Source organism: Mesorhizobium sp. B264B1B (assembly GCF_020165765.1).
In the GTDB taxonomy this organism is placed as follows: Bacteria; Pseudomonadota; Alphaproteobacteria; order Rhizobiales; family Rhizobiaceae; genus Mesorhizobium.
On sequence record NZ_JAIUIS010000006.1, the window covers coordinates 341,320 to 392,172 of the forward strand.

At 62.5% G+C, this 50,853-nt stretch carries 46 protein-coding genes and 2 pseudogenes (1 of these 48 only partly in view); 17 read left to right on the forward strand and 31 right to left on the reverse strand.

Going from position 1 to position 50,853, the window contains the following annotated elements; genetic code table 11:
- Positions 1 to 59, forward strand: partial view of a D-amino acid dehydrogenase gene (locus LB547_RS15365; protein ID WP_140764074.1) — the end only. The gene continues 1,192 nt to the left of window position 1, outside the view; 59 of the gene's 1,251 nt are visible here — the last part of the coding sequence; the start codon falls outside the window, past its left edge; the stop codon is at positions 57 to 59.
- A gap of 16 nt (positions 60 to 75) precedes the next feature.
- Here LB547_RS15365 and LB547_RS15370 read toward each other — a convergent pair whose 3' ends face one another.
- From LB547_RS15370 to LB547_RS15400, 7 genes are all read right to left on the reverse strand, one after another.
- Complete coding sequence (locus LB547_RS15370) at positions 76 to 1,452, reverse strand: FGGY-family carbohydrate kinase (RefSeq protein WP_140764071.1); 1,377 nt, start codon at positions 1,450 to 1,452, stop codon at positions 76 to 78.
- A complete protein-coding gene (gene rhaM / locus LB547_RS15375; RefSeq protein ID WP_140496569.1) occupies positions 1,449 to 1,766 on the reverse strand; it encodes an L-rhamnose mutarotase in 318 nt (105 codons plus the stop codon). The genes LB547_RS15370 and rhaM overlap by 4 nt, the downstream gene beginning before the upstream one ends.
- Positions 1,766 to 2,761 carry an ABC transporter permease gene (locus LB547_RS15380; protein WP_140729588.1) on the reverse strand — a complete coding sequence of 332 codons (996 nt, stop codon included), beginning with the start codon at positions 2,759 to 2,761 and terminating at the stop codon, positions 1,766 to 1,768. Before LB547_RS15380 ends, rhaM begins: the two co-directional genes overlap by 1 nt.
- Positions 2,758 to 3,735, reverse strand: coding sequence for an ABC transporter permease (locus tag LB547_RS15385; RefSeq protein ID WP_140564780.1), 978 nt, complete (start codon positions 3,733 to 3,735; stop codon positions 2,758 to 2,760). Before LB547_RS15385 ends, LB547_RS15380 begins: the two co-directional genes overlap by 4 nt.
- Entirely contained in the window at positions 3,732 to 5,273 is a 1,542-nt protein-coding gene (locus tag LB547_RS15390; RefSeq protein WP_140764068.1) for a sugar ABC transporter ATP-binding protein, read from the reverse strand. The genes LB547_RS15385 and LB547_RS15390 overlap by 4 nt, the downstream gene beginning before the upstream one ends.
- Before the next feature lie 81 nt (positions 5,274 to 5,354).
- Positions 5,355 to 6,350: a rhamnose ABC transporter substrate-binding protein gene (gene rhaS, locus LB547_RS15395; RefSeq protein WP_140496561.1), complete on the reverse strand. Its 996-nt coding sequence runs from the start codon at positions 6,348 to 6,350 to the stop codon at positions 5,355 to 5,357.
- Positions 6,351 to 6,406: 56 nt separating this feature from the next.
- The gene (locus LB547_RS15400) at positions 6,407 to 7,210 is read right to left on the reverse strand and encodes a DeoR/GlpR family DNA-binding transcription regulator (protein ID WP_140496559.1); all 804 of its coding nucleotides are present in this window, start codon (positions 7,208 to 7,210) and stop codon (positions 6,407 to 6,409) included.
- Positions 7,211 to 7,397: 187 nt separating this feature from the next.
- Here LB547_RS15400 and LB547_RS15405 point away from each other — a divergent pair, with 187 nt between their 5' ends.
- From LB547_RS15405 to ggt, 3 genes are all read left to right on the forward strand, one after another.
- The gene (locus LB547_RS15405; protein WP_140764065.1) at positions 7,398 to 9,500 is read left to right on the forward strand and encodes a bifunctional rhamnulose-1-phosphate aldolase/short-chain dehydrogenase; all 2,103 of its coding nucleotides are present in this window, start codon (positions 7,398 to 7,400) and stop codon (positions 9,498 to 9,500) included.
- 87 nt (positions 9,501 to 9,587) lie between these two features.
- Positions 9,588 to 10,880, forward strand: a complete 1,293-nt coding sequence (rhaI, locus tag LB547_RS15410; RefSeq protein WP_140557661.1) for an L-rhamnose catabolism isomerase — start codon at positions 9,588 to 9,590, stop codon at positions 10,878 to 10,880.
- A gap of 214 nt (positions 10,881 to 11,094) precedes the next feature.
- Positions 11,095 to 12,834, forward strand: a complete 1,740-nt coding sequence (gene ggt, locus LB547_RS15415) for a gamma-glutamyltransferase (protein ID WP_140764062.1) — start codon at positions 11,095 to 11,097, stop codon at positions 12,832 to 12,834.
- Between the two features lie 115 nt (positions 12,835 to 12,949).
- Here ggt and LB547_RS15420 read toward each other — a convergent pair whose 3' ends face one another.
- From LB547_RS15420 to LB547_RS15450, 7 genes are all read right to left on the reverse strand, one after another.
- Positions 12,950 to 13,294, reverse strand: coding sequence for a hypothetical protein (locus LB547_RS15420; RefSeq protein ID WP_140496551.1), 345 nt, complete (start codon positions 13,292 to 13,294; stop codon positions 12,950 to 12,952).
- 1,149 nt (positions 13,295 to 14,443) lie between these two features.
- A complete protein-coding gene (locus LB547_RS15425) occupies positions 14,444 to 15,184 on the reverse strand; it encodes a ribonuclease activity regulator RraA (protein WP_140496549.1) in 741 nt (246 codons plus the stop codon).
- A 24-nt stretch (positions 15,185 to 15,208) separates the two neighbouring features.
- A complete protein-coding gene (locus LB547_RS15430; protein WP_140496547.1) occupies positions 15,209 to 16,372 on the reverse strand; it encodes a mandelate racemase/muconate lactonizing enzyme family protein in 1,164 nt (387 codons plus the stop codon).
- Between the two features lie 31 nt (positions 16,373 to 16,403).
- Positions 16,404 to 17,501 (reverse strand): ABC transporter ATP-binding protein, encoded by a 1,098-nt coding sequence (locus LB547_RS15435; RefSeq protein ID WP_140496545.1) that lies wholly within the window; start codon positions 17,499 to 17,501, stop codon positions 16,404 to 16,406.
- A gap of 10 nt (positions 17,502 to 17,511) precedes the next feature.
- Positions 17,512 to 18,402: a carbohydrate ABC transporter permease gene (locus tag LB547_RS15440; RefSeq protein ID WP_140496543.1), complete on the reverse strand. Its 891-nt coding sequence runs from the start codon at positions 18,400 to 18,402 to the stop codon at positions 17,512 to 17,514.
- Positions 18,399 to 19,358 (reverse strand): carbohydrate ABC transporter permease, encoded by a 960-nt coding sequence (locus tag LB547_RS15445; protein ID WP_140738509.1) that lies wholly within the window; start codon positions 19,356 to 19,358, stop codon positions 18,399 to 18,401. The genes LB547_RS15440 and LB547_RS15445 overlap by 4 nt, the downstream gene beginning before the upstream one ends.
- Before the next feature lie 78 nt (positions 19,359 to 19,436).
- Entirely contained in the window at positions 19,437 to 20,915 is a 1,479-nt protein-coding gene (locus LB547_RS15450) for an ABC transporter substrate-binding protein (RefSeq protein ID WP_140764059.1), read from the reverse strand.
- A gap of 214 nt (positions 20,916 to 21,129) precedes the next feature.
- On the opposite strand from LB547_RS15450, the gene LB547_RS15455 reads away from it, so the two are divergent.
- From LB547_RS15455 to LB547_RS15480, 6 genes are all read left to right on the forward strand, one after another.
- Entirely contained in the window at positions 21,130 to 21,840 is a 711-nt protein-coding gene (locus LB547_RS15455; protein WP_140524027.1) for a GntR family transcriptional regulator, read from the forward strand.
- A 52-nt stretch (positions 21,841 to 21,892) separates the two neighbouring features.
- Positions 21,893 to 23,059 (forward strand): mandelate racemase/muconate lactonizing enzyme family protein, encoded by a 1,167-nt coding sequence (locus LB547_RS15460; protein WP_140764056.1) that lies wholly within the window; start codon positions 21,893 to 21,895, stop codon positions 23,057 to 23,059.
- Between the two features lie 64 nt (positions 23,060 to 23,123).
- Positions 23,124 to 24,485: a mandelate racemase/muconate lactonizing enzyme family protein gene (locus LB547_RS15465; RefSeq protein ID WP_140557675.1), complete on the forward strand. Its 1,362-nt coding sequence runs from the start codon at positions 23,124 to 23,126 to the stop codon at positions 24,483 to 24,485.
- A gap of 102 nt (positions 24,486 to 24,587) precedes the next feature.
- A complete protein-coding gene (locus LB547_RS15470; RefSeq protein ID WP_140496531.1) occupies positions 24,588 to 24,914 on the forward strand; it encodes an NIPSNAP family protein in 327 nt (108 codons plus the stop codon).
- 9 nt (positions 24,915 to 24,923) lie between these two features.
- Positions 24,924 to 26,123, forward strand: coding sequence for a mandelate racemase/muconate lactonizing enzyme family protein (locus LB547_RS15475; protein ID WP_140496529.1), 1,200 nt, complete (start codon positions 24,924 to 24,926; stop codon positions 26,121 to 26,123).
- Positions 26,124 to 26,261: 138 nt separating this feature from the next.
- Entirely contained in the window at positions 26,262 to 27,482 is a 1,221-nt protein-coding gene (locus LB547_RS15480; RefSeq protein ID WP_318013606.1) for a DUF2235 domain-containing protein, read from the forward strand.
- A 117-nt stretch (positions 27,483 to 27,599) separates the two neighbouring features.
- Here the strand turns inward: LB547_RS15480 and LB547_RS15485 are convergent, their stop codons facing one another.
- The 7 genes from LB547_RS15485 to LB547_RS15515 all read right to left on the reverse strand — a co-directional run bounded on the left by LB547_RS15485 (position 27,600) and on the right by LB547_RS15515 (position 36,279).
- Entirely contained in the window at positions 27,600 to 28,547 is a 948-nt protein-coding gene (locus LB547_RS15485; RefSeq protein WP_181168517.1) for an ABC transporter permease, read from the reverse strand.
- A complete protein-coding gene (locus tag LB547_RS15490; RefSeq protein WP_140764048.1) occupies positions 28,544 to 30,127 on the reverse strand; it encodes a sugar ABC transporter ATP-binding protein in 1,584 nt (527 codons plus the stop codon). Before LB547_RS15490 ends, LB547_RS15485 begins: the two co-directional genes overlap by 4 nt.
- A 165-nt stretch (positions 30,128 to 30,292) precedes the next feature.
- Positions 30,293 to 31,435 (reverse strand): substrate-binding domain-containing protein, encoded by a 1,143-nt coding sequence (locus tag LB547_RS15495; RefSeq protein ID WP_140764045.1) that lies wholly within the window; start codon positions 31,433 to 31,435, stop codon positions 30,293 to 30,295.
- 76 nt (positions 31,436 to 31,511) lie between these two features.
- A complete protein-coding gene (gene aldA, locus LB547_RS15500; RefSeq protein ID WP_140673981.1) occupies positions 31,512 to 32,996 on the reverse strand; it encodes an aldehyde dehydrogenase in 1,485 nt (494 codons plus the stop codon).
- A 41-nt stretch (positions 32,997 to 33,037) separates the two neighbouring features.
- On the reverse strand, positions 33,038 to 34,099 hold the full coding sequence (gene pdxA, locus LB547_RS15505; protein WP_411908972.1) for a 4-hydroxythreonine-4-phosphate dehydrogenase PdxA: 1,062 nt from the start codon (positions 34,097 to 34,099) through the stop codon (positions 33,038 to 33,040).
- 193 nt (positions 34,100 to 34,292) lie between these two features.
- On the reverse strand, positions 34,293 to 35,393 hold the full coding sequence (locus LB547_RS15510) for a four-carbon acid sugar kinase family protein (RefSeq protein ID WP_140764042.1): 1,101 nt from the start codon (positions 35,391 to 35,393) through the stop codon (positions 34,293 to 34,295).
- On the reverse strand, positions 35,380 to 36,279 hold the full coding sequence (locus LB547_RS15515; protein ID WP_318012478.1) for a DeoR/GlpR family DNA-binding transcription regulator: 900 nt from the start codon (positions 36,277 to 36,279) through the stop codon (positions 35,380 to 35,382). Before LB547_RS15515 ends, LB547_RS15510 begins: the two co-directional genes overlap by 14 nt.
- 167 nt (positions 36,280 to 36,446) lie before the next feature.
- On the opposite strand from LB547_RS15515, the gene LB547_RS32635 reads away from it, so the two are divergent.
- The 4 genes and pseudogenes from LB547_RS32635 to LB547_RS15535 all read left to right on the forward strand — a co-directional run.
- Positions 36,447 to 36,929: a DUF1403 family protein gene (locus LB547_RS32635; RefSeq protein WP_140670960.1), complete on the forward strand. Its 483-nt coding sequence runs from the start codon at positions 36,447 to 36,449 to the stop codon at positions 36,927 to 36,929.
- Positions 36,930 to 36,989: 60 nt separating this feature from the next.
- Positions 36,990 to 37,916: a LysR family transcriptional regulator gene (locus LB547_RS15525; RefSeq protein WP_140496511.1), complete on the forward strand. Its 927-nt coding sequence runs from the start codon at positions 36,990 to 36,992 to the stop codon at positions 37,914 to 37,916.
- Between the two features lie 100 nt (positions 37,917 to 38,016).
- Entirely contained in the window at positions 38,017 to 38,187 is a 171-nt protein-coding gene (locus LB547_RS15530) for an iron-containing alcohol dehydrogenase (RefSeq protein ID WP_140557690.1), read from the forward strand.
- Positions 38,188 to 38,201: 14 nt separating this feature from the next.
- Positions 38,202 to 38,925, forward strand: a pseudogene (locus LB547_RS15535) (aldehyde dehydrogenase family protein); the annotation flags it as partial.
- A gap of 103 nt (positions 38,926 to 39,028) precedes the next feature.
- Here LB547_RS15535 and LB547_RS15540 read toward each other — a convergent pair.
- Positions 39,029 to 40,768 (reverse strand): FAD-dependent oxidoreductase, encoded by a 1,740-nt coding sequence (locus tag LB547_RS15540; protein WP_140557692.1) that lies wholly within the window; start codon positions 40,766 to 40,768, stop codon positions 39,029 to 39,031.
- Positions 40,769 to 41,136: 368 nt separating this feature from the next.
- Here LB547_RS15540 and LB547_RS15545 point away from each other — a divergent pair.
- Positions 41,137 to 41,471 (forward strand): annotated as a pseudogene (locus LB547_RS15545) (DDE-type integrase/transposase/recombinase); the annotation flags it as partial.
- Between the two features lie 136 nt (positions 41,472 to 41,607).
- On the opposite strand, the gene LB547_RS15550 reads toward LB547_RS15545, so the two are convergent.
- The 9 genes from LB547_RS15550 to LB547_RS15590 form a co-directional block, all read right to left on the reverse strand.
- The gene (locus tag LB547_RS15550) at positions 41,608 to 42,258 is read right to left on the reverse strand and encodes a type II secretion system protein J (RefSeq protein WP_140496507.1); all 651 of its coding nucleotides are present in this window, start codon (positions 42,256 to 42,258) and stop codon (positions 41,608 to 41,610) included.
- On the reverse strand, positions 42,255 to 42,623 hold the full coding sequence (locus tag LB547_RS15555) for a type II secretion system protein J (RefSeq protein WP_140496503.1): 369 nt from the start codon (positions 42,621 to 42,623) through the stop codon (positions 42,255 to 42,257). Before LB547_RS15555 ends, LB547_RS15550 begins: the two co-directional genes overlap by 4 nt.
- Positions 42,620 to 43,039: a hypothetical protein gene (locus tag LB547_RS15560; protein WP_140496501.1), complete on the reverse strand. Its 420-nt coding sequence runs from the start codon at positions 43,037 to 43,039 to the stop codon at positions 42,620 to 42,622. Before LB547_RS15560 ends, LB547_RS15555 begins: the two co-directional genes overlap by 4 nt.
- Positions 43,040 to 43,076: 37 nt before the next feature.
- A complete protein-coding gene (gspG, locus tag LB547_RS15565) occupies positions 43,077 to 43,517 on the reverse strand; it encodes a type II secretion system major pseudopilin GspG (RefSeq protein ID WP_181169622.1) in 441 nt (146 codons plus the stop codon).
- A gap of 12 nt (positions 43,518 to 43,529) precedes the next feature.
- The gene (locus LB547_RS15570; RefSeq protein ID WP_181165436.1) at positions 43,530 to 44,849 is read right to left on the reverse strand and encodes a type II secretion system F family protein; all 1,320 of its coding nucleotides are present in this window, start codon (positions 44,847 to 44,849) and stop codon (positions 43,530 to 43,532) included.
- A 10-nt stretch (positions 44,850 to 44,859) separates the two neighbouring features.
- Positions 44,860 to 45,351: a hypothetical protein gene (locus LB547_RS15575; protein ID WP_140629482.1), complete on the reverse strand. Its 492-nt coding sequence runs from the start codon at positions 45,349 to 45,351 to the stop codon at positions 44,860 to 44,862.
- On the reverse strand, positions 45,348 to 45,956 hold the full coding sequence (gene gspM / locus LB547_RS15580) for a type II secretion system protein GspM (RefSeq protein ID WP_140629480.1): 609 nt from the start codon (positions 45,954 to 45,956) through the stop codon (positions 45,348 to 45,350). Before gspM ends, LB547_RS15575 begins: the two co-directional genes overlap by 4 nt.
- Complete coding sequence (locus LB547_RS15585) at positions 45,953 to 46,801, reverse strand: PilN domain-containing protein (protein WP_140764039.1); 849 nt, start codon at positions 46,799 to 46,801, stop codon at positions 45,953 to 45,955. The genes gspM and LB547_RS15585 overlap by 4 nt, the downstream gene beginning before the upstream one ends.
- Before the next feature lie 373 nt (positions 46,802 to 47,174).
- Positions 47,175 to 48,977, reverse strand: a complete 1,803-nt coding sequence (locus tag LB547_RS15590; protein WP_140560836.1) for an IlvD/Edd family dehydratase — start codon at positions 48,975 to 48,977, stop codon at positions 47,175 to 47,177.
- A 168-nt stretch (positions 48,978 to 49,145) separates the two neighbouring features.
- Between LB547_RS15590 and LB547_RS15595 the strand changes: the two genes are divergently transcribed.
- Positions 49,146 to 50,474: a Re/Si-specific NAD(P)(+) transhydrogenase subunit alpha gene (locus LB547_RS15595; RefSeq protein WP_224655879.1), complete on the forward strand. Its 1,329-nt coding sequence runs from the start codon at positions 49,146 to 49,148 to the stop codon at positions 50,472 to 50,474.
- A partial coding sequence (locus tag LB547_RS15600) for a proton-translocating transhydrogenase family protein (protein ID WP_224655880.1) occupies positions 50,474 to 50,853 on the forward strand: 380 nt, incomplete at its 3' end. The genes LB547_RS15595 and LB547_RS15600, both read left to right, overlap by 1 nt.

A 50,853-nucleotide genomic window follows, 5' to 3' on the forward strand; every position in this document is an offset into this window, starting at 1 on the left:
ACCTCGTCGCCGGCCGAAAGCCCGAGATCGATCCACAGGGGCTGGTCTATGAAGATTAGGCAAGCGGATCCGCAGTCAGCCCCGCCCTTCGACCGCCGCACGCCAGGTGCTTGCATAATCCGTCAAGGCGGGGTCGACCGGCGGTTCTTGTCTCAAGCCCTTGCCATGCGCCTCAGCCTTGTCCGATGCCAGCAACGCGGCGCCGATGCTGGTGCCGGTCGCGGCTTCGGAGGCGACGACGCTTCTGGCGGTCGCCGCCGCCAGCATGCCGACAAAGAGCCGGTTGCGGGCGAAAGGGCCTTCGACAATGGTCGGGCCGTCGGCGCCGATCAGATCGAGGCAGGTCGCCGTCATCAGCGCCAGATAGAAAGAGATGGCGGCAAAGCGCTGGCCGCTGTTCATGCCGTCAGCGTTGAGCCACGCCGCCGCATGATGCGGGAACGGTCCCGACCCCTGTTGTGTCGATGGCAGCAGCAGCGTCCTTTTTGCCAGCACGGCCCCGACGTCGTCTTCGGTCCAGTTCTCCGGCTGATCATCCGTCAGCACGGAAAATTCGCGGCCGCCCATGAAGCGCGCCGATGGCACGGGATCGCCCAGCGCGTTGACGTTGACCAGCGTATCACGCGCCGGGTCGAGCGCCACCGATCTGCCGCTGACCGACATCGACACCACCCAGGTGCCGGTCGAGACGACGCTGAAAGGCGGCGCGTCGGCGAGAAGATGCGGCAGCAGCGAGGCGTTGGAATCGTGCAGGCCGCAGAACACGGGCGTCTGCGGATCGAGCCCGATTCGCGCGGCAAGCGCCGGCAGGAGCGGGCCGAGCCGGTCCCTTGCCGGCCGCACCGGCGCCATCAACGCGCGCCAACCGAGGCGGTCGATCATCGCCGAGAAATCCGCTTTCCACGGGTTCCACAGATCGGTGTGGCAGCCGAGCGAGGTCACCTCGTTGGCGGCGATGCCGGTCAGCCGCAGCGCCCAATATTGCGGATACATCAACATCGCCGTTGTCCTGGCGAATTCCGCCGGAAAGCGCTTCTGCTGCCAGAAGAATTGCGCGCCGAGATTGAGGCCGAGCGGCAGCCGCGGCGTGCCGGTTTCAGCGAAGGGCGGACGGATCGGGTCATACTCGGCCGCGAGTTCCTCGGGGCCGTCGAATTCGTAGTCGAGCACGGGCAACACCAGCTCGCCGGAGGCCTCCACCAGAGCGCCCGTCGCGCCATGGGTGGTGATCGAAACGGCGTCGATGGTCTGTTCGCGGTTGAGATCGGCAAGACTGTTGAGGATGAAGGCCCACAGCGCCTCGACATCGTGATGCGGGTAGGGAGCTTGCCGCACCGGCGCGTTCGCCATTCGGCGCAGCGCGACCTCACTCAGAGTGGCGAGGTCGACCAGCGCCACCTTGGCGTTGGTCTTGCCGATGTCGATGACGGCGATGTGGCGCGGGGCACTCATGCCATGTGGAACATGGTTTCCAGGGGCACGGCCACCGGCTCATTGTCAGGCCTGGTCTCCATGAGGTCGGCCATGTCTGCCCACCAGCGCTGCATCACCGGATGCTTCGGCAGGTCGGCCATGCCATGGTCGTCCCGCCGCCACAGCACGCCGAACAGGATGTTGGTCTCCTCGTCGAGATGGATGGAATAGTCGGAAACCCCGGCCTGCTTCAACAGCGCGACCAGCGATGGCCATATCTCGTCGTGACGCTTCTTGTATTCCGCCTTCATGCCGGGCTTGAGCATCATCTTGAACGCGTATTTTTCGGCCATCAGCGTCCCCCGCGCAGCCGCCGCCAGACGATCGGCAGCGCGATGACGATGATCAGGAGCAGGCCGATGAAGATCGACATGACGATGCCGGGCACGTTGAGCAGGCCGAGCCCGAAGGTCACCAGCCCCATGATGAAGGCGGCGAGCACGACGCCGACAATGCTGCCTGCGCCGCCAAGGATGCTGACGCCGCCAAGCACCACCATGGTGATGACTTCCAGCTCATAGCCCTGCGCGATCGAGGGACGGGTCGAACCGAGCCGGGAGGTGATCAGCACAGAGGCGATGCCGGACATCAGCCCGGTCAGGCAGAACAGGATGAACTTGATGCGGCCGACACGCACGCCGGAAAACTGTGCCGCGACCGGATTGTTGCCGATGGCGAAGACGCGGCGGCCGAAACTCGTGCGGTGCAGCACGAACCAGTAGACGACGGCGGCGATGAGAAAGAGCACCAATTCGAACGACACCACCCACCGGACGTAACCCTGGCCGAAGAAGGCGAAGCTCTCGGGATAACCCTTGTAGGCCTGGTCGCCGAGGATGATGAAGGCGATGCCTCGAAACAGGCTCATCGTGCCGATGGTGACGACGATCGAGGGCAGGCCAAGCCTCGTGACCAGAAGGCCGTTGAAGGCCCCGCAGCCGAGCCCGACGACGGTGCCGATCGCCACCAGCACCGGCGTTCCGGCGCCGGCCTGCACCGCCATGCCCATCATGGTCGAGGCCAGCGCGATGATGGCGGCGACCGACAGGTCGATCTCGCCCGAAATGATCAGCAGCGCCATGGCGAAGGCGATCAGGCCCTTCTCGGTGAAGTTGAAGGTCAGGTCCGACAGCGAATAAGGGTCGAGGAAATAGGGCGAGGCGAAGCTGTTGATGGCGAAGATGGCGAGGGCCACCACGACCAGCAGCGCTTCCCAGGAAAAGATCGCCGAACGAAACGGCTTGTCGAGCCGGTCCGGAATGTGGCGCGGGGCAGGGACGTCGCTCATGCCGCCTCCATTTTTCTCAGGATGATGCGGCCCTGCTGGCGTTCGCCGCGCGCGTTGAGCACGACGGCGAGGATGATGGCGCTGCCCGAAATCGCCATCTGCCAGAAGGGCGAGATGTTGATGACCGGCAGCGCGTTGGAGATGATGCCCAGGAACAGCGCCCCCAACACCGCGCCCCCGACCGAACCGATGCCGCCGGCAATCGAGATGCCGCCGATGACGCAGGCGGCGATGATGTTGAGCTCATAGCCGTTGGCGACCTCGACCGAGGCGATCACGTATCGTGAGATCCAGAGATAGCCAGCGAGCCCGCCGATCATGCCGGAGATGCAGAAGACGATGAATTTCGTCCGCCCGACATCGATGCCGGCATAAACCGACGCCGTAGGATTGACGCCGATGGCATAGATCGAGCGGCCGAGCGCGGTGCGTGTCATCAGGATGAAGAACAGCGCGATGACCAGAATGGCGATCCAGGACAGCACCGGAATGCCGAGTAAGGCCGCGCGTTGGAAGCCGATGAACTCGGGGCTCATCTTGTCGGCATTGACCCAGGCGCCGCCGGAGATGACGAAGGTGGCGCCGCGATAGATGGTCAGCGTGCCCAATGTCACCACGATCGAGGGGATGTTCAGCCGCCACACCAGAAGGCCGTTGATGGCGCCGAGCACCAGGCCGACGACCAGCGCGATGACGATCAGCAGCGGGATCGGGATCGCCGGGTGGGCGGCGTTCAGCATCGCCACCACCATGCCGGTGAAACAGAGGTTCGACGCCATCGACAGATCGATCGAACGGGTCAGGATGACCACCATCTGCCCGAGCGCCAGGATCATCAGGATCGAGGTGTCGTTGAACACCTGGCGCAAATTGCCGGGGTCGGCGAAGGCGGGAAAACGCGTCGAGATCAGCCCGATCAGCACGACGATCGCCGCCAGCAACCAGATTTCGCGATATTTCAGCAAAGTTTTCATGCCGCGATCCCCGCCGCCGTCCGGACCAGCGTCTCGGCGTCCAGTCCGTTGTTGTCGTAGACGGCCGCGACAAGGCCCTCGCGCATGACGACGACGCGGTCGGACATGCCGAGGATTTCGGGCAGCTCCGACGACACCATGATAACCGACAGGCCTTGCGCCACCAGCTCGGCCATGAAGCCGTGCACGGCGGCCTTGGAGCCGATGTCGATGCCCTTGGTCGGCTCGTCCAGGATGATGACCTTGGGCGTGGTCGCCAGCCATTTGGCAATGACGATCTTCTGCTGGTTGCCGCCCGACAGCGTGCCGACATCCTGGCTGAGCGAGGAGGCCCTGAGGTCGAGCCGCTCGGTGTAGGAGCGGGCGAGCGAAAATTCCTCCGCCAGCCGCAGCACGCCGGATTTGGAGGTGCGTGCCAGCGACGGGAGAGAAACATTCTGGAAGATGGGCAGGCCGATCACCACGCCTTGCTTGCCGCGTTCCTCCGGCACGTAGACGATGCCGGCCTCGATCGAATCCGCCGCCGATTTCGGCACGATCGACTTGCCGTCCAGCGTGATCGTGCCGCCGGAGGTGCGAGTGATCCCTGAAATCGCCTGCATCACCTCGCTGCGGCCGGCGCCCACAAGACCGTAGAAGCCGAGAATCTCGCCCTTGTGCAGTTCGAAACCGATGTCGTTGAATTCGGTGGGGTGCGACAGGCCGGAGACCGACAGCACCTGCGCGCCGATCTCGGCCTTGCGCTGTGGAAAGATGTGATCGACCGCACGGCCCACCATCATGCGCACGATCTGGCTCTGGGCGGCATCCTTGATCAGCCCTTCGCCGACCATCTCGCCGTCGCGGAACACGGTGTAGCGGTCGGCGATGCGGTAGATCTCGTCGAACTTGTGGCTGATGAACAGGATCGCCTTGCCTTCGCTCTTGAGGAACTCGATCAGCAAAAAGAGCTCTTCGATCTCCTTCATCGAAAGGGCGGCCGTCGGTTCGTCCATGATGACGATCTGCGCGTCGATCGACATGGCCCGCGCCACGGCAACGAGATGCTTGTTGGCGATGCCGAGGTCCTTCAGCCTTGCATCGGCGTCGATATGGCCGGCATGCATGGTGTCGAGCACTTCGCGCGCATTTCTGCGCATGGTGCGCCAGTCGATGGTGCCAAAGCGGGTGCGCGGCGCATGGCCGAGAAAGATGTTTTCGGCGACCGTCAGATCGTCGAACAGCACGGTTTCCTGATGGATGGCGGTAACGCCATGGCCGAAGGCGGCGTGCGCGCTGGGCAGGGTGACGTCCTGCCCGTCTATGCTGATCGTGCCCGCATCGGGCTGGTAGATGCCGGTCATGATCTTGACCAGCGTCGACTTGCCGGCGCCGTTCTCGCCGATCAGCGCCGTCACCTGGCCCGGATAGAGCGAGAGGCTGACATTGTGCAGCGCGCGCACGCCGGGAAAGCTCTTCGAGATGCCGGACAGCGTCAGGCGCGGCGTGGAGGCCAGGGGCCCGTCCTTCACCGTGCCGTGTTGGGCTGTCATGTCCATGGTCGTATCAAGCCCTGAAACAAGGTGCGTTTGAAGTTGCGGCGGGGCGTGAACCCCGCCGCGTCAGCTTGAAGCTCCGGATCAGTAGATCTTGGAGAACTTCTCGATGTTGGTCTTGTCGAACTGGAAGGGCGGAGCCATCGCAGCCGAATTGGTGTCGTCGAGCGTGACCTTGCCGACGCGGCCGATCGACAGCGTCGCACCGGGCTTGGCCTCTTCCTTCTTCACCGCCAGATCATGGGCGAGGTAGACGGCGGAGTAACCGAGGTCGATCGGGTTCCAAAGAGCCACGGCCTGTGAAGCGCCGTTGTCGATGAACTTCTTGAACTCCGACGGCAGCGCGAGGCCAGTGACGTTGACCTTGCCGATCAGCTTCTCATCGGTGACGACCTGGGCAGCGGCGACGACGCCGACAGTGGTCGGCGCGATGATCGCCTTCAGGTTCGGATAGGACTTCAAGAGGCCCTTGGCTTCGTCGGTGCTCTTGGCCGAATCGTCATCGCCATAGACAGTGGCGACGAGCTTGATCTTCGGAAATTTCTCCGGCAGCACCTTCTTGGCCGCGTCGATCCAGGCGTTCTGGTTGGTCGCGGTCGAGGAGGCCGACAGGATGGCGACGTCGCCGCCCTCAGGCAAATAGTCGGCGGCGAGCTTGATGATGGTCTCGCCGATCAGGCCGGTATCGGACGGGTTCAGGTGAAGCTGGCGGCCTTCCTTGGCGACGCCCGAATCCCAGGAGATGACGGTGATGCCGCGCTCCATGGCCTTCTTCAGCACCGGCACCAGCGCGTCGGCGTCATTGGCCGAGATGGCGATGGCGTTGACCTTTTGCGCGATCAGTGAATTGACCACCTCGATTTGCGCTTCGGCGGTCGCCTTGGTCGGGCCGGTGTAGATGATGTCGACATCGCCCAGTTCCTTGGCCGCCTCTTCGGCGCCCTTGTTGGCGGCGTCGAAGAAGCCGTTGCCGAGCGACTTCACCACCAGCGCGATCTTGACGTTCTCGGCATAGGCGGCATTCACGACCATGGCGGCGGAAAAGGCCGCCGTAACCATCAGTTTCTTCAGAAAGCTCATCGAATATTCCTCCCTTGAGCGTTGCATTCCATCGCCGCTGCGGGCGTGAGGGTGTCTCAGGCTTGCAGCGAAGATTCTTCCTTTGCCGACTTGCGGGCGACGATCAGCGTTACCCCCGCTGTTTCGAGCATCTTTGCCTCGCGGTCCTCGATGCCGTCGTCGGTGATGACGGTGGCGATGCGCGACAGGCCGCACAGGATCAGGCTGGAGCGTTTGCGGAATTTCGAAGAATCGACCAGCACCACCAACTCGTCGGCCTGATCGATCAGCTTCTGTTCCGCCTGGATCAAGAGCGGATCGCCTTCCATCAGGCCGAGCGGCCCGAGCCCCTGGGCGCCCATGAACATGCGGCGCGCGTAGAAATTGCGCGTCACGTCATTGTCGAAGGGCGACAGGATGATGTTCTGCTCGCGGTAGATGGTGCCGCCGGACAGCATCACCGTGTTCTTGGAGTGCTTGAGCAGGCTTTCGGCGATCGGGAAGGAATTGGTGAAGATCGGCATGCGGCGGCCGGTCAGGAAATGCACCATCTGGAAGGTGGTGGTGCCGCCGTTGATGATGATCGGCTCGCCGTCCTTGCAGAGCTCCACCGCTTCCCGCGCTATCGCCCGCTTCTGCGCGGCATTGAGCGTCTCGTTGACGGAAAAAGGCCGGCCGGCAAGGCCGATGAACTGTGGCGGCGTGATCGCCTCGGCGCCGCCGCGGACCCGGCGCAGTCGCTTTTGCACGTGCAGGGCCGCGATATCGCGCCGGATCGTCGCCTCGGACGACTCCGTCAGGTCGACCATTTCCTGCACCGTCACCACAGGCTTTTCCTGGACGGCGGACAGAATGATCCTGTGGCGCTCTTTTTCGTGCATGGTTCCTCCCTGCATGGCCATCTGGCATTAGAAATCGCGCAGTGTCAATCATTTCCGATCATATAATTTCATTGTGCAGTGCAATATGATTGATGTTGATCGTTTGTGATTGACAAAGCCCCGCCTTGCGTAGACATTCCCGACGAAAAGAGGAGCGCACCGTCCGCGCTTCAAGGGAGGATTACCCATGCTCGACAAGCGCTCCGGCTCGCGCCTCGCCAATCTTTGGGATGATACGAAGGTAAGGGGGATGAGCGATCCCGAGCTTCTGGTCTATCGTTCGAACACGCTCGGCTCCGACAAGCGTGTCACCAATTACGGCGGCGGCAACACATCGTCGAAAATCCGGCAACAGGATCCGCTCACCGGACAGGACGTGGAAGTGCTGTGGGTGAAGGGCTCCGGCGGCGACAGCGCTTCGATCAAGCTTGATGGTTTTGCCACGCTCTACATGGACAAATTGCGAGCCCTCAAAGGCCTTTATCGCGGCGTCGAGCATGAAGACGAGATGGTGGGTTATCTGCCCCACTGCACCTTCAATCTCAATCCGCGCGCGGCCTCGATCGACACGCCGCTGCATGCCTACGTGCCGAAGCCCTATGTCGATCACATGCATCCCGACGCCATCATCGCCATCGCTGCCGCCAAAGATTCCAAGGCCCTGACGAAGGAAATCTTCGGCGACGCCATAGGCTGGCTGCCGTGGAAGCGGCCGGGCTTCGAACTTGGCCTGTGGCTGGAGAAATTCTGCCTCGACCATCCAGCCGCCAAGGGCGTCATCCTGGAAAGCCACGGCCTGTTCACATGGGGCGACAGCCCGAAGGAATGCTACGAAACGACGATCTCGGTGATCAACCAGGCGATCGAGTGGTTCGAGCGGCGTTCCGAGGGTGTCGCCATTTTCGGTGGCGAAGCGGTCAAGTCGCTCGACCCCGCCGAACGCCGCGCCATCGCCGCGAAGCTGATGCCGAGGATCCGCGGCCTGATCTCGGAAAAGAGCCATAAGCTCGGCCATTTCGACGATTCCGCCGCCGTGCTCGAATTCGTCAATTCCAGGGATCTGCGCCCGCTGGCGGCACTCGGCACCTCATGCCCGGACCATTTCCTGCGCACCAAGATCCGGCCGCTGGTCATCGAGTTCGATCCGGCCAAGCCCGATGTCGATGCCGTCATCGCGCGGCTGGCCGACGACATTGCCGAATACCGCGTAGGCTACCAGGCCTATTATGACAGCTGCAAGCATGCGGACTCGCCCGCCATCCGCGATCCCAATGCCGTGGTCTATCTGATGCCCGGCGTCGGCATGTTCACCTTCGCCGGCGACAAGGCCACGGCGCGCATTTCGGGGGAGTTCTACGTCAACGCCATCAACGTCATGCGCGGCGCCTCGACCGTCTCCTCCTATGTCGGCCTGCCTGCGCAGGAAGCCTTCGACATCGAATACTGGCTGCTCGAGGATCTGAAGCTGCAGCGCATGCCGAAGCCCAAGGCTCTTGCCGGCAAGATCGCGCTCGTCACTGGCGGCGCGGGCGGCATCGGCCGCGCGACGGCGAGCCGGCTGCTGCGCGAAGGCGCCTGCGTGGTGCTCGCCGACATCGACGAGACAGCACTTGCCAGCGCCAACGACGAACTGGCCAAGGCCTATGGCAAGGATTTTGTCCGCCCCGTGGTCATCAACGTCACGTCGGAGGATCAGGTCGTCGCCGGCTTTGCCGAAACGGCGGTCGAGTTCGGCGGCATTGATATTCTGGTCTCCAACGCCGGCCTCGCCTCCTCGGCGCCGATCGAGGGCACGACGCTGGCGCTGTGGAACAAGAACATGGACATCCTGTCGACGGGATATTTCCTGGTCTCGCGGGAAGCGTTCCGGCTGTTCAGGGTGCAGAAGATCGGCGGCAACGTCGTTTTCGTCGCCTCCAAGAACGGCCTTGCCGCCTCGCCGAACGCTGCCGCCTATTGCACCGCCAAGGCCGCCGAGATTCATCTCGCCCGCTGCTTGGCGCTTGAGGGCGCGGAGGCGCAGATCAGGGTCAACGTCGTCAATCCGGACGCCGTACTGCGCGGCTCCAAGATCTGGTCCGGCGAGTGGAAGGAACAGCGCGCCGCCGCCTACAAGATGTCGACCGACGACCTTGAGGAACATTACCGCTCGCGCTCGATGCTGAAGCGCTCGGTGTTTCCCGAGGACATCGCCGAAGCGATCTATTTCTTCGCCTCCGACATGTCGGCCAAGTCGACCGGCAACATCGTCAATGTCGACGCCGGCAACGCGCAAAGCTTTACGCGCTAGGCCTTCCTTCTCCCCGTTCACGGGGAGAAGGTGCCGGCAGGCGGATGAGGGGCAGCGCCAGCCGAACGAAATCTGGGAGGAACAGCAGTGTCCGAAACCATCATCTCGGCTGACGTCGTCGAAAAAAACAACGCCGCGCGCAAGGCCGACCTCGAGCGTGACTACGCCTCGCTCGGCGAACGGCTCGACCGTCGCGGCATCGCCATCGACGCGATCCGAGACAAGGTCGAGAAATTCGCGGTGGCGATCCCCTCCTGGGGTGTCGGTACCGGCGGCACGCGCTTTGCCCGTTTCCCCGGCGCCGGCGAACCGCGCGACATCTTCGACAAGATCGAGGATTGCGCCGTCATCAAGCAATTGACGCAGGCGACACCGACGGTGTCGCTGCACATTCCCTGGGACAAGGCCGACCCGAACCGGCTGAAGCAGGCGGCCTCGCGTTTCGGCCTCGGCTTCGACGCCATGAACTCCAATACATTCTCCGACGCCAGGGACCAAAAGCTGTCCTACAAATTCGGTTCGCTGTCGCATGCCGACGCCGGAACGCGCCGGCAAGCGGTCGAGCACAATCTCGAATGCATCGAGATCGGCAAGACGCTTGGGTCGAAGGCGCTGACGGTGTGGATCGGCGACGGCTCGAACTTCCCCGGCCAGGTCAACTTCGCCAAGGCGTTCGAGCGCTATCTCGATGCCATGAAAGAGGTCTATGTCGGGCTGCCCGCTGACTGGAAGCTGTTCACCGAACACAAGATATACGAGCCTGCCTTCTATTCCACCGTCGTGCAGGATTGGGGCACCAATTACATTATTGCCAAGGAACTCGGCGACAAGGCGTTCTGCCTGGTCGACCTCGGCCACCACGCGCCCAACGTCAACATCGAGATGATCGTGTCGCGGCTGATCCAGTTCAGGAAACTCGGCGGCTTCCACTTCAACGATTCGAAATATGGCGACGACGACCTCGATGCCGGTTCGATCGACCCCTACCGGCTGTTCCTCGTCTTCAACGAACTGGTCGACGCCGAACTGTCCGGCGCCGACGGCTTCGATCCGGCGCATATGCTCGACCAGAGCCACAACGTCACCGATCCGATCGAGAGCCTGATGCTGTCCGCGGTCGAGGTGCAGCGCGCCTACGCGCAGGCGCTGCTGGTCGACCGCAAGGCGCTTGAAGGTTTTCAGGACGGCAATGACGCGCTGATGGCAACGCAGACGCTAAAATCAGCCTACCGCACCGATGTCGAGCCGATCTTGGCCATGGCGCGGCTGAACACCGGCGGCGCCATCGATCCGGTCGCCGCTTACCGGGCGGCAGGCTACCGCGCCAAGGTCGCGGCGGAACGCCCGGCCGTTGCCGGCGGCAGCGGTGGCATTGTCTGAGGCCGAGCCCGCCCCTCGTCCGGTCGCTTCGCGGCCACCTTCTCCCCGCTGGGGAGAAGAGACTGGCGCGAGCGCTGACAGCCTCCTCTCCACTAGACTAGGGAAGAGGTCGGATGGCAATCCGGCTGGGGCTCTTTCTCGTGCCCCCTCAATTGTTAGTGGACTCGATCACCCGAACACGGTTTCCTAGGCGTCCCCCGCCAGGAGCCTCGCCATGCATATCACTCGCCGCACGCTGATCGCCGTCAGCCTCTCCTTCACAATCGCTTTCGCGCCATGGGCGGCCGCCTTCGCCGCCTCGCCAGCGCCTGCCAAAGGCGAGAACGGCATGGTTGTCACCGCGCAGCATCTGGCGTCGGAGGTGGGCGTCGAAGTCCTGAAGAAGGGCGGCAACGCCGTCGATGCGGCGGTCGCCGTTGGTTATGCGCTCGCCGTCGTCTATCCCAACGCCGGCAATATCGGCGGCGGCGGCTTCATGACTGTCCGCTTCAAGGACGGCAAGTCGACCTTCCTCGATTTCCGCGAACGTGCGCCGCTGGCCGCGACCAAGACCATGTATCTCGACAAGGACGGCAAACCGGTGAAAGGCGCCAGCCTCGACGGCTACCTCGCCGTCGGCGTGCCGGGCTCCGTCGCCGGTTTCGAGATGGCGCGCGAAAAATACGGCACCTTGTCCCGGCAGGACCTCATGGCGCCGGCCATTCGCTATGCCAAGGACGGGTTCATCCTCAATCAGGGTGACGCCGCCTCGTTTGCCGGAGGTGCCGACAGGCTGGCGAAGGATCCCGCTGCGGCGGCCATATTCCTGAAGCCGGATGGCAAGCCCTATGGCATCGGCGAGCGGCTGGTCCAGCCCGACCTCGCCGCGTCGCTCTCGGCGATTTCCGAAAAAGGCCCCGACGCCTTCTACAAGGGCGCCATCGCCGATGCCATCGTCAAGGCAAGCGGCGCCAAGGGCGGTATCCTGGCCAAGGGCGATTTCGAACAATATGCGGTGCGCGAGCTCAAGCCGGTGACCTGTTCCTATCGCGGCTACGAGATCATTTCCTCGCCGCCGCCAAGCTCCGGCGGCGTCATCATCTGCGAAATCCTCAACGTGCTGGAAGGCTACCCGCTGTCCTATCTCGGCGCCGGTTCGGCAGAGACCGTGCATGTCATGGTCGAAGCCATGCGCCACGCCTATGTCGACCGCAATTCGGCGCTCGGAGATCCCGATTTCGTCGACAATCCGGTCTCGAAGCTGCTGGACAAGGCCTACGCCAGGGATATCCGCGACAAGATCGATCCGTTCCGGGCCGGCGTCTCTCAGGACCTGATGCCGAAGGGGTTCGGCGAGAGCAAGGAGACGACGCATTATTCGATCATCGATAAGGACGGCAACGCGGTCGCAGTCACCTACACGCTCAACGGCTCGTTTGGCGCCGGCGTCGTCGCCGACGGAACCGGTATCCTGCTCAACAACGAGATGGACGATTTCACCCAGAAGCCCGGCGTGCCCAACCTCTACGGCCTAGTCCAGGGCGAGGCCAACGCCATCCAGCCGAAGAAGACGCCGCTGTCGTCGATGAGCCCGACCGTGGTGGCCAAGGACGGCAAGCCGTTCATGGTCATCGGCAGCCCCGGCGGTTCGCGCATCATCACCATTACACTGGAAACCATCGTCAACGTCATCGACCACGGCATGAACATCCAGGAGGCGATCGACGCGCCGCGCATCCATCATCAATGGCTGCCCGACACGGTCTATATCGAGCCGTTCGGACTGTCGCCGGACACTGAAAGGTTGCTGGCCGGCATGGGTTATCATGTCGATCTCAGCGACAAGACCTGGGGTCAGGCAGCGGGCATACTGGTCGGCGGCAAGAGCCTGGCGGAAATTGGGAAGGGTGGCGGCGCCCGCTACAATGGCGCTATCGACAGCCGCGCCGCTTCCGGCGAGGCGCTCGGCTATTGATGGGACTGGCGCACTCCGCAAGCGCGTGAACCCGCGTCCGCAATCGCATCGAAAACGAAAAGACAGGGCGGTCTGGGTTTCCGTGAAACGACCGCTTTAATTGACGATCAAGCCGTCACGAAATCAGCGTGACGGTGGATGCGATCAGCATCAGGGCCGCGATGCCGACGAACAGTGCGTAGATGCGCGGCCGGTCGAGCAGAAGCGCGTTTCCCGATATCCAGGCCGATGTGGCGCCGCCGAGCGCGAACAGGAAACCGTTGCGGTGGCCGAAGGTCATCGACGCGGCCATCAGCCCGCCTATGATCAGGGCGCCGAACACGATTATGACGGCGACCGCGTATCTCTCGAAGTCATTGCCGCTGCCCATCGCCGGACCGATCGCATTCAAATTCGGCAGGTCATCCGGATCGAAGGGGCTGGTCGACCCGTATTCGTCTTGACCGATGGATTCTCGCATCACTCGTTCTCCGCTGACCGGCAACAAACCATCAACACATGCCGAGCGCAACCCGATCGCGTGTTTCTCCCTACGTGTTGACCGCGATATCAAACCGTCCGGCAGGGCGCGCCATCCGTTTTGGCGGGTTCGGATCACCGCCGCAACGCCAGCGGTGTCTGCCCGAATGGCAACGGCCCGCCAACCTGCTTTTATATGGGCGTTTCTTCTGGAGAAAACATGATGGCGGAGTTGATTCGAGCTTCGACAGAAGCATTTTTACGCGACCGGAGCCGCGGCGCCAGGCGCGGCCGCGTAAAATTTTCAGCTCCGGGCGTCCGCTTGATGTTGAGCCAGGTGCGTTCCGCACTTGGGGCGAGCGTCATGCTGGCGCTCGCGGGCTCATGATGAACCAGCTCGACCAAAGCGGCCGGGCTGATCGCATGGACAAAGCTCGGCCGGGGATCGATTTTCGGCGACGGCCTGCGATATCCTAAGCTGGTATCAGGGCGGCGATACGATGGATGCTGATCTCCTTGCGTGCCTTGGACGCCTCGTTGGTCAGCCTCATGTAGAACCTCTGTACTGGACAGCCTCAATCCATAGTGCGAGCGCGGTGGCAGGCGACCGTCCCTTTACTTTCAAATCGCGGCCTCGATAGCCGCCGGCCGCGATCCATACCGTTTTTGAACGCTGATAGATTGTTACGCCTCGTGCATTCGCCCAAGCGCATGATTCCGCGAACTTTGGAGCCATTGCCGAGCCCGCTCCCGAGAATGCTGTCTCTATGTGACAAAGCTGCGTGGCCATATCAGGTCCCCTAATCTTGACGGTCCCGGCCGACGATCCCGGCCCCCGCCCAAAATCACCGAATGAATGATAGGACCGCTTCCGTTACGGTAATGTGTCGCCACCAGCGCGGTCAGGTATCTCCCGATGCAAAAGCCGCCAGCTTTCGGCAGGGACAGGTCTGGAGTGGCCAGGGATTAAACCTAGCTTAGGTCAACGAGCGGGCGGAGAGCCGGGATCGGCCGCCATTCAAACCTGATCAGGAGATCGGGCTGGAGACGATGGTGCGCAAGGCGCACCTGTTCGACGCACAGCGCGGCGCCAGGATAAATTAGGGGGAATGGCTGACGCGCGCTGGCGACTGTCAGTTCATCCCGTCTATCAAGGTTTGGCGTTGGCTTTCCGCCAAGCCTCGTACTCGTCGTTCGCGCTTGGGTGCAGTGGATAGTAGCGTTGCAACGGCGCGCCCCCCATGAGTTTCATTCGTGAGAATTCCTCCCAATCGTGATGCTTCTGGGATTCTTCGATGACCTTCGGGGCCATTGCGACGGGAAGCACCACCACCCCGTCGTCATCGGCGACGATGATGTCGCCGGGGATCACCGTGACACCGCCGCAGGCAATCGGAACGTTGACCGCATTGGGATAGATGCTGGTCTGCACATGATAATTTGGCGTCCAGCCGCGCAGCCAAAGAGGCAGGTCGAGCTTTTCGACATTGGGCCGGTCGCGCATGCACCCATCGATGACAATGCCCGCACCGCCTCTGCCCTTGAAATAGGTCGACATCATATCGCCGAAGACACCGGAGCTCATGTCGCCGCGCGCGTCGACGACGACCACGTCGCCCTCCTGCGCATGGTAGAGCACATGTCTGTGAAGTTGCGTCTCCGGATCGGCATATTCTCCCTCGGTGAAGAGGTCCGGTCTCTGCGGCATGAACTGCAATGTCAGTGCCGGCCCGACGATCGACTTCCCATGGTTCTGCGGCACCGGGCCGACCATGTGCGGATTGCGAAAGCCCATATGGCCAAGTGTGCCCGCGACCGTGGCGGCGCCGATCTCCCTTAGCGCGTCGATCAGGTCCTTGGGCGGCCGCGTGATATCGGGAGTATGCGTCATTTTCGGACTCCGGTTGAAATTGAATTACCAGTTGGTGACAGAGCCGTCGCGGCGCTTGAGATGTGGCGCTTCCCAGAAACGGAAACTCTGCGCCTGGACCGCCGCTTCATTGACCTCGACGCCGAGCCCCGGCAGGTCGCTGACCGGATAATCGGGCCCGTCGAGCCTTGGCTGTACGGGGAAAAAGTCGGAATTGTCGAAACCCAGCTTCCTTTCGGGGATCCTGGTTTCTAGCCACGCAAAGTTGGGCACCGCGGCGGCGAGATGCACGGTTGCGGCCGTGCACACCGGGCCAAGGGGATTGTGTGGCATCAGGTCCACATAGTGCGCCTCGCTCCAGCCAGCGACTTTCATCGCCTCGGTGAGCCCGCCGACATTGCAGACATCGAGCCGGTTGAACTGGTGGATGCCGCGCTCGATGTAAGGCAGGAACTGCCACTTGCTGGCAAATTCCTCGCCGATGGCAAAGGGGATGTCGGTCATCGTACGAAGGGACTCGTACGCCTCTGGTGTCTCGGCCCGTATCGGCTCCTCGAGGAAATCAAGCACGCCGCGGCCGAGCTTGCTGCAGAAGCTCGCCGCCTCGGCCACCGACAGCCGGTGATGATAATCGACGCCGAGCACCACCTCATCGCCCAGCGCCTCGCGCGCTTTGTTCAGCATGCTCGCCGTAGGGCCGATCGATTCACGCGGCTCGAAGACGTCCTTGCTGCTTTGTCCGATGGGGAAGAAGCGGATTGCCTGCCAGCCCTGCGCGCGCAGTTCGCGGGCGCGTTCGATCGCAACATCGCCCTCGGCCTCGTCTCCGGTCGAGGCGAAGGTGGGCACGCGGTCGCGCTGCTTGCCGCCAAGCAGCTCGTAGACGGGCACCCCCAGCGCCTTGCCTTTGATGTCATGAAGGGCGATGTCGATGGCGGAAATCGCCGCCTGCAGGACCCGGCCTCCTTCGAAGTACTGACTGCGGTAAACCTCCTGCCAGATCAGGCCGATCTGCATCGGGTCGCGGCCGATGAGAAACTCGCGATAGTGCTCGACCGCGCCCGCCACGGCTTTCTCGCGACCGCTCAAGCCGCTCTCGCCCCAGCCGAAGATACCCTGGTCGGTCTCGACCTTGACGAGCATCTGGTTGCGCGTTCCCACCCATACCGGGTAGGGCTTGATCGCGGTGATCTTCAGGTTCTTGGTCATACACGCCCGCGTTCCACGCGCATCCCCTGTCTCAATCGGCCTTGAGGGCCATTTCAGTTTCGCCGTCGAACAGATGCATCCGCTCCTGGTCGAACTCGAGCCAGATCCGCTCATCAGGTTTGACGGCGACGTTGGGCGACACGCTGATGTTGACGATGGCGCCCGACAGGAATGCTTGCACGAAGGTGACGTCTCCGGTCGGCTCCACCGTATAGGCCTTGGCCGGAATGGCGCCCGGGACCGCGCTTTTGTGCAGCTTGATCGTCGAGTGCCGCGCGCCGAGCACGACCTTCTTGGTGGTCGCTCCCTGGACCTTGCGCGCGTTGAGTTGCGACAGCTCAAGCGTCCAGCCTTCCGCGCTGGTCAGCGCGGTGCTGCCGTTTGCCGTCGAAGCCTCCAGCGGAATGAGACTCATCGCCGGGCTGCCGATAAAGCTGGCGACGAACATGTTGACCGGATGGGCAAAGACCTGCGCCGGTGAATCGTATTGCTGCAGATAGCCGCCATTCATCACCGCCATCTTGTCGGCCATGGTCACGGCTTCGAGCTGGTCGTGCGTCACGTAGATGATCGTTGCCTTGAGGTCCTGGTGGAAGCGCTTGATCTCGGATCGCATCTGCACGCGCAGTTTGGCGTCGAGGTTGGAGAGCGGCTCGTCCATGAGGAACACAGCGGGGTCGCGGACGAGGGCACGGCCAAGGGCGACGCGCTGCTGCTGCCCGCCCGAAAGTTCCCGCGGTTTGCGCTCGAGCAGGTGCGTCATGTCGAGAACGCGCGCCGCTTCCCTGACCTTCTTGTCGATCTCGTCCCTGGAGAGTTTGCGCATCTGCAGCGGGAACGCCAGGTTCTTGTAGACCGATTTCTGCGGGTACAGCGCGTAGTTCTGGAACACCATTGCGATGTCCCGGTCCTTGGGGTCGAGATCATTGACCACCCGGTCTCCGATGACGATGTCGCCCGATGTGATCGAGGTCAGCCCCGCGACGAGATTGAGCGTGGTTGTCTTGCCGCAGCCTGAAGGGCCGACCAGCGCAACGAATTCGCCGTCATTGACCGTCAGCGAAACATCGTTGACAGCTTTGAAGCCGCCATAGGTCTTGACGAGATCTTTGAGGACCACGTGGGCCATCGGCAACTCCCTAATGCTTGACCGCGCCTTCTGTAAGGGCGCGTACGAAGTATCGTTGCAGGACGAGGAACAGCACCACGACGGGCACGCTCATCATGAAGCTGGCCGCCATCAGGCCCGGAAAGTCCGTCGTGTTTTCCGAGAAGAAGCGCTGGATGCCGACCGGCAGCGTCAATTGCTCGTTCTTGGAAAGGAAGGTGTAGGCGTAGATGTATTCGTTCCACGCGCCGATGAAGGAATAGATCGCGGTGGCGATGATCCCAGGCGTCGAGAGCGGCATCACGATCAGGATGAAGGCCTGGAACCGCGTTGCGCCGTCGATGCGCGCCGCCTGCTCGAGTTGCACCGGGATGTTGTCGTAGAAGCCCTTGAGCAGCCAGATCGCCAGCGGCAGCCCGAAGGTCAGATAGGTGAGAATGAGCGAGCCGTGCGTGTTCACCAGGCCGATCGCGCGCATCAGGATGAAGAGCGGCACGAGAAAGATCACTGCCGGGAACATGTTGCGCAGCAAAACGGCGAAGAACAGGAAGTTCCGTCCGGGGAAACTGAAGCGCGAAAAAGCGTAGGCCGCGGGGACAGCCACGATCACGGAAAGGATTGTCGTGACGGTCGACACGAACAGGCTGTTCCAGAAGAAGCGGAGGAAGTCCTGGCCGACGCTGTTCTGCGGATCGAGCAATTTCTGATAGCTGGCGAGGGTCGGCTCGTCCGGCCACCATTGCGGCGGGAATTGCGTCGCCGCGAACCCCGATTTGATCGAGGTGATCAGCATCCAGATCATCGGCAACGCCGTATAAAGCAGCATGAAAACGAGGAAGATGCGCCCGGCCCACCGCCACCCGTCGACGCGCATACGGCGACGGGTCTGGCCTCGGGAGACCGTCTCGGCAATCGCGCTCATGCACCGCCCTCCTTCCGCTCGTTGCCGCTCAGCGCACGGACATAGAAGTAGCCCAGCGTCATCAGGATGATGAACAGGAGCACCGAATAGGCCGATGCCACGCCCCAGCGCTGCCGGCCGAAGGCGAGTTCGTAAATATGGGTGATCCAGATATGCGACGCGTTCGACGGCCCGCCGCCGGTCATGATCCAGGGGATGATGAAGGAATTGAAGTTGGCCACTGCCAGCAGCAGGATCGTCACCACCGAGACGTTTCGAAGGTGCGGGAAGGTGACGTGCCAGAAGCGCTGCCAGGCATTGGCTCCGTCAACTTTCGCGGCGAGCAGCAATTGCTCGGGGACTGTCTGCAGGCCCGCCATCATCATGATCATAGCGAACGGAAACTCGCGCCAGATGTTGACGACGATCAGGGAGGGGAGAACCGTGCTGACATTGTCGATGAAATTCGGCGGTCGGTCGGCCAATCCGAGGCCGACCAGCACTGCGCCGATGATGCCGAAATCCGAATGGTAGATCCACTTCCAGATATAGGAGGCGGCGACCGCGCTGATGACCCAGGGAATGATCAGGATAGCGCGCAGCACACCGCGTCCGATAAAGTCGCGGTGGAGCGCCAGCGCAGTGGCAAACCCCAGGACAAAGGAGATGAAGGTGGACCCGAATGTCCAGACCAGCGTGTTCCAGGTGACTTTCCAGAACACCTCGCTGGTGAGGATGGCCGTGTAGTTGTCGAAGCCGATAAAGGTCTTGTCACGGAGCTGCAGGCCGGGCGGCGTCTTATAGAACGACAGCTCGATCGTGTAGTAGATCGGATAGGCGATGACGATGAGCATCACGGCGATCGCGGGCAGCACGTACGCGTAGTCGGCGCGATGCTCCCAGATATCCCGCAGCGCACCGGACCTGCCGGGTTGCAATTTTCGGCGCGCCTCGGCCTTGCCGGTCACGATCGTCACGATGGTATGCCCTTGTTTCTTCGGAACGAACCGGCTGCGCTGTCAGCGCAGCCGGTCAGGTCGTGGGTCAGGCGCAGGCTAGAGCCCGCCCATCAGGTCTTTCACCTTCTGGGCCGCGTCGTCCGCCGCCTGGTCGACGGTCATCGCTCCGGTCAGGGCATTCTGCAGCATGTCCGGGACGATGATGTTCATGATCTCCGGGGCCTGCGGCAGCGCTGGGAACGGGATGCCGTATGGCAGCATCGAGGTCGTGACATCGAGGAATTTGATGTTGTCCAGACGTTCCTTCATCCATTTGGTCTTGAAGCCGTTCAGGTTGCCGGGATTCGATCCGGCATAGGCCATCTTCAGCGACCATTCAGGGCTCGTCCACATGCAGATGATAGCCTTCGCCGCCGGCTCGTCTACCTTGCCGCCTTCGACATATTCGGGCTTCAGGATGTGGATGTTCGAGCCGCCGAACACGACCGCGCGCTTGCCGTCGGGCCCGGCCGGGATCAGGCCGTAGCGCATGTTGTCTATGACGGTCTGCGCCTTGTCCTTGTCGGTGCCCGTCGCCTTCTTCTGCAGGTCGAGCATGACATTGTAGTCGGAAGGATGCGAGATCATCATGCCGAGTTGGCCGGCGACGAACAGGGGCTGGTTATCGGCCTGCTGGTTGGTGAGTGCCGAAACCGGAACCGACTTGTCGCGAACATACATGTCGTAGGAAGCCTGCAGCGCCGCCTTGCTCTGCGGGCTGTTCAGCTCGACCTGCTCATAGGTCGGGTTTGCCGCCGCTTCGTCGAAGACGCCGCCACCATAGGCCCATAGCTGCGGCATGAAGCGATACGGCGTATTGCCGGCATTCTTGCGAGCCACGAGGCCATACCCGGCAATGCCGAGCTTGTCGTGGATCTGCTTGGAATACTTGATGACGTCGTCCCAGGTTGCCGGTGGCTTGTCCGGATCGAGGCCGGCGCGTTTGAAGATGTCGGCGTTCCAGATGAACGCCATCGTTTCGTTGTTGGTTGGAATGCCGTAGGTCACCCCGTCCCAGGTCACGGCCTTCATGGCGCCGGGCCAGAAGTCCTCGGTCGAATAGCCCACATCCTCGGGCTTCAGCGGCTGCAGATAGCCTTTTGAAGCGAATTCGGTACCACCCAGGATTTGCAAGCGGACCGCCATCGGCGCGGCATTGCCGAGGAGCGCGGTGCGGAACTTGTCGAGAAGATCGTTATAGGTGAGGGCTTGTTCCTCGAGCTGGATGTTTGGATAGGTCTTGCGGAAGGTTTCGAAGAATTCCTTGTAGTACTGGCGCAGGAGGTCGGGGTCGCCCTCGAACACGCCCTGATACCAGAAGGTCAGTCGCCCCTTGTAGTCCAGCGGGGTGACCTTGGCACAATCGGCCGCCGTGTCGAAATCCTGTGTTCCCGCAATGGCGCGGACATATTCCGGCGACCACTTGCTGAGGTCGACCGGCGGCGCGCCCAGCGCCGATGTGGACATCAGCGATGCCGCCAAAACGCTGACGACAGTGCCGCGCAGGACCGCACTGCCGAGTATAATCCTCGTCATAGGTATCCTCCCTGGTTCTCCCATGCCGCTTTGCGGCGAGGCAAAGCGGTCTTGCTCGTTTGATCGCAGGACGTCTTTGTATCTGTGTACCCGTTCGGGAGCCTTGTACGTTTTCAGATCATGAATTGCCTGTCAACGCGTTAGATCGTACATTGTTTATCGAAACTTTGCGTGTTAATCGGAAAGGGTGTGTATTAATCCAGGGGAGCCGGCCTTGGCCGAACCAAACGATTTCAAAGCCAAGCCACCGGTGGGGATTGACCCCATAGGGGCGTCCAGCGAAGGCGCCTCGCTTTATGAGCTGATCAGGGAAGACATCATCGAGGGACGGCTTGCCGCCAACGAACGGCTCGTGGTCACTGATCTCGCCCGGCGCCACGGCACCTCGACCAACCCCGTGCGCGAAGCCTTGCAGCTGTTGCGCGGCGAAGGCTTTGTCACCTTTCTCCCCAACCGCGGGGCGCGCGTCCGGCCTATCGATCAGGAGTTTGTCCGCGACATTTATGAGATCGGCGTTCTGATCGAGCCGGCTCTGACGCGATGGTTTGTGAATATGGCCACCGGCGAGGACATCGCCGAACTCCAACGTCTCCAGGACCTGATTGAAGAGAACAACTTCGCCGATACGTTCAGGCACAGCGAGCTGGATACCGCCTTCCACACCGTGATGTACCAGCGGCATTACAACCGCCATGCCGCCGAGCTTTGGTGGAAGCATCGTGAAGTGCTGCGAGCCGTGAGCCGGCGTTTCAATTTCACGCTTGCCCGGCGTGCCGCGATCATTCGCGAGCACCGCGAGCTCATCGCGCTGGTAAAGGCGGGAGATGCCGACAAGGCGGCCGAACTCGTTGCTCGCCATGTCGAGGGCTCCGGCCGGCACATCCTCGAACATATGCGTGCGCGCAACGCCGCTCGGGCCGGATAGAATGCCCGTTCCAGAACATCGCTAGCCCGACGATCAGACAGAGGTAGCTGACATGAAAATTACGAGCATTCGGCCGTGGCTGATCAAGTCCGATGCGTCCTATTGGGGAGAGTACCTGTTCGTCGAAGTGACGACCGACGAGGGGGTGAGCGGCTGGGGAGAGATCACGACCACCACCAAGCTCGCCAACCGCGCGCTCTGCACGATCCTGCGGCAGATCGGCGCCGCCGTGACCGGCGAGGACCCGGCCCGGATCGAGCACCTCTGGCACAAGATTTTCCGCAGCTTCACCTATATGGGCAGCCGCGGCGCCGCGGTCGAATGCGTGAGCGCCATCGACATAGCTCTCTGGGACATCCGGGGCAAAGTTTTGGGCAAGCCCATCTACGAGCTGCTGGGCGGGCCGGTGCGCGATGAAATCGCGCTCTACACCCATCCCAACCAGTCCAAATTTACCAGCAAGGAGGCGGTGGTCCGCGAAATTCGGGACATCGTCGAGTCCGGACACACCGCGCTCAAGTTTGATCCTTTCCCGCATCAGCGACGTGGCGCCGATGGCGTGTCGCGCGAACAGCGGGACGGCTACCTCGATGGCAGCATGACCCGCAAGGACGAGCGCGAAGCGGCCGAACTCACGGCTCTGATCCGCGAAACGGCGGGCCCTGATGTCGATATCCTCATCGATGCGCACGGCCGTTTCGACGTTCCGACCGCCATTCGCCTCTGCCGAAGCCTCGAGGAAGCCGGCCAGATCGACTGGTTCGAGGAGCCTTGCCCGCCCGAGAGCCTCAATGCCCTCAAGCAGGTGCGTGAGAAGGTCAGCGCCGCCATCTCGTGGGGCGAACGCGGCCATACCAAGTGGGACTTCGTGCCGGTGCTCGAAAACAAGCTCGCTGACTACATTATGCCTGACGTCACCTGGACCGGCGGCATTACCGAACTCAAGAAGATCTCTGCCCTGTGCGAAGCCTACTACGTCCCGGTCTCGCCGCATGACGCCGCGGGGCCGATCAACGTGGTGGCAGGGGCGCAGGTGATGATGACAGTTCCTAACTTCTACAAGCTCGAGACGTCGGAGTGGAACCTGGGTAAATACGATCATCTCATCGACACACCGCTCGACGTTTCGAACGGCAGCCTCAAACTGACGTCGAGGCCCGGTCTCGGCATCGAGATGGACCGCGAGTACCTGCAAGCCCACGAGATTGAGCTGGGCTGACGCATGTCGCATGTCGGGGCTGCATGCCGCCGAAAAGCCCGCCTACCAAAAACGAGGATAAGTGATGCCCAAGACCGGTGGAGCCGACGAAGCCCTTGATCGGGTGAACATGAACTCCAAGCCGTCCGATCTTCGCATCACTGACATGCGGGTGGCTGAAATCGTCGGCGCACCGTTCACAACGGCGCTGCTCAAGATCTACACCAACCAGGGCATCGTCGGGCTTGGCGAGGTGCGCGACGGGGCCAGCGCCACCTACGCGCTGATGCTGAAGAGCCGGTTGCTTGGCGAGAATCCCTGCAACATCGATCGCCTGTTTCGCCGGATCAAGCAGTTCGGCGGGCACGGCCGGCAAGGCGGCGGCGTCTCGGCGGTCGAAATCGCGCTATGGGATCTCGCCGGCAAGGCCTATGGCGTTCCGATCTACCAGATGCTCGGCGGCCGGTTTCGGGAGAAGGTGCGCCTCTATTGCGATACCGATGCAACCGTGCCGAGCGGCACAGAGACCGGCAAACGTCTCAAGCAGCGCATGGAGCTCGGCTTCACCTTCCTCAAGATGGATCTGGGGCTGATGCAGATCGCGGATGTGCCCGGCGCGGTCGTGTCTCCTGCCGGCTCACTCGAAGGCTATCGCGTTCATCCCGCCCGCGGCCCGCTCAAGACCGTTGATGAGCGGCGCGCCCGCAACGCGGCCTACGACCTGCATAATGTCGCCCACCCGTTTACCGGCCTCCATTTTTCCGACAAGGGCCTCGACCTGCTCGAGCAGTACATTGCCGAGGTTCGCGAGGTCATCGGCATGGAGATCCCGCTCGCTATCGACCACGTCGGCCACATCTCACTCCAGAACGGCATTCGGCTCGCCAGGCGAATTGAAAAATACGTGCCGGCCTGGCTCGAGGATGTAATCCCCTGGCAGTACACCGAGCAGTACCGGCAGTTGCAGGACGCCACCACGGTGCCCATCTGCACCGGCGAGGACATTTACCTCAAGGAGGGGTTCGAACCGCTGCTCAAGAGCGGTGGCCTCTCCATTATCCACCCGGACCTGCTCACCAGCGGGGGCATCCTGGAGACCAAGAAGATCGGCGACATGGCGCAGGATCACGGCGTCGCCATGGCCATCCACATGGCCGAAAGTCCAATCGCCGCGATGGCCGCGGCCCATGTCGCGACCGCGACCGAGAATTTCATGGCGCTCGAATACCACTCCGCCGATGTCGACTGGTGGGACGATATCGTCACCGGCCTTCCCAAGCCGCTCGTGCAGGACGGGTTCATCACTGTTCCGGACAAGCCGGGTCTGGGGATCGACGACGTCGTAGACGAGGTGATCTCGCAGCATCTGCAGCCGGGTGTCGTCGGCATCTGGCAATCCACCGAGCATTGGGACAATGAATATAGCTGGGACCGGACCTGGAGTTAGCCCAGACGCCCAGCCCTCATTCCTCAAGCTCACAGGGCTAACGACCGACCATTTGTGTCGACCTCTCCGTGGGGAGAGGCGAAGAAAGAAACGGACGAAACCATGATCTACGAACTGCGTATCTATGACTGCCTGCCGGGCAGGCTGCCGGCTTTGCTCAAGCGCTTTTCCGACCAGACGCTGGCCATCTGGGAGAGGCATGGCATCCGCCAAGCCGGGTTTTTCACCACGGCGATCGGCGAAAACAGCAATCGCCTTACCTATTTCCTCGCCTGGGAATCGCTGGCCGAGCGTGAGGCGAAATGGGCGGCTTTCGTCACCGATCCGGCATGGCACAGGGCCCGGGACGAGTCTGAGCGTGACGGGCAGATCGTTGCCAATATCGCCAGCCAGCTGCTCACACCGACAGCTTTCTCGTCTGTGAAATAGGACTGTGCCATGAAGATCACCGACCTGCGCTGCGCCGTCATCGGGCGGCATCCCATCGTTCGCGTCGTCACTGACGAGGGCCTCCATGGCCTTGGCGAGGTCGAGTTCACAAAGACCTATCTCAAGCCCTTTGTGCTGCATTTCCGCGAGGCGCTGATCGGCGAGGATCCGACCGACGTCGAGCGGGTGATGCTGAAGATCCGCCAGCGAGGTTCGTTCAAGCCCTATGGCGCCGCCGTCTCCGCGATCGAGCATGCGCTGTGGGACATTGCCGGCAAGGCCGCTGGCGTGCCGGCCTACAAACTGCTCGGCGGCAAGGTGCGCGACAAGGTGCGCGTCTATAACGGCTCGATCCGCCGGAAACGCGCGGGCGACCGGCCGGAGGATTATGCGGCCGACGTCAAATGGATGATGGAGCAGCCGCAGAACTTCTTCATGGTCAAGCAAGGAATCTCGTTCCACTCGAACATGAAGGACAGCATCGAGGACTTCCATTATGGCGTGACGCAGAAGAAGGCCGGCTATCACGGTGCCATGGATCAGGGCGTGATCAGCGAGCGCGGTTTCAACCACATGCTCGACTGCGTGATCGCCATGAAGGAAGTGCTGGGCGACAAGGTCAGCCTGGCGCTCGACTGCGGCCCGGGCTGGATGCTGCCCGATGCGATCAAGTTCGCTCGCGCGGTGGAGAAGTACAATTTGATGTGGCTCGAGGACATGCTGACCGGCGACTATGTGCCGTGGGTCAATCCGCAGGCCTATCGGGAGCTGACCACCTCCACCTCGACGCCGATCCATACCGGCGAGCAGATTTACCTGCGGCACAATTTCAAGGAGCTGATCGAGACGCAGGCGGTGCGCGTCATCGGCCCAGATCCTGCCGATATCGGCGGCATTGCCGAGCTCAAATGGGTCGCCGAGCATGCCTACATGCACTCGATCCTGATGGCGCCGCACGGCACCGCGAACGGCCTGCTGGGCCTCGGCGCCCTGATCAACGTTTGCGCCACCTTGCCCGCCAACTACATCGCCTTCGAATATCCCAGCGCCTCCGACCCCTGGTGGGAGGATCTCGTGATCGGCCTGCCGTCGCAGATCGTGAAGGACAGCATGGTGGACCTGCTGGAAGCGCCGGGCCTGGGCCTCGATATCGACGCCGAAGCAGCCAGGAAGTATCTCAGGGAAGAGGATACGGGCTTCTTTGATTGAGCCCCTCTTCTTTCGCCACCGGAACCACGCCGACCGCGCCGCTACATTCTCGTCGGTACCCATCGTCAGACGCCTGTTGATGTGATCCACAGCTTGGGTCAAAATTGGTTGGTCTGAACTGGACCTTCAAAGGCGGTGGTGTTGAAGCGGACTGGCAAAAACATCGTTGTCTGCTGCGATGGAACGGGAAACCAGATCGAGCGCAATCTCTCGAACGTCTTGAAGTTGTTCCGCATCCTGAAGAAGAATGAGGAGCAGCGCGTCTATTACGACGCCGGCATAGGAACCATCGGTGCCAGCGATGCCTTGACGCGATGGCGCCAGAACGCGAAATCCGTGTTCGAGCTCGCAACTGGATATGGTCTCGACGCCGAAATCGCCGGCGCCTACGCCTTCATCTGCAGGCACTACGTCGAAGGGGACGCAATCTTCCTCTTTGGCTTCAGCCGGGGAGCCTATACAGCCCGCGCCGTTGCGGGCTTGATCCACATGATCGGCCTGCTGCATCCGGACCAACTCAACATCGTCGAGTATGCCGTAAGCTCTTACAAGCAAGCCAGCGACGAGCACGACCTTAACGTTGCCTGGCACTTTTCCAAGGTTTCAGGAGCCCGGGACGCGCGCATCAAGTTTCTTGGTGTCTGGGACACCGTAGCGTCGATCATCGTGCCGCGAGGCGACCGGCTTCTGCCACAGCTCCTCACACTGCCGCATACGAGGACCAACCCGAGCGTCGAAGTCTTTCGACATGCAATTGCGATCGATGAGCATCGCCGCATGTTCCGGTTGAACCGGTGGATCGAGCCGCAGCCATTCGTCGAAAACCCTTTCGACAAGATTGCGCCGGCAAAAGAGCAGGACATCAGGCAAGTCTGGTTCGCCGGATCTCATTCGGATGTCGGCGGTGGCTATCCTGAAGAGGAAAGCGCCATATCCAAATTTCCGCTCGACTGGATGGTTGATCAGGCCAAAGCATTTGGATTGCAGACCAATTCCCGCATGCTGGAGCGGCTTGTCTTCGGGGAAGGGAAGGGCGAGGGGACGATGACGTTCGTCAGCCCCGATCCGTTGGGGATCGTGCATGATTCAATGACCGTGGGCTGGAAGCCGCTCGAGTGGATCCCAAAGTCCGTCAAATGGCGTGAATGGAAGCGAAAATCGGTCCTCGGCTTCTACCTACCGCAAGCCGAGCCGCGCACGATCGAGCGACAGGGACGGCGGCCGCTGGTCCATCAGTCGGTTCTGGATCGGAAGGCGGCGATCCCGGCCTATAAGCCCGAGAATTTTCCAACCGCATTCGATGTTGAATCTTATGGTGACCTCATGAAGGACCACCTGGCCAACGAAGCCGCTACCTAGCGCAGACACCGAGCGGGCCGTATAGCCGGTGAAGAAATTTCAGGTGGGCACGGCGCGATTTCGGCAGTCAACGCGTGGAACGCGCGCGTTTCGTCGGGTCATGGAACTCTGCTGCTTTCAACGCCGGTTCAACGAGACGGCAATGATGATGATAGCGCCCTTGATCACCTCCTGGATGCTGGTCGAAAGACCGAGCACGAGAAGACCGAATCCGAGAATTCCTATGAAGATTGCTCCGACGACAGAACCGACGATCGATCCATAGCCGCCGAAGAGACTTGTCCCGCCTATGATCACGGCCGCGATGACGTCGAGTTCGAGACCCGCCCCCAGGCTGGGATTGCCGGCGGTGGAGCGGGCCGCGAGCATCATGCCTGCAAGGGATGCCATCATGCCGGACAGCACAAAGGCGAAAATCTTGACGCTGTCCGTCCGCACCCCGGAAAAGCGGGCGGCTACAGGGTTTCCACCAGTCGCATAAACACGCCTGCCGAAGGGCATCTGGTGCAGAAGATAATAGCCGACGGCAGTTAGGACGATCGTCCACCAGATTGGCGCCTGCACGCCCAGAAAACTGCCGTTCCAGAACAGGTTCGAGAAATCATCGTCGACGATCGACACTGGCCGGGTGCCGGTGATCGTCAGCGCCAGTCCGGAAAAGATCGACAGCATGCCAAGGGTCACAAGAAACGATGGGATGCGTATTTTTGTAACAAGGATGCCGGAGGTGGCCCCGATCGCTGCGCCGGCTGCCAGCACCAGAAGAGCTGCGACGTAGGTGGGAACATCCTGGCCGAGCAGCAGCGCTCCGATCATCCCTGAAAAACTTGCAACCGATCCTACCGACAGGTCGATTTCGCCGCAGATGATGACGAATGTCATGCCGATCGCCATTGCCGAAACGATGGCCGTGATGCGCAGAACCGCGCTTGCGGTCGAGACAGACGCGAAGTGGGGAGCAAACAGGACGAAGTAGAGGGTTATCGCCAGGAAGATCACATAGGTGATGTGATCGCGGAAAAAATTTATCGCATTTGCGTGCGAGGGCATAGGCGAAGGTTTCATGCTGCAACTCCCTGGGCGCGCGTACTGGCTTGTCTGGCCGCCTCGGCCTGCAGCAACGCGCGAAGTTTTGTCTCGTCGTCCGCGCGATCGATGCTGCGCGTGATCCGCCCTTGCGCCATCACCAGAATGCGATCGGACAAATCCAGGAGTTCTTCGAGTTCCGAAGAAATGAGCAGCACGGCGACGCCTTCGCCGGCCGTGCGGCGCACAAGGTCGCGCATATCGCGCTTGGCATTGATGTCGACGCCGGAGGTTGGCTCGTCGAGGATCAACAGCTTCGGCTTCATGGCCAGCCATTTGGCGAAGACGATCTTCTGCTGATTGCCGCCCGAAAGCTCCTGGGCTTTCTGTAAGGGACCGCGGCACAGGATACTGAGATCGTCCCGGTATTGTCTGAACAGAGCCGTTATCCGGGCCTTCGCCATCGGCCCGAACGGACCCGCCAGCGAGAAATCGGAAAGGCGGGGGAGCGCGAGGTTCTCCTCGATCGAGCGCCCACCCACAAGACCTTCGAGCCGACGGTCTTCGGGAACAAGCGCGATACCGGCAGCGATGGCCCTGCTCACACTGCCCGGCTGGACGAGGTCGCTCCCGACGGCGATGTGGCCGGTTACATCCGGAAGGATGCCGAACAAGGCCTTGCCCAGGGTCGAGCGGCCACTGCCGACAAGCCCGGCAAGGCCGACGATCTCGCCCGGGCCGATCGAGAACGACACGCCGGACAGTTTGCGCGAGGTGGCAAGGTCATGGACCTCAAGAGCCGGCATCCCGGCGGGCGTCGCCGGTTGACGATTTGCTGGCGCGGCTGCGGCTGGGGAAGCTGTTTCGACCTTGGGCCGGGACATCAACGACGCGATATCCTCGATGGACGTCTTCTCCGGATCGAGCGGGCCGACCAGTCGCCCATCCTTGATGATCGAGATGCGATCCGAAAGCTGCAGCACATCGGCCATGCGATGGCTGATGTAGACGATACCGATTCCGTTCTGCTTGAGCTGACCGATTGTCCGAAAAAGCGTTTCCTCCTCATGGATGGTCAGGGACGAAGTCGGCTCGTCCATTACGAGCAGCTTGGCGCCCCGCGAGATCGCTTTGAGAATCTCGACCATCTGGCGCTGAGCGAACGCCAGGTCGCCCACACGTGCCGAAGCATCGAGCGAGAAGGCAAATCGCTCGATCAGAGCCCGGGCCTCGCGCAGCATTTTTCTGGCATCGACACGTCGGCCGAAGGCGAGCGGCTCGCGAAGGATAAACAGGTTTTCGGCAACCGAACGGTTCGGCAAGACGCTCAGCTCCTGGAAGATCATTGCGATTCCGCGATCGATCCTCTCTCGAAGCGACAGGGCGGTGACGTCCTCGCCGTCGAACAGAATCCGGCCTTCGTCCGTCCGATACGCGCCCATGAGGATCTTCATGAGCGTCGACTTGCCCGCACCGTTTTCGCCGAGCAGTGCATGCGTTTCGCCGGCCTTGACCTCGAACGAAATGTCCGACAGCACGCGGTTCGCGCCAAACGACTTGCCGATGCGTTGCATCGTTACGATAGGGCGCTGGGACGTTGAAGTTTTCGCTTCGGCCATGACGATTTCTCGATCGCTCGGGGAGCGCCGGCGGACTGCTGCGGCCCGCCGGCGAAAGAAGGAGCTAGAGCAATTCCAAGAAAAGTGTGTACGGTTTTCCGTCCGGAATTGCGCAAAAACAAAGAGATAGAGCGGTTCGCCGTTTCCGTGAAACGGTGAACTGCTCTAGAAGCACTCGCCGTTGCAGATTTTCACCACCGAAGCCGGCGCATCTTCCTTGGTGACCTGCTTGAGGGCACTGAGAAGGTCGAGCTTCTTGACGCGCAACGTCGGTACCGAAATATACGGCGGGACGTCATGTCCAAGCAGAGCAAGCGCGGCCGCCTTGGCCTCCGCGACGCCCTGGTCATAGGGGCGTTGCGCACCCACGGCCAGAAACTCGCCACGTGCAACGTTCAGCGCGCTGTCTGCGGCAATGTCATTCGTGGTGATGACGATGTCGCGGCCGAGTGTCTTGGTCGCTGCCACGACCTGCTGCGCGGGCGTGTCCCAGGCAACGAAAATGCCCTTCATGTCGGGATGCGCCGTCAACATGGCTGTGGCGACCTCGTAGGCCTTCTCAGGCGCGGTGAAGGTACCGACGTCCGCGACCTTGATGTCGGGGTGTTCGCCGAATGCCTTGAGTGCGCCGACCTTGCGGGCCGCGACAGAGTAGTAATAGTCATAGACCAGCGTGATGATGCCGACCTCGCCCTTGCCGCCAATGGCCCCGACAAGTTCCTGCGCGGCGAAATAGGCGTTCTTCTCATTGTCGGAAGCGACAACGGACACATAGTCCTTGCCCGGCGCCATATCGACCGGAACGTTGTCCATGAAAACCAGCTTGATGCCGGCTGCCGCCGCCTTCTTGTAGGCTTCGGATTCGGACTTCGGATCGATCGGGATCGAGAAGATCACATCCGGCTTGCGTGCGATCATCTGCTCGAGATCACTGATCTGCTGGCCGGGCTGGAACTTGGCGTCGGTGGTTCCGACAACCTCGATGCCAAAATCCTTGAGCGTGTTCGAGATCCCGGCCACCTGCAATTGAGGCCAGCCGGCATCCATCGTGTGCATCACCAGCCCGGCGGTGAACTTTCCGGCCTTCAGCTTTGCAAGGTCGGCATCGGAGAATTTCAGCACGTCTGGCGACACCGCCGGTGGACCGTCCGGGAAGCCCGGAACGGGTTGGCCTCTCGGCGATAGAGGCAACGGCTCAAGCAACGCCTTTGCTTCCGGTGGAATGGTGTCGTCGGCGATCGCCGAAGATGCGGCCAGTCCTGATAGTGCCACGGCCAAAGCCGCCGCCATGAATCTACGATAGTGCATTTTATTCCTCCCGATGAGATGAAACGGCCATTGCGGCCGGGTAGCGACCTGGCTGGTCGTACTGGCTGGGCGCTGTTCAGCGCCCGTAAGGCATCAATGCCGCCGTGGCGGCACCCGAGTAATTCACGTAGACCGTCTTCTTGCGCATGTAGCTCTCGAGCCCGTGTACGCCGTCGTCACCGCCCAATCCGCTCTCGCGGAAGCCGACATGGAAGCCCTGCAGCATTTCTGGCCCGATCCGGTTCACATAGATTTCGCCAAACGAAACCTCGTTGACGGCGTTCATGACGCGACCAAGATCGTTGGTGAAAAGATAGGCCGACAGGCCATAGCGACTGGTATTGGCGATGCTGACTGCCTCCTCGAAGGTGTCGAAGGGCATGATCGGCACGACCGGGCCGAAGATTTCCCGCGTCATGATCGGCATGTCGGGCGTCACGTCGGTCAATACGGTCGGATTGAGCCAGTAGCCGCCGTCGATCGGCGCCTTGGCCGGGCGTCCGCCGGCCAGCGCCAGCTTCGCGCCGCCCGCGACGGCTTCCGCCAGGACCACCTCGACCTTTTCCAATTCCTCACGGCTGACTTTGGGACCGATATCGGTATTCGCCTGCATCGGGTCACCGACGACCAGCGACTTCGAGAACTCCACGAAGCGCGTGACGAACTGATCGTAAATCGAACGGTGAACGAGCGTGCGTTCGTTGCATATGCAGACCTGCCCGCAATTCATGTAGCGCGAAGTGGCCGCCGACCGTACCGCCAGGTCGAGATCGGCATCGGCCAGGACGATGAAGGGCGCCTTGCCGCCAAGCTCCAGCGAAACGGGCGTCAGGTGGCGCGAAGCATTCGCCATGATGCGCTTGCCGGTCGGCACGCTTCCGGTCATGGTGATGAGGTCGACGCCGGGTTCCGTGCACAGCACCTCGCCTATGGTTTCGCCTCGTCCTGTTATGATGTTGACGACGCCGTCCGGCACGCCCGCTTCCACAAAGATGCGAGCCATTTCGAGCGCCGAAAGCGGCGTGTCTTCATGCGGTTTGAGGACGATGGTGTCGCCGGCGATCATGGCGGGCGCCACCTTTCGGCTGACCAGGGCGCTCGGATAATTCCAGGGAATGATGGCGGCGACGACGCCTACGGGTACGCGCTGGATCCAGACCTGCTCTCCCGCGTAGTCGGATGGCAGGATCTCACCTTGAATGCGGCGGGCAAACTCGGCGTAGTAGTCGAAGAACTCGGCCGCACCGCCCACTTCACCCATGGCCTCATTGATCGGCTTGCCTTGTTCCCTGACGACCACCTCGGCCAGATGTCGGGTGTTCTGCCGGATCAACACCGCGATCCGCTTCATGATCGCCGCACGGGCGAGGGGTGATTTGAGCCCCCAGGCTTTCTGCGCCTTACGGGCTGCCTCTATCGCCTGGCGAGCCTGATCCGGACTTGCCTCGGGCACGTCGACAAAAACCTTGCCGTTGGCCGGGTTGATCACCGGGCGCGTGCCGGCTTCGCCGGTGACAAATCTGCCGTCGATCAGCATGAGATGGGACTTCTCTACAGCCATGATTCGATCCGCTTCTTCGTGCGTTGCAGGCGTGCCGGTGCCTAAGGTTTGGATTTTGCCGCGGCCATCTGAACGGCGAACTCGATCGCCTCGACCAGGCTGTCCTCGTTGGCGATGCCCTTGCCGGCGATGTCGAAGGCCGTGCCGTGGTCGACGGAGGTACGAATGATCGGAAGGCCGAGCGTCACATTGACACCGGAGAGCGCTTTCCATTCACCGGTCGCGGGATCGACATTGAAGCCGAGCAGCTTCACCGGAACATGGCCCTGATCGTGATACATCGCGACCACCGCATCATACTGACGGGCACGTAGCTTGACGAAGACCGTGTCGCCCGGAACAGGTCCAACCACGGCGAAATCGGGCGATGTGTAAGAGGCGACGACCGGGGTCGTGATGTCGATGTCCTCACGACCGAAAATGCCGCCTTCGCCAGCGTGCGGGTTGAGCGCGGCAATCGCAATGCGCGGATGGGCAATGCCGAGGCTCTGCAATGCCTCGACAGTCAACTCGATAACCCGGCGCAAACGAGGTTCGGTCAGTTTCGACGGAACCTGAGCCAGCGCCACATGGGTCGAGACATGGCTGACGCGAAAATCGCCATGGGCAAGCATCATCACGGAATCGCGTGCGCCTGTCAGCTCCGCCAGCATGTCGGTATGGCCGGCATAGTGATAGCCGGCCAGGTTGAGTGCTTCCTTGTTGAGAGGGGCCGTAACGATGCCTGCTATCGAGCCGGCCTGGGCCAGGCGAACAGCCTTTTCGATGGCCAGGTAGGCAAGGCGCCCGCCTTCGGCCGACATGACGCCTGTCTCTATGGGTGTCCGCTCTGGTCCGGCCTCAAGAATGGCCACGGGCGGAAAATGTCCGTTGGGCGAAGCCGACGGTTCTTCCCGCTCGATACGTCCTGAAATGGACTCCATCGCGCGCATCGCGGTGACGCTGCCGATGATGAGAAGCGACAGTGACCCCTCGGCAAGGCGCGGTTTCAGCCGTGCGCATGCCTTCGCGATGATCTCGGGGCCGATGCCCGCGGGATCACCCATTGTGATGCCGAGCCTTGGACCAGACATAAACACCCCATATCGGTCAATTGTGATCATCTTCTAATCCTTCTGGCCAGATATGCGCAATAGTTTTCTTTCGCGATCATTCGCAATCAAATTTCACGGCTGATCGGACTACGCCTCTCCCTCTGCGGGCTGAAATCTCGACCGCACCCGGCTTCGCAGTGTTTTTTGACGCTATTTGACCGGCAAGGCGGATGTGCCGCGTCTTCGCCGGCGATCGTCCTGATCAGGAACGCGCGAGAGCGGCAAGCCTGCAGAGCAGGGCGCTGTCGCCGAACGCGCCCGATTTCGAAATCGTGGCCAGCCCCTCGAAAACGCCGCCTTTGATGACGGAAACCGGCAGCCCCGGCTCGATCTCGCTTTCGACCGTGAGTTCGACGGCGCCTAGGCTGTCGCACACCGACCGCAATGTTTCGCCGCCAGTGACGAGCAACGTGCCGGGCTTCGGCAAATCTTCGAGAAGCGAGGCAAACACCTTGCCGATATGATCCGCCACCGCGTGGCGATCACCCGATGCAGCGACGCTGACAATTGATGGCGCGCCTTGCATCATCCGCTCCGCCAAGCGCTTTCTCGCTTTGTCGATGTCGCGTTCGATAACGATATGCGCATCCGCATGCCGGGCGGCAAAGAGGGCCACCTGTCCCGCTGTGACCTCGTGATTTGTGCCGACAAGGCCAAGGAACGGCCCGGATAACGCAAGAGCAGGCTTCTGCTGTGCTTTCATGTGCCGGGCGAGTGCCGCCGCCAGGCCGCCTGTGCCGACCCACAAGATCCGTGCCTCCGGCATTCCGGCCGTTGCGACGATCTTGTCCAGGTCCGTGTCCGTTTCGGCATCGTAGAGGGTGATGAAATGGACCGGTCGTGCCCTCGGTGTTGAACGCCCGACCGAAAAGCGCTGGCCGAGGTCGGCGAGGAGGTCGGGACCAACCATTTCAGGCCGATCGAGCCGCCATTGGCGCCCGGCGCGCGTAACACGCCCCTGAAACGGGAAAGCAGGCGCCAGCACAACGCGCTGGTACGTCCCCTCGACGATGCAGGCTTCTATTTCGGCGATGACGTGACCGCGCAAAAGGCTGTCGATCTTCTTGAAACTCAATTGTCCGGCGGCGAGCCATGGCGCGAGCGCCCGGTGCCTGGCGACGGCCGTCGCCTCGGCGCCCTCTCGCGTGGCCGCATCGACAGCCATACGCCCCGAAAACGCACGGTCCAGTTGCCAGCTCACCCCGATGCCGTAGCCAGGCGAGGCGAAGGAAACCGCGCTATCCAGGGCGCCGGTCAGGTCGTCGGCTACGACCCGAATATCCGCAATCTCAAGAGCGCTCAACTGAAGAACCTGGACGGCTGACGCGCACGACGCGGACGTTCACATCGAGCGTCCGAAGATTGGTGAGGTGAGCCTGATCGATGCCCTCGTCGGTAATGATCTGGTGGATATCGGCCAGACGGCAGATGGTGCAGAAATTGGGGGCAGTGAACTTCGAATTGTCCGCAAGCACGACGACACGGCGCGCCGCCGCGATCATCGCCTGCTTCATCGCCGCAACCTCTAGCGAGGTCTCCGTGAGCATGTCTCCGGTGATGGCATGGGTCCCAAGAATGGCCACATCGGCGTGGATGGTTCGCAGGAAATTCTCGCCGGGCTGGCCGACCAGGGTCAGTGAGCCCGGCTTGCAGGTGCCGCCAAGCATGACGAGACGTACTTCCGGCACGGCTGCAAGTATCTGCGCGATCGCAAGACTGTTGGTAACGGCGGTAAGCGGAATAGGCGTCGCGGCGATGGCGCGGGCGACTTCCAGCACGGTCGTGCTTGCGTCGAAAATGACGCTTTGGCCGGCGCGGAGTTCCGACATCATGGCGGCACCGATGGCCTCTTTCTCTGCCCTGGCGAAATGCGCCGCGGTGGCGAGATCCGGCTCGAAGGTGGCGAGTTCCGTGCGCTGAAGCATCGCCCCGCCATGCGTTCGCTCCAGTGCTCCCTGCCGTTCAAGCGTCTCGAGATCGCGCCGGATCGTCGAAGGCGATGCGCCGATGAGATCGATGAGCTCCTGAACGCCTACGGCTCCTTGCCGTTTAAGGCATTCGAGGATGAAGGCATGACGCTTGGCCGGAATCAAGTCGACCCGTCCGCGCCCGCCATCGTCTTCCCATGACCCGGCGGACGCCGAGGGCGCCATGTCCTCCACCGCTGATTTTCGGACATTCCTTGCCACGTTTGTATCTCCGCACGGTGCCGCAAACGCGCTCGCCTGAATCACGCGAGCGATCTGCCACAAATATCATGAATCCATCCAGCAAGCCCAATCGTTTGTCATCTTGGTGGGCGAATTCCCACCGTTTTGGCTTGGTTAGAATTATTTTGACTGGTTTTTGACCGAATATGCTGATCAAACGTGGTCAACCTTGGTCGGAAGAGGTTGAAAAACGAGCAGTTTTCGTCAAAAAACTTTCTGCGGCGGCGGTAACGGCGCGGCAGATGGGGGGTGTAGACGATGAAGCGGCACTTCGTGATGCCGTTCTGCTGACGCGACCTGGAGACGACGTCGGTCCCGCCGGCCGAATTGGCTTGGCGCTGGCTGGCAACTCGGCCCGCGGAGGATCTTCTGACGAGGCGAGCGTCGTCGGAGTTCTCGATGCCCTGGGGCTTGCCCGGGATGACGAGACGGCGGCCGACTTGGCAGACGAGCTTACGCATCTTGCTGCGACCCACGGCACTGTCGGAACGACGATCGGCACCTTCGCGGCCGTCGAGCGCCGAGGCCTTCCACGCACTGGCGGGTCCTGGTTCGCCGACGCGCTGTTGGTACAGCGGCTGGGTTGGCCCCACGCGGGTCCCGCTGTTCGGTGGCGAAACCGCCAATGATCTTCATTTGAAATGCTTGCGGTCGATATGATCTCGATATAACATTTACGCAATCCAGGCATGACCCCACCGCTCCACTCGATCATTTCCAGGCTCCACCTGAAACAGCTGCGGCTCCTGGTCGCGCTGGGCGAGCACGGCTCGCTCCTGAAGGCCTCGCAGCAGGTCGCGTTGACGCAACCGGGCGCGAGCAAGGCATTGCAGGAAATCGAGACGACCTTCGGCACGCCGCTGTTCGTTCGCACCAACCGGGGCCTGGAGCCCAATGCCGTCGGCCATTGCGTGATCCGCTATGCGCGCCTGATCCAGACGGATCTCGCGCACCTGCGCGACGAGATCGTCGGAATCATGCGTGGCCAGGGCGGGCGGGTGGCGGCCGGCGTCATCATGGGCGCGGTGCCGCTGCTCACCGATGCCATCTCCGCGCTCGTTGCGCGGCAGGCCGACTTGTCCGTCGAGATCGTCGAGGACACCAGCGCCGCCCTGCTGGCCCAGCTCGAAGCCGGCCGGCTCGACCTGGCGATCTGCCGCACGACCATCAGCCAGGCGCCGCAGGTCTACGACAGCGTGAAGCTCCAGGATGAAACGCTCGCGGTGATCGCGAACGTCGGCCATCCGCTCCGGCACGCGAAGAAGCTCACCCTGCAGGAGCTGGCGCCATACCGATGGGTGGTATACCGCGCGAACATGCCGATGCGGCTCTTGCTCGAACGCGAATACCGCGATTGCGGGATCCGGTTCCCGCAGCACCTGCTCGAGACGACCTCCGCTTTTGCGACGCTGGCGCTGCTGCAGGCCAACCCGTCCTTCGTGGCCCTGGTGTCGATCGAAGTCGCGCAGTTCTTCGCGCACCGGCAGATGACGCGCATCCTGCCGCTGGCCCTGGCGTCGCGAAGCGAGGCCTATGAGCTCGTCACCCGCAAGGGGGCGTGGGTTCCGCCCGCCGCCAAACTGCTGATCGACGAATTGGTCCATCGCCAGTCCTGAGCATCAGGTCGGCGCGACCGCGCCGGTCAGCGCTGTATCCGCCAGGGTGCCGCATGGGCAAGGCGATGGACCTGGCCAGCGGGGCCGAGGGGGGCCGTCCGTGCGCGCCATGACCGAGCGGCTCGGCTTGCCGACGGGCTTGGCCCAACTGGGCGTGGCGCGCGATGTTCCCCGACATCGTCCGGGCGCCTTGAAGGACCACAGTCACCTGACCAACCCGCGCGTGGCATCCGACACCGGTTACGAAGCGATGCTCGAAGCCAGCCTTTAGGAAGCAAGCACACTATGTTCAACAACCTGATCGGCGGCGAGTGGGTCGAAGGCCCTCGCGTCTCGCGCAACATCAACCCCTCGGACACGCGCGACGTCATTGGCGAGTTCGCGCAAGCCGAGGCGGCCCAAGCCAGGCAGGCCATCGCCGCAGCCACCCAGGCCCAGTCCGCCTGGGGCCTGTCCACCCCGCAGCAGCGCTTCGACATCCTCGACGCCGCCGGCGCCGGGATCCTGGCGCGCAAGGCCGAACTGGGCGACCTGCTCGCCCGCGAGGGAGGCAAGACCCTGCCCGAGGCCATCGGCGAGGTGGCACGGGCCGGCAACATCTTCAAGTTCTTTGCCGGCGAAGCGCTGCGTGTCGGCGGCGACGTGGTGCCTTCCGTACGCCCGGCGTCGGCGTGGAAGTCACCCGCGAGCCCGTAGGCGTCGTGGGCCTGATCACGCCCTGGAACTTCCCCATCGCGATCCCCGCCTGGAAGATCGCCCCGGCCTTGGCCTGCGGCAACGCCGTGGTGCTCAAGCCCGCCGATCTCGTATACGGCAGCGCCTGGGCCATCGCCGACATCCTGCACCGCGCGGGCCTGCCAGCGGGGTGTTCAACCTGGTGATGGGCCGCGGCTCCGAAGTGGGCCAGGTGCTGCTGGACGACAAACGCGTCAACGCGATCAGCTTCACCGGCCCGGTGGCCACCGGCCAGCGCATCGCGCAGGCCTGTGTCGCGCGCATGGCCAAGTTCTTCATGCCGCCGGTGCTGGAATCACTGGCCTCGGGTCCGAGGAACAGGTAGTCCCGCCGGACCGAGAGGCCTGGCGGGACTATTGTTGAGAGCTGTAGTCCTGCTAATACGAACTGGAGGCTGCGTGCCTTCCTGCGATGATGCCCTGAGAGAGAGCTCGACCGTTCCCGTGCTGACTGAATCCGCCAGCAGCTTCGCCGGCGGCGTAGAGGCCGGGAATCACCTGAGAGGCATAGTCGAGGACCTGGCTTGAGCCGTTGATGCGCAGGCCGGACCGGGCGTCGTGGATCACCGGCGTCGACCAGGCGGCATAGAAGGGGCCCCGTTGGATCTTGTATTGGGGTGTCGGTTTGCCGAAGTCGGCGTCGGCACCCGCGTCAACAAAGCTGTTGTACCGCGTCACCGTTTCGACCAGGTTGCTTGCCGGCATCGGAACCCGCTGATGCGGCATGACGATCTTCTGTGCGAGTTCCTCCAGCGTGTTTGCCTGGAAGAAGAATCCATCGGGATCGACGAAGGGCGGCGCCACATTCCATCTCTGGCGGGCCACGGCATCTGCATCGAAGATGGCCCAGATCGGGCCACCGCCGTTGTGGCCGTCGCCGATTCCAGCCAGAGCGGCGTTGATCCAGTTTTGCGGGTTGTATGTGATGTTCTTGGCGTTCAGGTAGCTGCCCTGAGTGTACGGGTTGACCGAGCCAGCGCTGTTCGTCCCGAATTGACCTCCCGTTTCGTCGTAGAACCGCCTCCCGATCATGTTTACATGGATAACGTTCTGGTTGTTGACGTTGGCTAGTCCCGAAGCTTTCGCAAGGTGGAAGACAGGGCTATTGGGCCCCCACTGCAGGAACGAGTAGTTGTACCGCGTTCCGATGGCGGTTGGCTTGGTGATGTTAGTGCCGAACTCTCCAGTCTGGTTGTACGTGCCCGCGAGCGACGCGCCGACATTCAGCCCTGCGAGTATGCCGCTGGCGTCCTGGAAGGAATAGGGCTCGCCAGCGACGCCGCAGTACTCCGCGGTGAGCCGTGGGTCGAACTGTCGGCGGTATTCCACATTGCCGTTTCCGCCGCCACTCGCAATCACTACGCCCTTGCGTGCCTGAATGTTAACGAGGCGGCCCTGATTGGAGGCTACGACCCCGACCACGCCCGCTTTCGTCCGCAGCAGTGACTCCAAACGGTAATTCAGCAGGATCTTCACGCCACGCGCCTTTGCCGCGGCCTCCAGCGGATATATGAAGCCGGGCCCTTGAGACGTCGTCCGCTGTTGGCTCGCGGCTACCGGCAAGCCGGTCCGGACCGAGACGTAGTTCATGATCGCCGTATGCATCATACGGTTCACCGAGTTGCCGACCTCATTGCCGCCGACATTGTCGGGCCTGGATGTCGTCCACACGACGCCATGGCGGACCAGAAAGTTGTAAAGGTCGACGTTGACGTCGGCAAATGCCCGGATCAGCTCGCGATCGTTATAGCGGTAGCTCGGAAAGCCGTTCGCCTGGACGATGGACCAGTCGGTAAGGTCGCGATACAGGAGGTCTGGCGAGTCCGCGATGCCGGCCGCCATCTGGGCAGGGGTTCCGCCTCCCAGGGGAATGTTGCCTGAGCTGACGATGCCACGTCCCCCGATGTGCGGTTGCGCCTCGAGGACAATAACCGACGCGCCCGCCTCTGCGGCGGCGACTGCGGCCCCGAGGCCCGCCGAGCCGCAACCCACAACGACGATATCGGCTACGCGCGGGTCCGCGGCATTGGCAATGCTCGGCTGCAATATGCTGCTGGCCACCCCTGCGGCGGCGATTCCGGCGCCGGCCTTCAACAATGAGCGTCGGCTGACTGTCATTACGTTCTCCTCCTGATATTTTTAGACCAGCGCATTCGGGCCAGCGCATTCGGGATTGTTTGGATCTGGGCCTGAACAGCGAAACTCATTAATCGTGATCGCCGCAGAGACTTGGCCGGCCGGAGTATTGCAGCATTCGCTCGCGCGACAACTGAGAAGATGTGATCTCGGTATAACGTTTACTCAACCCAGGCATGGCCCCACCGCTCCACTCGATCGTTTCCAGGATCCACCTGAAACAGTTGCGGCTCCTACTCGCGCTGGGCGAGCATGGCTCGCTCCTCAAAGCCTCGCAGCAGGTCGCGTTGACGCAACCGGGCGAGCAAGGCATTGCAGGAAATCGAGACGACCTTCGGTCGCCGCTGGGTTACGGCAGGCCGGAACGCATTGTCATCGACGGCAGCCAAACCAACCGCGAGGCGGTCATTTCCTGCGATGCTGAAAGCCGTCTGCGGGACCGCCCGCGACGTTCACCGAAGCCGATTCACATCCGCAACAGCAAGTACCTCAATAATTGGATCGAACAGAACCATCGACGCGTCAAGCGCCGCATCCACTCCATGTTCGGCTTCAAGTGAATGCGACCGCCGAGGTTATTCTCACTGGCATGGAGATGGTTCACATGATGCGCAGACAGCAGGCGAGGTTTGCCTACAATCCATCTCCCTCGATCGCCGAGCAGTTCGAGATCCTGGCAGCCTGATCAGCGACGCGAAAACAAAAGAACGATTTGCGACAGAGCCCGCGAATGTCGATAGCCAGCGGCAGCCTTGCGCCGTCTGCATGCCACGCTGTTTTGCAAGCCTGTTATCGGCGCCAATCGTACAGCCCTGCGGAGTTCAGAAGCCGATGCCGTAGCGCTGCAGACACGGCGCGAGCGCTTCGGCCGCGCCGCAACGCGCGGGCAGCTCGACGCGTAACCGCGCATAGGCCCATTGCCGCCAGGGACGCGGAGAACTGCCGGATATCTCGATACGGACGAGTGACGGCATGCGGTTGGTGCTTGTCCATTCGGGGCTGAGCGCGCCGTCCGGCCCGGCATAGCTGAACGAAAGCTTCAGATCGCCTCGCACCAGCGGAAGATCCTCCCCGCCCTCGCCCATCCTGTGATCGCGGCGGGCACGAATGAGGGCCTCGTCGGCTCCGGCCCGACCCATCGAATAGGTGATGTCATCAAGTCCCGCACGCGGCTCGTAGCCGAGCGCCGGGCGCTCGAAGGTGACCTCGTCGGCATGGCCGGTGAAGCGGATCGCAGCGGCTCCCTCCGGGTTGGAATAGCCGGGCTGCGCCGCCTCCAGATCCTCGACCATCCGGTCGAGAATCACCGCCACCGTGTCCTCCTGCCCGCCTCTGGCGATTATCCCCTGCCATTGGCGCAGCCAGGTTCCGGTGTAGAGTGCCAGCCCGCCAAACAGCATCGTCGCAAGCACCAGCGAAGCCAATGCCTCGATCAGCGTGAAGCCGGCCCGAGCGCTGCGTTTCCTTGTCATTGCCGCTTGCCGAGGCGCACGGTCTGCATCGCGTCGTCATCCGATCCGTCGGTGCTGCGAACGGTGACGGAGTAAAGCTGCCATCCGGCGCGAGCCAGGGCAGTGCCGCGTTCGAAGCGGTACGGTTCCACGATGACCGTGAAGCCTCCGATCACGCGCCGGCCCGTTCGCAACGGGCTAAGGGTCATCGCCGCCGCCATGGCAGCCTGCATGCCGACACGGCGTTCGGTCGATCGTTCCAGACCCGCGAACGCACCTGCGGTGCCCGTGATCATGCGCGCGATCGGAACGATCAGCAGCACGGCGACGGCAAGCGAGGCCAGAACCTCGATCAGCGTGAAGCCGCGTCTGCGCCGTCCTGTCATTTCGGCCTCATTTCCACGCGGCCGGTCAACCAGTCGACGCGCAGTTCGATCTCCCGGCCGCTGGCGGACAGTGTCATGACGCCCCCACACGACCGTCCGTCGGCAAGGAAGCGCAAGGCTCTGCTTCCGCCTCGTATGGGACACCGGTCCGACGTGACCCAGTTCATGGCCACCCCATCCCTGATCGAGATCGGATTGGCGCCATCCACCTGGATGCGTTTGTTTCCCGGATCGACCCTCACGTCGGCGACGCTGCCCGTGGTCAGCGCCTTCGCTCTGCCCTTGCGGAACTCCCCGCTGACGCGAACCGCCTCGCCAGAAAGCTCGGCAGCCCCGATGCTGGAACGCGGGCGCGGCATCAGCACGAAGGCCGCGAGAGCGACGATCGCAAGCGCCGCGACCACGTCGAGCAGCACGACACCGCGTTGCGTCCTTTTGCGGTTGCTGTTGCCCTTAGGGCTGGGCGGACACATTGGAGCCGCGCCCACCGGGCCCGTCGGTGGTGATGTTGAACGTCTTTCCGTCGCTTGCGTATCTGTATTCATGACCCCACGGATCGAGCGGAACGGTCTCGCCGCGAACGTATGGCCCGTTCCAGACCTGGATGGTCGAGGGCTTGCGCACCAGCGCTCCCAGCCCCTCGGCCTGCACCGGATAACGGCCGACATCGATGTAGAAGATGTCGAGCGCGCTGGAAAACGCCTCGATCTGAAGCTTCGCCGCACGCACGCGCGAGTCGGACAACTGCGCGAGAACACGAGGACCGACGAGCGCCGAGATCAGGCCGATGATGGCCAGCACGACCAGCATCTCGATCAGCGTAAAGCCTGCCTCGCGGCGCCGGGCACGCTTGCGCTGCATGAGATAGGGACCAACTGCGAAATGAACGCTCATGCAAACAGCCTCCTAGCGGACCATGTCGTTGAAGGACATGAGGGTGGACATGATCGACACGATCATACCACCGATCAAGATACTGATGGTTGCCACTGCCGCAGGGCCGACAAGCCCGACGATACGGGACAGCGAACGCTCCAGCCGTACTTCATAGAAGTCGGCGACACGATAGGCCAGCCCTGCGAGTTCGCCACTTTGCTCGCCGAGCCTCAACATGCGCACCGCCAGCGGGGGAAGCTGAAGAATCTCAAGCGCATGGCCAAGCCTATTCCCCTGCCTCAGCGCGTCGGACGCCTGCTGCGCGCGTGCCCGCGCGGCCTCGCCGTGGTCGACGGTATCGCTGATGAGCTTGAAAGCCACAGGAACCGCCACCCCGGTCTCGACCATGATGCCCAGGAGACGGGCGAAGCGCCCCGTCCGATAGCTCCCCGGTATCTCCGACAAAAGCGGAAGTTTCTTGGCGAAACCCCAAAGCCATGCCCAGAGAAGGCCCCGCCGCGCCGCCACGAACCCCAGCAATACGAGTATCGAAGCCGCAAGCAAAAGGACCAGCCCATAAGCGCGCAGGAAATTCGAGACCGCGAACATCACCACCATCAGCGTGTCCTTCTTGCCGCTCTGCATGAGCATCGGTTCGAACTGAGGAACGACCCCCACCAGGAAGAAGACCAGTACGCAGATCGTGCCGGCAAACAGGACTGCCGGATACCGCAGCGCCTCGCTGACTTTGGCCCGCAATGCCTCGAAATGCTGGCGCTCCTGCACGATGCGCGACAGGAGGGTGGGTAACTTGCCGGAGGTCTCCGCGACACGAACCATGGCGACCTGGAACGCCGGGAACAGAGCGGGCCAGGCTTCCAGCGCTCTGGAGAACGAGGTGCCCGACGCCAGGTCGGTGCGAATGCCGGCAACCACGGGCTGAAGCCTGCCGCTGTCGAATTCCTTTTCCATGATCGCCAGCGCTTCGTCGATCCGGATCCCCGCATTCAGCATGATCGACAGGTCGGAGAGCAGCCGCGTGACCTGCGACGCCGGTATTCGGGTCGAAAACAGCGGTGCGCGCGATGCAGACTGCCTCGGTTCGACACTTACCGGGATCAGCCCGCGCGCCCCGAGCTTCTGGACGGCATCGTCGGAATCGGACGCATCGATCCGCCCGAGTTCGAGACGACCCTCGCCATTCAAAGCCTTGTATGCGAATGCCGTGGAGACCATGGAGGCCAAATTTCCTAACTGTACGCCTCTACTGGAGACGTTCGTTCCTGATAGCTGTCTGTGAAAGAAACTCGCTCCATTAATCCCTGCCGGAGGCTCGGAATGTGCAACCACTCCATTTGGATCAACCCCCTGAAGGCGTGGGCACCGGCTCCTCCGGTGGCAACATTTGTTCACCGCTTGCCTCATCCGAAAACCGCAGCGAGGCGCGTCCTCCCGCTCCATCGAGCTTGACTTCGAACTGGCCGACTTCCTTCAGGGTCCAACCTTCCCGGCTTTCCCCCGTGCGCAGCGTGAAGGCCGCCATTTCGGCCGGGGTGGTGAAGGTCGCGCTGTTGAGCCTTTCCGACCGCACGATGCCAACCAATTGCCACTCGGGCGCCGCGGCAGGCGGGGGCTCGGGTTCCGGCTCAGGCTGCACGACAATAAGTTCCGGCTCGGGGGCACCGAACGCGATCGGGGCAGTCCGGTCCGGCGAGAACAGGGGCCGATCCCGAAGCGCCGCATAGTCGCTCACCTGGCGTTCCCTGACCGATAGCTTTTCTGCGCCGAAGGACAGGCTCGAAGAGGCCGCGATGGCGGCGAGCATCATTGTCGCGCCCAGCATGGTCATCATGACTGGGGTCCCTTCTCCCGGAAGGCCGACAGCGTGACGTTCAGCGACAGCGGCCGATCCATGGAACCCGAGGTCTGATTCCCCCCCAGATCGACGTTTCGGTTCAACCGAAGCCTGAAGCTATCAACGACCATGACGGGCGAGCTTGCCTCGATGGCGTACATGAGATCGGGCAGCGATTGCTCCATAACCTCGATATCGGCAGTTAAACGAATGCGTTCCAAAGACTCCAACTGAGGATCGCTTATATCGGCGACCTCACCGTCTGTGGGAACATCGACGCGCCGGATAACGGCACCCACGCGTTCAACGCGGTTGGAGAGCAGACTCTGGAATTCGGCCGAGACGAGCCCACTGGTTTGGGCATCGAGAAGAATCTTGCCCTCGCCGGGATCCAGAGCCTGGTTCGCGCCTTGGGGAACCGGGGAAGTGGACGCCTTGCTTTCGAGCAAGGCGGTACGTTCCTCATAGAGCGCCAGCGCGCCCGCCTCCGCGCGCCAGGACAGCAGCGTATCGGCGACGAGTACAAGAGCTCCGACGACCAGCAGGGCCATGACGACCAGGGATTGAAGCCGCGTGTCGCGCCACAGGGGTGTCGTCCTCATCGCAGCGAACCTCCCGTGCGGATGAGCGGGCGGGTATCGACCTCGAACTCCGAGGTAACGCCATCCTCGCCGCGCAGGGCCGATCCGACCAGCTTGCTGTCTTCGAAGCGACCCGACGATTCCAGCGCGGTCAGTACTTCGGGCACGTCCTTGGTCCGGCCCGAGAGACGCATGCGGCCATTGGCGAAGGACACCTCAATGGCATAGGAATGCGTCGGCAAAACCTGAGCCAGGTCGTCCAATGCTCCCAGCGCGCTTATCGCGTCGTCCTTGATATTCAGCGCCTCCTGCTCAGGCGCTGTTTCAGCCTTGTCCGGAGTCGCCGCCAGCGCGATTGCCTGGCGCGCCTTCTCGGCCCGGATCTCGACGGCGGCGCGGCGCTCGGCATAGTTGTTCTGGATCATCGGCCGCACCGCCGGAGCCGTGACTGCAGCGACTAGGCTTACGCCCAGAACTCCGGCAAGGACAAACTTTATCCGGCCACGCGTGCCGGTGACCCGTTGCCGCTGTGTCAATACTTCCACGGCATCGCCTTCCGGAAACGGCGCCGAGATCACGACCTGGCGGGCCTCGGCCACGTTCAGGCAGGCCAAGGCAGCAGCGACACGCGACCTCGGAACGATTGCGACGGCGACGGTGATCTGCCGCGCCTCACGGCTGATCCCGAGGACCCGGTGGCCGAAATAGATATCGGAAGCAGGCAATGGCGAAAGCGCGCCCATCCGCGACGTAACGATGCCTTCGACGTGGCTGGCAGCCTCCATCGGCAGTTCGATCCGGCGCGCGATCACCCAGCTCGCCGGGATGCCGAGATGGACCGCCTTTCCATTCACCGCGGTGCGCAATGCGGCCGGCGCCTGCGTGTCTGGAGAAATCGGTATCAACAGGGGTGCTGACGGCTTTCGGCTGGTCGCCGGCTCGATTTCAAGCGCGCTCCCATCGTCCGCGACCCGCGCGACCACGCGGCTGCCGGATGTGACGCGCGCAAGTTCATCCAGCAGGGAGGCCGGTCCCGCGATCCAGTCATCCAAGCCGCGGATCGCCGCGGTGAAGGGATAAGCCATTCCGGTCAAACCCCAGAGCAGAAGCCGGCACCGGATCCGGAGTTCCGTCGCCCGCGTGAATACAAATCATAGCGCATCTTCAGGCCCTAATTCCAGATCAGTCACAGTTCTTCGCCAATCGAGCACCGATCTTGAACGCAGAGTAGGAACTGTTCTAATGATTGTCGCGCGGCAGGCCGCTGGTGACGGCGATGTTCTGGTACTTCACCGCCGGCTTCAGAACCATTCCCTCGGACAACTGGTCAACCATTGACCGCTGGATCTCCTGCCAGGGTGTCTGATGCTTCGGATATGCATAGCCGCCCTTGTTTTGCAGGTCGACGCGACGGCGCTTGATCTCGTCGTCCGACACGAGGATGTCGGCGGTCCCCTTGCGCAGGTCGATGCGTACCCGGTCACCCGTACGCAGCAGCGCAAGGCCACCACCGACGGCCGCCTCGGGCGAGGCGTTGAGGATCGATGGAGAGCCGGAAGTGCCGGACTGACGGCCATCGCCGATGCAGGGCAGCGAGTGGATGCCCGCCTTCAGCAGGTAGGCCGGCGGCTGCATGTTCACGACTTCGGCGCCGCCCGGATAACCGACAGGGCCGGCTCCGCGCATGAACAGGATGGTATTCTCGTTCAGGCCGAGTGACGGATCCTCAATGCGACGGTGGTAGTCTTCCGGACCGTCGAAGACGACGGCGACGCCCTCGAAGGCATCGGGGTCTCGCGGATTTGACAGATAGCGGTCGCGAAACTCCGGCGAGATGACCGACGTCTTCATGATTGCGGAATCGAACAGATTGCCTTTCAGGTTGATGAAGCCGGCTTCCTTCCTGAGCGGATTGGCCACGGTACGGATGACCTTGCCGTCGAGATTCTCCGCCGCGGCGCAATTGTCGCCGATCGTGCGGCCGTTGACGGTCATGGCTCCAGGATGCGGCAGCAAGCCGGCCTTCATCAGCTCTGCCACCACGGCCGGCACACCGCCCGCATGATGATAGTCCTCGCCGAGATATTCACCGGCCGGCTGGAGATTTACGATCAGCGGAACGTGGTGACCGACCTTCTGCCAGTCATCGACGGTCAGCGACACGCCGAGATGCCGCGCGATGGCGTTGAGGTGGATCGGCGCATTGGTCGAGCCGCCGATGGCAGAATTGACGACGATGGCGTTCTCGAAGGCTTCCCGCGTCATGATGTCGGAGGGTTTCAAGTCCTCGCGCACCATGTCGACGATGCGCTTGCCGGTTTGGTAGGCGATCTGGCCGCGCTCGCGATAGGGTGCTGGAATGGCGGCGGAGCCCGGCAACTGCATGCCGAGCGCCTCGGCCAGCGAGTTCATCGTCGTCGCCGTGCCCATCGTGTTGCAGTAGCCGACGGACGGCGCCGATGAAGCGACGATGTCCATGAACTGGTCGTAGTCGATCTCTCCTGCCGCCAGCCTTTCGCGTGACTTCCACACGACCGTGCCGGAGCCGGTGCGTTCGCCCTTGTGCCAGCCGTTCAGCATCGGGCCGACGGACAGCGCTATGGCTGGAATGTTGACGGTGGCCGCGGCCATCAGCAGCGCCGGGGTGGTCTTGTCGCAGCCGATGGTCAGCACGACGCCATCCAGCGGATAGCCATAAAGCAACTCGACGAGAGCGAGATAGGCGAGGTTGCGGTCGAGCGCGGCGGTGGGCCGCTTGCCTGTCTCCTGGATCGGGTGGACCGGGAATTCCAACGGCACCCCGCCGGCGGCCACAATGCCGTCGCGCACGCGCTTGGCGAGCTCGATATGATGCCGGTTGCAAGGTGACAGGTCCGAGCCCGTCTGGGCGATGCCGATAAGCGGCTTTCCGGACTGCAGTTCTTCGCGGGTCAGCCCATAGTTCAGATAGCGTTCGAGGTAGAGCGCCGTCATGCCGGGATTGTCCGGATTGTCGAACCACTCGCGCGAGCGTAGCCGCTTCGCACCATTGATCTTGGACATTTACATCTCCAGAACCGCCGTTTGGCCATCGATATGGCATCGGCAACTGTCGGACAAGTACCCTCAATCAGATATGTGGACAAATTGCCCATTTTGTGGATTGTAGTAAGATGTGAACGATACGGCAGGCGCGCAGATGCGCCGCGTGCCGGGGAGGGGTAGCCAAGCGTGAGCCAGATCATCTTCATTCCCGCCGAGGGCGGCTCGGGCGAACCCCGTGTCGCGGCGTCGCCCGATACGGTGAAGCGCATAGCCGCCCTTGGCTTTGACTTGGTGGTTGAGAGCGGAGCGGGCACACTGTCCCGCATCGCCGACGAAGACTACGCGAAGGCCGGTGCCACCATTGGTTCCGCATCCGATGCGGCCCGTGCGGATGTGATTCTGAAGGTGCGCCGGCCGACCGATGCGGAGCTGAAAAGCTACAAGTCAGGCGCTGCGGTCATCGCCATCATGGATCCCTATGGCAACGATGCCGCCGTCGCGGCGCTGGCCAAGGCCGGGGTGACGGCCTTTGCGATGGAATTCATGCCGCGCATCACGCGCGCCCAGTCGATGGACGTCTTGTCCTCGCAGGCTAACCTTGCCGGCTACCAGGCGGTGATCGACGGCGCTGCCGAATACGATCGCGCGCTGCCGATGATGATGACGGCGGCCGGCACTGTTCCTGCCGCCAAGGTGTTCATCATGGGCGTCGGCGTTGCCGGCCTGCAGGCGATCGCCACAGCGCGCCGGCTCGGCGCGGTCGTCACCGCGACCGATGTGCGCCCCGCCGCCAAGGAACAGGTCGCCTCGCTTGGCGCAAAGTTCCTCGCCGTCGAGGACGAAGAGTTCAAGGCGGCCGAGACCGCCGGCGGCTACGCCAAGGAGATGTCCAAGGATTACCAGGCCAAGCAGGCGGCGCTGACCGCCGAGCACATCGCCAAGCAGGACATCGTCATCACCACGGCGCTGATCCCCGGCCGCCCGGCGCCGAGGCTGGTGTCGGCTGACATGGTCGCCTCGATGAAGCCCGGTTCGGTGATCGTCGATCTTGCGGTGGAGCGCGGCGGCAATGTCGAGGGCGCCGAAGCAGGCAGGATCGTGACGACGGCCAACGGCGTCAAGATCGTCGGCTACCTCAACGTGCCGGGCCGCGTCGCGGCCTCCGCTTCGCTGCTCTACGCCAGGAACCTTTTTGCTTTCCTCGAGACGCTGGTCGACAAGGGCACCAAGCAGCTTGCGATCAACCGCGACGACGATCTGGTCAAGGCGACCATGCTGACCGACGGCGGCAAGATCGTCCATCCGGCCTTCGCCAAGGCCGACCAGCAGCCGCCAAAGGGCCAATATATCGAACCGCCCGCGATACCGGCCAGCACAATGGTCGCCGATGCTTCGGCGCCCAAGCAAGCCGCGCCTAGGAAAGCCGCGTCCAAGCAAGCCGCCGCATCCAAGCCCTCGCTGCCAAAGTCGCCCTCGCCAAAGTCGCCCTCGCCCAAGCCGAAAGGGACCGCGTGATGGACCAGACCTTGCAGAAAGCCCTCGACCAACTCGACCAGGCAAGTGCTGCCGTCCGGCTGGCGGTGCAGAACCTGGCAAATGCTCCCGGAGGCGCTGAGGCGGCCGGCGACGCCGCACACGCGCTGTCGGGCGGCGCCATCGATCCCTTCGTCTTCCGCCTGGCCATCTTCGTGCTGGCGATCTTCGTCGGCTATTACGTCGTCTGGTCGGTGACGCCTGCGCTGCACACGCCGCTGATGGCCGTCACCAACGCCATCTCCTCGGTCATCGTCGTCGGCGCGCTGCTTGCCGTCGGCATTGCCGCCTCGGGCGTCGCCGCGGGCTTCGGCTTCGTCGCGCTGATGCTGGTGTCGGTCAACATCTTCGGCGGCTTCCT

Coding starts and splice junctions, on each gene's coding strand:
- LB547_RS15590 (WP_140560836.1), bottom strand. CDS start 48,977: ATGTCCAAGATCAATGGTGCGAAGCGGCTACGCTCGCGCGAGTGGTTC.
- LB547_RS15550 (WP_140496507.1), bottom strand. CDS start 42,258: ATGACAAGGAAACGCAGCGCTCGGGCCGGCTTCACGCTGATCGAGGCA.
- LB547_RS15450 (WP_140764059.1), bottom strand. CDS start 20,915: ATGACGAGGATTATACTCGGCAGTGCGGTCCTGCGCGGCACTGTCGTC.
- LB547_RS15490 (WP_140764048.1), bottom strand. CDS start 30,127: ATGGCCGAAGCGAAAACTTCAACGTCCCAGCGCCCTATCGTAACGATG.
- rhaM (WP_140496569.1), bottom strand. CDS start 1,766: ATGGCCGAAAAATACGCGTTCAAGATGATGCTCAAGCCCGGCATGAAG.
- LB547_RS15405 (WP_140764065.1), top strand. CDS start 7,398: ATGCTCGACAAGCGCTCCGGCTCGCGCCTCGCCAATCTTTGGGATGAT.
- LB547_RS15575 (WP_140629482.1), bottom strand. CDS start 45,351: ATGATGACCATGCTGGGCGCGACAATGATGCTCGCCGCCATCGCGGCC.
- LB547_RS15470 (WP_140496531.1), top strand. CDS start 24,588: ATGATCTACGAACTGCGTATCTATGACTGCCTGCCGGGCAGGCTGCCG.
- gspM (WP_140629480.1), bottom strand. CDS start 45,956: ATGAGGACGACACCCCTGTGGCGCGACACGCGGCTTCAATCCCTGGTC.
- LB547_RS15495 (WP_140764045.1), bottom strand. CDS start 31,435: ATGCACTATCGTAGATTCATGGCGGCGGCTTTGGCCGTGGCACTATCA.
- aldA (WP_140673981.1), bottom strand. CDS start 32,996: ATGGCTGTAGAGAAGTCCCATCTCATGCTGATCGACGGCAGATTTGTC.
- LB547_RS15385 (WP_140564780.1), bottom strand. CDS start 3,735: ATGAAAACTTTGCTGAAATATCGCGAAATCTGGTTGCTGGCGGCGATC.
- pdxA (WP_411908972.1), bottom strand. CDS start 34,099: ATGATCACAATTGACCGATATGGGGTGTTTATGTCTGGTCCAAGGCTC.
- rhaS (WP_140496561.1), bottom strand. CDS start 6,350: ATGAGCTTTCTGAAGAAACTGATGGTTACGGCGGCCTTTTCCGCCGCC.
- LB547_RS15420 (WP_140496551.1), bottom strand. CDS start 13,294: ATGCGAGAATCCATCGGTCAAGACGAATACGGGTCGACCAGCCCCTTC.
- LB547_RS15460 (WP_140764056.1), top strand. CDS start 21,893: ATGAAAATTACGAGCATTCGGCCGTGGCTGATCAAGTCCGATGCGTCC.
- LB547_RS15390 (WP_140764068.1), bottom strand. CDS start 5,273: ATGGACATGACAGCCCAACACGGCACGGTGAAGGACGGGCCCCTGGCC.
- LB547_RS15380 (WP_140729588.1), bottom strand. CDS start 2,761: ATGAGCGACGTCCCTGCCCCGCGCCACATTCCGGACCGGCTCGACAAG.
- LB547_RS15555 (WP_140496503.1), bottom strand. CDS start 42,623: ATGACAGGACGGCGCAGACGCGGCTTCACGCTGATCGAGGTTCTGGCC.
- ggt (WP_140764062.1), top strand. CDS start 11,095: ATGCATATCACTCGCCGCACGCTGATCGCCGTCAGCCTCTCCTTCACA.
- LB547_RS15430 (WP_140496547.1), bottom strand. CDS start 16,372: ATGACCAAGAACCTGAAGATCACCGCGATCAAGCCCTACCCGGTATGG.
- LB547_RS15485 (WP_181168517.1), bottom strand. CDS start 28,547: ATGAAACCTTCGCCTATGCCCTCGCACGCAAATGCGATAAATTTTTTC.
- LB547_RS15440 (WP_140496543.1), bottom strand. CDS start 18,402: ATGAGCGCGATTGCCGAGACGGTCTCCCGAGGCCAGACCCGTCGCCGT.
- LB547_RS15425 (WP_140496549.1), bottom strand. CDS start 15,184: ATGACGCATACTCCCGATATCACGCGGCCGCCCAAGGACCTGATCGAC.
- LB547_RS15435 (WP_140496545.1), bottom strand. CDS start 17,501: ATGGCCCACGTGGTCCTCAAAGATCTCGTCAAGACCTATGGCGGCTTC.
- LB547_RS15370 (WP_140764071.1), bottom strand. CDS start 1,452: ATGAGTGCCCCGCGCCACATCGCCGTCATCGACATCGGCAAGACCAAC.
- gspG (WP_181169622.1), bottom strand. CDS start 43,517: ATGAGCGTTCATTTCGCAGTTGGTCCCTATCTCATGCAGCGCAAGCGT.
- LB547_RS15475 (WP_140496529.1), top strand. CDS start 24,924: ATGAAGATCACCGACCTGCGCTGCGCCGTCATCGGGCGGCATCCCATC.
- LB547_RS15525 (WP_140496511.1), top strand. CDS start 36,990: ATGACCCCACCGCTCCACTCGATCATTTCCAGGCTCCACCTGAAACAG.
- LB547_RS32635 (WP_140670960.1), top strand. CDS start 36,447: ATGCTGATCAAACGTGGTCAACCTTGGTCGGAAGAGGTTGAAAAACGA.
- LB547_RS15400 (WP_140496559.1), bottom strand. CDS start 7,210: ATGCACGAAAAAGAGCGCCACAGGATCATTCTGTCCGCCGTCCAGGAA.
- LB547_RS15465 (WP_140557675.1), top strand. CDS start 23,124: ATGCCCAAGACCGGTGGAGCCGACGAAGCCCTTGATCGGGTGAACATG.
- LB547_RS15540 (WP_140557692.1), bottom strand. CDS start 40,768: ATGACAGTCAGCCGACGCTCATTGTTGAAGGCCGGCGCCGGAATCGCC.